The 57,671-nt window shown below is 61.2% G+C and carries 53 protein-coding genes and 1 pseudogene (1 of these 54 only partly in view); 25 read left to right on the top strand and 29 right to left on the bottom strand.

The window, feature by feature from the left end:
• Together BT125_RS18265 and BT125_RS18260 are read right to left on the bottom strand one after the other, a co-directional pair.
• Positions 1–5, bottom strand: the beginning of a protein-coding gene (locus BT125_RS18265; protein WP_072409004.1) for a gamma carbonic anhydrase family protein. Its footprint begins 520 nt before the window's first position; only the first 5 of its 525 coding nucleotides appear in the window; it begins with the start codon at positions 3–5; its stop codon lies off the left edge, out of view.
• Between the two features lie 16 nt (positions 6–21).
• Positions 22–621: a CoA pyrophosphatase gene (locus BT125_RS18260; RefSeq protein WP_072409002.1), complete on the bottom strand. Its 600-nt coding sequence runs from the start codon at positions 619–621 to the stop codon at positions 22–24.
• A 145-nt stretch (positions 622–766) separates the two neighbouring features.
• On the opposite strand from BT125_RS18260, the gene BT125_RS18255 reads away from it, so the two are divergent.
• From BT125_RS18255 to BT125_RS28940, 8 genes are all read left to right on the top strand, one after another.
• The gene (locus BT125_RS18255; RefSeq protein ID WP_053186956.1) at positions 767–1,318 is read left to right on the top strand and encodes an NUDIX hydrolase; all 552 of its coding nucleotides are present in this window, start codon (positions 767–769) and stop codon (positions 1,316–1,318) included.
• Between the two features lie 40 nt (positions 1,319–1,358).
• Positions 1,359–1,865 carry a L,D-transpeptidase family protein gene (locus BT125_RS18250; RefSeq protein ID WP_072409000.1) on the top strand — a complete coding sequence of 169 codons (507 nt, stop codon included), beginning with the start codon at positions 1,359–1,361 and terminating at the stop codon, positions 1,863–1,865.
• Between the two features lie 459 nt (positions 1,866–2,324).
• Positions 2,325–3,056 carry a GntR family transcriptional regulator gene (locus tag BT125_RS18245; RefSeq protein WP_072408998.1) on the top strand — a complete coding sequence of 244 codons (732 nt, stop codon included), beginning with the start codon at positions 2,325–2,327 and terminating at the stop codon, positions 3,054–3,056.
• 17 nt (positions 3,057–3,073) lie between these two features.
• Positions 3,074–4,180, top strand: coding sequence for an N-acetylglucosamine-6-phosphate deacetylase (nagA, locus tag BT125_RS18240; RefSeq protein WP_072408996.1), 1,107 nt, complete (start codon positions 3,074–3,076; stop codon positions 4,178–4,180).
• Entirely contained in the window at positions 4,161–5,183 is a 1,023-nt protein-coding gene (locus BT125_RS18235; RefSeq protein ID WP_139271753.1) for an SIS domain-containing protein, read from the top strand. The genes nagA and BT125_RS18235 overlap by 20 nt, the downstream gene beginning before the upstream one ends.
• A 41-nt stretch (positions 5,184–5,224) precedes the next feature.
• Complete coding sequence (gene ptsP, locus BT125_RS18230; RefSeq protein ID WP_072408992.1) at positions 5,225–7,738, top strand: phosphoenolpyruvate--protein phosphotransferase; 2,514 nt, start codon at positions 5,225–5,227, stop codon at positions 7,736–7,738.
• Between the two features lie 33 nt (positions 7,739–7,771).
• Positions 7,772–9,487: an N-acetylglucosamine-specific PTS transporter subunit IIBC gene (gene nagE / locus BT125_RS18225; RefSeq protein WP_072408989.1), complete on the top strand. Its 1,716-nt coding sequence runs from the start codon at positions 7,772–7,774 to the stop codon at positions 9,485–9,487.
• 522 nt (positions 9,488–10,009) lie between these two features.
• Entirely contained in the window at positions 10,010–11,092 is a 1,083-nt protein-coding gene (locus BT125_RS28940; protein WP_139271752.1) for a scabin-related ADP-ribosyltransferase, read from the top strand.
• A gap of 275 nt (positions 11,093–11,367) precedes the next feature.
• On the opposite strand, the gene BT125_RS18215 is transcribed toward BT125_RS28940, so the two are convergent.
• Entirely contained in the window at positions 11,368–11,679 is a 312-nt protein-coding gene (locus tag BT125_RS18215) for a YqfO family protein (protein ID WP_072408985.1), read from the bottom strand.
• A 4-nt stretch (positions 11,680–11,683) separates the two neighbouring features.
• Positions 11,684–15,580, bottom strand: coding sequence for a phosphoribosylformylglycinamidine synthase (gene purL, locus BT125_RS18210; protein WP_072408983.1), 3,897 nt, complete (start codon positions 15,578–15,580; stop codon positions 11,684–11,686).
• A gap of 288 nt (positions 15,581–15,868) precedes the next feature.
• On the opposite strand from purL, the gene mltF reads away from it, so the two are divergent.
• Positions 15,869–17,329, top strand: coding sequence for a membrane-bound lytic murein transglycosylase MltF (gene mltF / locus BT125_RS18205; RefSeq protein ID WP_072408982.1), 1,461 nt, complete (start codon positions 15,869–15,871; stop codon positions 17,327–17,329).
• A gap of 125 nt (positions 17,330–17,454) precedes the next feature.
• Here the strand turns inward: mltF and pdxJ are convergent, their stop codons facing one another.
• The 8 genes from pdxJ to lptF all read right to left on the bottom strand — a co-directional run bounded on the left by pdxJ (position 17,455) and on the right by lptF (position 25,938).
• A complete protein-coding gene (gene pdxJ, locus BT125_RS18200; protein WP_072408980.1) occupies positions 17,455–18,198 on the bottom strand; it encodes a pyridoxine 5'-phosphate synthase in 744 nt (247 codons plus the stop codon).
• A 49-nt stretch (positions 18,199–18,247) separates the two neighbouring features.
• On the bottom strand, positions 18,248–19,033 hold the full coding sequence (recO, locus tag BT125_RS18195; protein WP_305882490.1) for a DNA repair protein RecO: 786 nt from the start codon (positions 19,031–19,033) through the stop codon (positions 18,248–18,250).
• A 72-nt stretch (positions 19,034–19,105) separates the two neighbouring features.
• Positions 19,106–20,008 carry a GTPase Era gene (gene era / locus BT125_RS18190; protein ID WP_072345611.1) on the bottom strand — a complete coding sequence of 301 codons (903 nt, stop codon included), beginning with the start codon at positions 20,006–20,008 and terminating at the stop codon, positions 19,106–19,108.
• On the bottom strand, positions 20,001–20,690 hold the full coding sequence (rnc, locus tag BT125_RS18185) for a ribonuclease III (protein WP_060740811.1): 690 nt from the start codon (positions 20,688–20,690) through the stop codon (positions 20,001–20,003). The genes era and rnc overlap by 8 nt, the downstream gene beginning before the upstream one ends.
• 184 nt (positions 20,691–20,874) lie before the next feature.
• Positions 20,875–21,729 (bottom strand): signal peptidase I, encoded by an 855-nt coding sequence (gene lepB, locus BT125_RS18180; RefSeq protein ID WP_072408976.1) that lies wholly within the window; start codon positions 21,727–21,729, stop codon positions 20,875–20,877.
• 5 nt (positions 21,730–21,734) lie between these two features.
• Positions 21,735–23,534 carry a translation elongation factor 4 gene (gene lepA / locus BT125_RS18175; protein ID WP_060740809.1) on the bottom strand — a complete coding sequence of 600 codons (1,800 nt, stop codon included), beginning with the start codon at positions 23,532–23,534 and terminating at the stop codon, positions 21,735–21,737.
• Between the two features lie 228 nt (positions 23,535–23,762).
• Complete coding sequence (lptG, locus tag BT125_RS18170) at positions 23,763–24,824, bottom strand: LPS export ABC transporter permease LptG (protein WP_072408974.1); 1,062 nt, start codon at positions 24,822–24,824, stop codon at positions 23,763–23,765.
• Positions 24,817–25,938, bottom strand: coding sequence for an LPS export ABC transporter permease LptF (gene lptF / locus BT125_RS18165; protein WP_072345612.1), 1,122 nt, complete (start codon positions 25,936–25,938; stop codon positions 24,817–24,819). Before lptF ends, lptG begins: the two co-directional genes overlap by 8 nt.
• A gap of 459 nt (positions 25,939–26,397) precedes the next feature.
• On the opposite strand from lptF, the gene BT125_RS18160 reads away from it, so the two are divergent.
• The 5 genes from BT125_RS18160 to rlmF all read left to right on the top strand — a co-directional run bounded on the left by BT125_RS18160 (position 26,398) and on the right by rlmF (position 33,122).
• Complete coding sequence (locus BT125_RS18160; RefSeq protein ID WP_072408972.1) at positions 26,398–27,888, top strand: leucyl aminopeptidase; 1,491 nt, start codon at positions 26,398–26,400, stop codon at positions 27,886–27,888.
• A 60-nt stretch (positions 27,889–27,948) separates the two neighbouring features.
• On the top strand, positions 27,949–28,377 hold the full coding sequence (locus tag BT125_RS18155; RefSeq protein ID WP_072408970.1) for a DNA polymerase III subunit chi: 429 nt from the start codon (positions 27,949–27,951) through the stop codon (positions 28,375–28,377).
• Positions 28,378–28,385: 8 nt separating this feature from the next.
• Positions 28,386–28,751, top strand: coding sequence for a DNA polymerase III subunit chi (locus BT125_RS18150; RefSeq protein WP_072408968.1), 366 nt, complete (start codon positions 28,386–28,388; stop codon positions 28,749–28,751).
• 243 nt (positions 28,752–28,994) lie between these two features.
• Positions 28,995–31,841, top strand: coding sequence for a valine--tRNA ligase (locus BT125_RS18145; RefSeq protein WP_072408966.1), 2,847 nt, complete (start codon positions 28,995–28,997; stop codon positions 31,839–31,841).
• Positions 31,842–32,096: 255 nt separating this feature from the next.
• Entirely contained in the window at positions 32,097–33,122 is a 1,026-nt protein-coding gene (gene rlmF / locus BT125_RS18140) for a 23S rRNA (adenine(1618)-N(6))-methyltransferase RlmF (RefSeq protein ID WP_072409076.1), read from the top strand.
• Positions 33,123–33,205: 83 nt separating this feature from the next.
• Here the strand turns inward: rlmF and BT125_RS18135 are convergent, their stop codons facing one another.
• Positions 33,206–33,487 (bottom strand): HU family DNA-binding protein, encoded by a 282-nt coding sequence (locus tag BT125_RS18135; protein WP_007905514.1) that lies wholly within the window; start codon positions 33,485–33,487, stop codon positions 33,206–33,208.
• 395 nt (positions 33,488–33,882) lie between these two features.
• Here BT125_RS18135 and yejK point away from each other — a divergent pair, with 395 nt between their 5' ends.
• The 3 genes from yejK to BT125_RS30050 all read left to right on the top strand — a co-directional run bounded on the left by yejK (position 33,883) and on the right by BT125_RS30050 (position 35,875).
• Positions 33,883–34,887: a nucleoid-associated protein YejK gene (gene yejK, locus BT125_RS18130; RefSeq protein WP_014340016.1), complete on the top strand. Its 1,005-nt coding sequence runs from the start codon at positions 33,883–33,885 to the stop codon at positions 34,885–34,887.
• The gene (locus BT125_RS18125) at positions 34,887–35,243 is read left to right on the top strand and encodes a glutaredoxin family protein (RefSeq protein WP_072408964.1); all 357 of its coding nucleotides are present in this window, start codon (positions 34,887–34,889) and stop codon (positions 35,241–35,243) included. Before yejK ends, BT125_RS18125 begins: the two co-directional genes overlap by 1 nt.
• 341 nt (positions 35,244–35,584) lie before the next feature.
• Complete coding sequence (locus BT125_RS30050) at positions 35,585–35,875, top strand: Ig-like domain-containing protein (protein WP_170866848.1); 291 nt, start codon at positions 35,585–35,587, stop codon at positions 35,873–35,875.
• 61 nt (positions 35,876–35,936) lie between these two features.
• On the opposite strand, the gene BT125_RS18120 is transcribed toward BT125_RS30050, so the two are convergent.
• The 5 genes from BT125_RS18120 to BT125_RS18100 form a co-directional block, all read right to left on the bottom strand.
• A complete protein-coding gene (locus BT125_RS18120; RefSeq protein ID WP_072408962.1) occupies positions 35,937–36,875 on the bottom strand; it encodes a glutathione S-transferase family protein in 939 nt (312 codons plus the stop codon).
• Between the two features lie 79 nt (positions 36,876–36,954).
• On the bottom strand, positions 36,955–37,278 hold the full coding sequence (locus BT125_RS18115; RefSeq protein ID WP_072408960.1) for a GIY-YIG nuclease family protein: 324 nt from the start codon (positions 37,276–37,278) through the stop codon (positions 36,955–36,957).
• Between the two features lie 40 nt (positions 37,279–37,318).
• On the bottom strand, positions 37,319–37,789 hold the full coding sequence (locus BT125_RS18110; protein WP_072408958.1) for a nuclear transport factor 2 family protein: 471 nt from the start codon (positions 37,787–37,789) through the stop codon (positions 37,319–37,321).
• Between the two features lie 87 nt (positions 37,790–37,876).
• A complete protein-coding gene (locus tag BT125_RS18105; RefSeq protein WP_072408956.1) occupies positions 37,877–39,205 on the bottom strand; it encodes a CynX/NimT family MFS transporter in 1,329 nt (442 codons plus the stop codon).
• The gene (locus BT125_RS18100) at positions 39,195–39,854 is read right to left on the bottom strand and encodes a FadR/GntR family transcriptional regulator (RefSeq protein WP_072408953.1); all 660 of its coding nucleotides are present in this window, start codon (positions 39,852–39,854) and stop codon (positions 39,195–39,197) included. The genes BT125_RS18105 and BT125_RS18100 overlap by 11 nt, the downstream gene beginning before the upstream one ends.
• Before the next feature lie 165 nt (positions 39,855–40,019).
• Here BT125_RS18100 and BT125_RS18095 point away from each other — a divergent pair.
• A pseudogene (locus BT125_RS18095) lies at positions 40,020–40,333 on the top strand (type II toxin-antitoxin system MqsR family toxin).
• Positions 40,330–40,812 carry a type II toxin-antitoxin system MqsA family antitoxin gene (locus BT125_RS18090; protein WP_072408951.1) on the top strand — a complete coding sequence of 161 codons (483 nt, stop codon included), beginning with the start codon at positions 40,330–40,332 and terminating at the stop codon, positions 40,810–40,812. The pseudogene BT125_RS18095 and the gene BT125_RS18090 overlap by 4 nt, the downstream one beginning before the upstream one ends.
• Before the next feature lie 59 nt (positions 40,813–40,871).
• On the opposite strand, the gene BT125_RS18085 is transcribed toward BT125_RS18090, so the two are convergent.
• From BT125_RS18085 to BT125_RS18070, 4 genes are all read right to left on the bottom strand, one after another.
• Positions 40,872–41,636 (bottom strand): amino acid ABC transporter ATP-binding protein, encoded by a 765-nt coding sequence (locus BT125_RS18085; RefSeq protein ID WP_003178331.1) that lies wholly within the window; start codon positions 41,634–41,636, stop codon positions 40,872–40,874.
• An 11-nt stretch (positions 41,637–41,647) separates the two neighbouring features.
• Positions 41,648–42,745, bottom strand: coding sequence for an amino acid ABC transporter permease (locus tag BT125_RS18080; protein ID WP_072408949.1), 1,098 nt, complete (start codon positions 42,743–42,745; stop codon positions 41,648–41,650).
• A gap of 10 nt (positions 42,746–42,755) precedes the next feature.
• Positions 42,756–43,937, bottom strand: a complete 1,182-nt coding sequence (locus tag BT125_RS18075; RefSeq protein WP_072408947.1) for an amino acid ABC transporter permease — start codon at positions 43,935–43,937, stop codon at positions 42,756–42,758.
• 65 nt (positions 43,938–44,002) lie between these two features.
• Positions 44,003–45,034 carry an amino acid ABC transporter substrate-binding protein gene (locus tag BT125_RS18070; RefSeq protein ID WP_072408945.1) on the bottom strand — a complete coding sequence of 344 codons (1,032 nt, stop codon included), beginning with the start codon at positions 45,032–45,034 and terminating at the stop codon, positions 44,003–44,005.
• 473 nt (positions 45,035–45,507) lie between these two features.
• Between BT125_RS18070 and BT125_RS18065 the strand changes: the two genes are divergently transcribed.
• From BT125_RS18065 to BT125_RS18045, 5 genes are all read left to right on the top strand, one after another.
• Positions 45,508–46,164: an alpha/beta hydrolase gene (locus BT125_RS18065; protein ID WP_072408943.1), complete on the top strand. Its 657-nt coding sequence runs from the start codon at positions 45,508–45,510 to the stop codon at positions 46,162–46,164.
• Positions 46,165–46,262: 98 nt separating this feature from the next.
• On the top strand, positions 46,263–47,726 hold the full coding sequence (gene rhlB, locus BT125_RS18060) for an ATP-dependent RNA helicase RhlB (protein ID WP_072408941.1): 1,464 nt from the start codon (positions 46,263–46,265) through the stop codon (positions 47,724–47,726).
• A 121-nt stretch (positions 47,727–47,847) separates the two neighbouring features.
• Positions 47,848–48,801 carry an ornithine cyclodeaminase family protein gene (locus BT125_RS18055; protein ID WP_072408939.1) on the top strand — a complete coding sequence of 318 codons (954 nt, stop codon included), beginning with the start codon at positions 47,848–47,850 and terminating at the stop codon, positions 48,799–48,801.
• 148 nt (positions 48,802–48,949) lie between these two features.
• Entirely contained in the window at positions 48,950–50,077 is a 1,128-nt protein-coding gene (locus tag BT125_RS18050; RefSeq protein WP_072408937.1) for an NAD(P)/FAD-dependent oxidoreductase, read from the top strand.
• Positions 50,078–50,164: 87 nt separating this feature from the next.
• Positions 50,165–50,791, top strand: a complete 627-nt coding sequence (locus tag BT125_RS18045) for a helix-turn-helix transcriptional regulator (protein ID WP_072408935.1) — start codon at positions 50,165–50,167, stop codon at positions 50,789–50,791.
• A gap of 127 nt (positions 50,792–50,918) precedes the next feature.
• Here BT125_RS18045 and BT125_RS18040 read toward each other — a convergent pair whose 3' ends face one another.
• From BT125_RS18040 to BT125_RS18015, 6 genes are all read right to left on the bottom strand, one after another.
• Entirely contained in the window at positions 50,919–51,695 is a 777-nt protein-coding gene (locus BT125_RS18040; RefSeq protein WP_072408933.1) for an ABC transporter substrate-binding protein, read from the bottom strand.
• 247 nt (positions 51,696–51,942) lie between these two features.
• Positions 51,943–52,395 (bottom strand): molybdopterin synthase catalytic subunit MoaE, encoded by a 453-nt coding sequence (gene moaE / locus BT125_RS18035; RefSeq protein WP_072408931.1) that lies wholly within the window; start codon positions 52,393–52,395, stop codon positions 51,943–51,945.
• 3 nt (positions 52,396–52,398) lie between these two features.
• Positions 52,399–52,641, bottom strand: a complete 243-nt coding sequence (locus tag BT125_RS18030; protein WP_072408929.1) for a MoaD/ThiS family protein — start codon at positions 52,639–52,641, stop codon at positions 52,399–52,401.
• Positions 52,638–53,111, bottom strand: coding sequence for a cyclic pyranopterin monophosphate synthase MoaC (gene moaC / locus BT125_RS18025; protein ID WP_072408928.1), 474 nt, complete (start codon positions 53,109–53,111; stop codon positions 52,638–52,640). Before moaC ends, BT125_RS18030 begins: the two co-directional genes overlap by 4 nt.
• A 262-nt stretch (positions 53,112–53,373) precedes the next feature.
• Positions 53,374–54,768, bottom strand: coding sequence for a PhoH family protein (locus BT125_RS18020; RefSeq protein ID WP_072408927.1), 1,395 nt, complete (start codon positions 54,766–54,768; stop codon positions 53,374–53,376).
• Between the two features lie 336 nt (positions 54,769–55,104).
• Positions 55,105–56,229, bottom strand: a complete 1,125-nt coding sequence (locus BT125_RS18015) for a polysaccharide deacetylase family protein (RefSeq protein ID WP_072408925.1) — start codon at positions 56,227–56,229, stop codon at positions 55,105–55,107.
• 309 nt (positions 56,230–56,538) lie between these two features.
• Between BT125_RS18015 and yaaA the strand changes: the two genes are divergently transcribed.
• Positions 56,539–57,318, top strand: coding sequence for a peroxide stress protein YaaA (gene yaaA / locus BT125_RS18010; protein ID WP_072408923.1), 780 nt, complete (start codon positions 56,539–56,541; stop codon positions 57,316–57,318).
• 104 nt (positions 57,319–57,422) lie between these two features.
• Here the strand turns inward: yaaA and BT125_RS28915 are convergent, their stop codons facing one another.
• Entirely contained in the window at positions 57,423–57,656 is a 234-nt protein-coding gene (locus tag BT125_RS28915; RefSeq protein WP_139271750.1) for a hypothetical protein, read from the bottom strand.
• Between the last annotated feature and the right edge of the window lie 15 nt (positions 57,657–57,671).

Here is a 57,671-nt window from a genome sequence, read left to right as displayed (position 1 = left end):
TTCATGGGAGTCCTCGGGGCATCAGGTATTGATGAAACTCTTTGGCGGGGTGTGCAGGTCGATCTCGGCGTCGTACAGCAGGTTGACCAGTTCGACGATCATGATCGCCGTCAGCCCCCAGATCTTGTACTCGCCAAACCGATAGCTGGGCACATACCAACTGCGGCCCTGGTAATCGATCCGGTGCGTGTGCTCGCGCGGATCCTTGCGGAAGAACTCCAGTGGCACGCTGAATACCGCCGCGATCTCGGCATCGTTGGCCTGGTATTCGACGTAGTCCGGAATCACCCCGACATACGGCGTGACCTTGATGCCGTGCAGCGAGATCAACGGGCTGAGGGGGCCGATCACTTCCACCAGGCCGGGGGGCAGGCCGATTTCTTCCTCGGCTTCGCGCAGGGCGGTGAAGATCAGATCCGGATCTTCCGGGTCGCGACGCCCGCCGGGAAACGCCACTTCGCCGCCATGGGTCGATAGCCCGCTGGCGCGCAGGGTCAGTACCAGTTCCGGTTCGTCACTGCGGGTGATCGGCACCAGTACCGCGGCTTCAGGGAAACGTCGGTCGGCCTGCAGGTCGCGTGGGGTGTGGTTGCTTACTCGATGCAGTAGCTCGTCCAGCATGAGACTTCTCGATTTATTCGCTACCTTGCATCATGCACCAATCATTCAAGCGGCCCAACCCCCGCACCGCGTCGTGTCGCGAAACGACAACTTGCCGACACCTGCCGCGCACGCCAAGATAGGCGCAGCATTCAGGAACCCAAGCATGAAATTCTGCAGCCAGTGCGGTAACCCGGTGACCCAGCGCATACCCGAAGGCGACTCGCGCCTGCGCTTTGTCTGCGACACCTGCCACGCCATCCATTATCAGAACCCCAACATCGTGGCCGGTTGCGTACCGACCTGGGGTAGCAAAGTCCTGTTGTGCCGGCGTGCCATCGAGCCGCGGCGCGGTTACTGGACCCTTCCGGCAGGTTTCATGGAGAACGGCGAGACCATCGAACAGGCCGCCGTACGGGAAACCGCCGAAGAAGCTTGCGCCCGGGTGCGAAACTTGAGCATCTATACGCTGATTGACGTACCGCATATCAGCCAGGTACATGTATTCTTCCGCGCCGAACTGGTGGACGAGGATTTCGCCGCCGGGCCCGAGAGCCTGGAAGTGAAGTTGTTCGAAGAAGCGGACATTCCCTGGGACGAGCTGGCTTTCCGTACGGTAGGCCGCACCCTGGAATATTTCTATGCCGACCGCCGGGCCGAGGATTACCCGGTGCGATCCGAATCGATCCCGCCGCTGGCTCAGCCGGCCAACACCTGAAAACCCATACAGTCGAAACACCTCTAGGGATATCGTTTCAATGCGCTGGTTGCTTGTCCTGTTCTGCTTGTCGTTCACCGCTGTGTCCCAGGCCGCCGCGGTGGGAACCTACAACGGCAAGGTCATCGAAAAAGTGCTGGTGCTCAAGTCCGCCCATCAATTGCAATTGATCAACGACGGCAAGCCACTCAAGACCTATCGCATTTCCCTGGGCAAGGGCGCCAAGAAAGGTCCCAAGCTGATCGAGGGCGACAAGCGCACCCCCGAGGGTTTCTACTGGATCGACTGGCGCAAGACCAGTGACCGGTTTTACCTGTCGATGCACATTTCCTACCCCAACATCAGCGACGCCGCCCGCGCCCGGCGCGAAGGCGTGGAACCGGGGGGCATGATCATGATCCACGGCACGCCTGATTCGGAAGAAAACCCTGAACAGCTGTTCCATACGCTGGACTGGACTGATGGCTGCATCGCCATGCGCAACGTGGACATGCGCGAAGTCTGGAACCTGGTGCCGGATGGCACGATGATCGAAATTCGTCCGTAGCCCTTGTGGTGAGGGGATTTATCTGTGGCGAGGGGATTTATCCCCGCTGGGCTGCGCAGCAGCCCCAAAGCAGGCAACTCAACTTTCCTGACACACCGGGTTGTCAGGTTTTGAGGCCGCTTCGCGCCCTAGCGGGAGCAAGCTCCCTCGCCACAACAGCGCGTCAGCCCGGGTAGCCTCGGACGACCGCCCGTCAGCATCGAAAAATAAAATCAAAAAATCCCATCTTCAGAAATTGCCTACAGATGAATACCAGTTCATCCGGCAGGCGTTGTCGCAACTGAAGATCTTTGCGTTCGAATCCCCTCCCCCTAATACCACTTCAATCCCACCCCGATAGAACCCTCTAAAAACGCCTCTAGAACCCAGGAAATCGGCGTTGACATGGTATTCAAGTGGTATTAGCTTCCCTCCCACTTACCGAGCGACAACAACTCAACAACCGCATCGGACACCGATATGAACGACATCCTGGCCCTGCGCCCTGACGACACCCAACCCACGCCGCTGTACCTGCAATTGGCGCGCAACCTGGAGGCAGCGATTCATGCCGGCCAGTGGAAAGCCGAGCAGGCGATGCCGTCCGAGCGCAGCTTGAGCGAGCAACTGGGCATTTCCCGGGTCACCGCGCGCAAGGCCTTGGAGGTGCTGTTCGAACAAGGCTTGATTCGCCGCAACCAGGGCTCGGGAACGTTCATTACCCCGCGCCTGGAACAGCCGCTGTCACGCCTGAGCGGCTTCAGCGAGATGCTGCGGCTCAAGGGGTTTGTGCCCGGTTCCCAATGGCTGGAGCGGGACATCACCCCGCCCACCCACGAAGAACTGATCCGCCTGGGCCTGTCGCCCACCGACAAGGTCGCGCGGCTCAAGCGCTTGCGCAAAGCCGATGACACGGTCATGGCCATCGAGATGAGCACCCTGCCCGCCTCGATCATTCCAAAGCCACAGGCCGTGGGCGATTCCCTCTACGCATTTCTCGACGGCATCGGCAAGCCGGTGGTGCGCGCCTTGCAACACATCCAGGCCATCAATGCCTCGGACGAATTCGCCGCCCTGGTGGGCATCGCCCCCGGCACCGCGATGTTGCTGATGACCCGGGTCGGCTACCTGGAAGACAACACCCCCATCGAAGTCACCGACACCTATTGCCGCAACGACTACTACGACTTTGTCGCAGAGCTGCGGCGCTAGACGACTAGAGAGTCCCCATGTCCGAAGACAATATCCTCACCGCCAATGGCTGGGTTCGCGGCCGCCTGATCCATGCACACGGCAAGGTCGTGTCCATCGAAGGCCAGCCTTGCGATCCGGCCAGCAACGACCTGCCCTACCTGCTGCCCGGTTTCATCGACCTGCACGTCCATGGCGGTGGCGGCAAGGACATCATGCAAGGCGCTCCGGCGTTCGAAACCATCGCCCGTACCCATGTGCGTTTCGGCACCACCGCGCTGCTGGCCACGACCATGACCGCGCCCAGCGAAGAAATCGCCAGCGTGCTGCAGGCCCTCGGCGGGTTCTGTGAACAACGCCCGAACGGCAGCGCCCGAGTCCTGGGCGTGCACTTGGAAGGCCCTTACATCAACCCTGGAAAACTGGGCGCGCAACCGAATTTCGCCCACACCGCGCTGCTGGCCGAGGTGGAGAGCTACCTGGCGCTGGCGCCGATCCGGGTGATTACCATCGCCCCGGAAATCGCCGGTCACGATGCCTTGATCCGCGCCCTCAGCGCCCGGGGCGTGCGCATGCAGATCGGCCATACCTTAGGCAGCTACGAAGAAGGCGTCGCGGCGTTGGCCGCCGGGGCCAGCAGTTTCACCCACCTGTACAACGCCATGAGCCCGTTGCATCACCGCGAACCGGGGATCGTCGGCGCGGCCCTGGCCCATGCGCAATATGCCGAGCTGATCCCCGACTTGCTCCACGTGCATCCCGGCGCCATGCGCGTGGCCCTGCGGGCGATCCCATGCCTGTACTGCGTCACCGACTCCACCGCCGCCGCCGGCATGCCCGATGGCGAATACAAGCTGGGCAGCCACACCGTGACCAAGTGCCTGGGCGGGGTGCGCCTGGCCGATGGCACCCTGGCCGGCAGCACCCTGACCATGGACCAGGCCCTGCGCAACCTGGTGAAAATCGGCCTGCCCATCGCCGAAGCCTCCCAGCGTCTGTCCCAGTTTCCCGCCGACTACCTCGGCCTGCCCGAGCGCGGTCGCCTGCAGCCCGGCGCCTGGGCCGACTGCGTACGCCTTGACCGTTCCCTGACCCTGACCGACGTGATGGTCGAAGGAGAAGCCATTGACTTCCAAAATGCTTGAAGAGGCGCTGGCCTCCCATGAAGCGGTCGAGCGCCAGTTGCAGCGACTGGACCCGGCCCTCGAGGAAATCGCCGGACGCCTGCGCCGCCAGCCACCGCAAGTGGCAATGACCGTCGCCCGCGGCAGCTCCGATCACGCCGCCAGCTATTTCGCTTACCTGGCCATGCAGCAGCTGGGCATCCCGGTGGCTTCGCTGCCGATGTCGGTGGTGACCATGCAACAGGCGCCGCTGAAGGTCAGCGGCCAGGTGGTGTTCGGGTTTTCCCAGTCGGGACAGAGCCCGGACCTGGTGAACAGCCTGCGCCTGTTGCGCAAGCGTGGCGCCTTGAGCGTGGCGCTGGTCAACGCCACCGACTCGCCTCTGGAGGCAGCTTGTGAATTCAGCGTGCCGCTGTGTGCTGGCGTCGAGAGCAGCGTCGCCGCGACCAAGAGTTTCATCGCCACCCTCAGCGCCAGTGCGCGGCTGGTGGCCCACTGGAAAGCTGACGCCGAATTGCTCGAAGCCGGCGGCGCCCTGCCCGAGGGCCTGCGCGAGGCCGCCCGCCAGGACTGGCACAGCGCTGTCGACGCCTTGCGTGACTGTCAACGGTTGATGGTGATCGGCCGGGGCGCCGGGTTCGCCATTGCCCAGGAAGCAGCGCTCAAGTTCAAGGAAACCTCGGCGATCCAGGCCGAAGCCTTCAGCAGTGCCGAAGTTCGTCATGGGCCCATGGCGCTGATCGACCATGACTACCCGCTGCTGGTGTTCGCCCCGCGCGGTGCCGAACAGGCCGGCGTATTGAGCCTGGCCGCGGACATGCGCCAGCGCGGTGCCCGGGTCCTGCTGGCGGCACCTGATGACATTGTCGAACGCGACCTGACCTTGAGCCGCGCCGAACACCCGGCCCTGGACCCGATCCTGGCGATCCAGAGCTTCTACGCGATGGCCGCGAGCCTGGCCGTGGCCCGAGGCCTGGACCCGGACCAGCCACGGCACCTGAGCAAGGTCACCCGTACACACTGATCCGACTGCTTTTCAAACAAGAGCCTGAAGAGAGCGAGCCCATGCCCAATAACAATAAAGAGCTGATCCTCAGCGCCCCCCTCAGCGGCCCGGTGCTCACCCTCGCCAACGTCCCGGACGCGGTGTTCGCCAGCGGCGCCATGGGCGATGGGATCGCCATCGACCCGCTGAACGACACCCTCTACGCGCCGTGCGACGCTGACGTGATCCACGTCGCCCGCACCGGCCACGCCGTGACCCTGCGGGCCGACAATGGCGCCGAACTGCTGCTGCACCTGGGTCTGGATACGGTCGAGCTGCAAGGCGACGGGTTTTCCATGCTGGTCAAGGAAGGTGCACGGGTCAGCCATGGCCAGCCGCTGCTGCGTTATGACGTGGATAAAGTGGCGCTGCGCTGCAAAAGCCTGGTCAGCCTGCTGGTCATCACCAACGGCGAGCATTTCCAGGCACGCCCCATCACGCTCAAAGGGGTGAAGGTCGGCGACCCGCTGTTGCACATCCTCGCCAAGACCGGCGGTCAGGCGGAACATCACGAACAGGACGGTGGCATTGAAGTGTTCGGCCAGGTCCGCATCGCCCATCGCGGCGGTCTTCACGCCCGCCCTGCGGCCCTAGTGCGCCAGACCGCGCAAGGCTTCAAGAGCCGCTCGCAGCTGCATTTCGGCGGCAAGTCGGCCTCCTGCGACAGCGTCATGGGCATGATGGGGCTGGCCATCACCGAACAGGCGCACGTGCACGTCAGTTGCCGGGGCTGCGATGCCGAGGCGGCGCTGCAAGCCTTGCTGGCGACCTTATCCACAGCCCTGGTGGAAGAGGCCCATGCCAGCGCGCCACCGCCCGCCCCCCCACGGGCTAATGCCGAAGCGGGCGTGTTGCACGGCGTATGTGCCGCGCCCGGCCTGGTGACTGGGCCGCTGGTTCGGTTGAATGGCATTCAATTGCCGGAAGACATCGGCGGCCATGTCATCGAAGACCAGCGACAACGCCTGAATGAAGCTCTAGCCCAGGTCCGTAGCGAGATCCACCTCACGCTGGAGCACGCCCGGGCCAGGCAGCACCGCGATGAAGAGGCGATCTTCAGTGCTCACCTGGCGCTGCTGGAAGACCCGGTACTGCTGGATGCCGCCGGCCTCTTCATCGAACAAGGCAGTGCCGCGCCCCACGCCTGGAGCCGTTCCATCGACGCCCAATGCCAGGTCCTGCAACAATTGGGCAGCACGCTGCTGGCCGAGCGCGCCAACGACTTGCGTGACTTGCGCCAACGGGTCCTGCGGGCGTTGCTCGGTGGAGCCTGGCAATTCGACGTCGCGGCGGACGCCATCGTCGCCGCCCAGGAGCTGACCCCGTCGGACCTGCTGCAACTCAGCGCCCAAGGCGTGGCCGGTGTGTGCATGGTCGAGGGCGGCGCAACGTCCCATGTGGCGATCCTGGCCCGAGGCAAAGGCCTGCCGTGCCTGGTGGCGCTGGGCGAAGCACTGCTTGCACAGGCACCAGGGCAATCGGTGGTGCTGGACGCAGACGGTGGCCGCCTCGAACTCATGCCAACCGCGGAGCGCCTGGCGCAGGTGCAGCAAGCACAGAGCCGACGCACGGCCCTGCGCGCCCAACAACAGACCCTCGCCCACACGCCGGCGCGAACCGTCGATGGCGTGGAGGTTGAAGTCGCCGCTAACGTGGCCTCCAGCGCCGAAGCCGGCGCAGGCTTGGCCAACGGTGCCGATGGCGTTGGCTTGTTGCGCACCGAATTTCTCTTCGTCGACCGCCACACCGCTCCTGACGAAGAAGAGCAGCGCCAGGCCTATCAAGCCGTACTCGATGCCATGGGCGACAGGCCGGTGATCATTCGCACCATCGACGTGGGCGGCGACAAGCAACTGGACTACCTGCCGCTGCCGAGCGAAGCCAACCCTGTACTGGGCCTGCGGGGCATTCGCCTGGCCCAGGTGCGACCAGATCTGCTCGACCAGCAACTGCGCGCCTTGCTGCAAACCCGTCCGCTGGACCGCTGCCGGATCCTGTTGCCCATGGTCACCGAAGTCGACGAACTGCTGCACATCCGCCAACGCCTCGATGCCCTTGGCACCGAACTGGGCCTGGGCGAACGCCCGCAATTGGGGGTAATGATCGAAGTGCCGGCCGCCGCGTTGCTGGCCGAGCAATTGGCCGAACATGCGGATTTCCTCTCCATTGGCACCAATGACCTGTCGCAATACACCCTGGCCATGGACCGCGACCACGCCGGCCTCGCCGCCCGGGTCGATGCCCTGCATCCGGCACTGCTGCGGCTGATCGCCCAGACCTGCGCCGGTGCCGCCAAGCATGGGCGTTGGGTCGGCGTGTGCGGGGCCCTGGCCTCGGACCCGTTGGCCACGCCCGTACTGATCGGCCTGGGTGTACGCGAACTGTCGGTCAGCCCGCCGCAGATCGGCGAAATCAAGGACCGCGTGCGCCACCTCGACGCCGCGCAGTGCGCTCGCTTGAGCAGCGAACTGCTGAACCTGGGCAGCGCACTCGCGGTACGCCGTGCCTGCCATCAACACTGGCCCCTGGGCTGAGCCACGTCGAAGAACAATAAAGGGAGAGACGCCATGTACCAGCATTTCATCGAAGGGCTGCAACGCCTCGGCCGGGCACTGATGCTGCCCATCGCGATCCTGCCCATCGCCGGCCTGTTGCTGCGCCTGGGCGACACCGACCTGTTGAACATCGCCATCATCCACGACGCCGGCCAGGCGATTTTCGCCAACCTGGCGATGATCTTCGCCATCGGTATCGCCGTGGGCTTCGCCCGGGACAACAACGGTACGGCGGGGTTGGCCGGGGCCATCGGCTACCTGGTGATGATCGCCACCCTGAAGGTGCTCGATGCCAGCATCAATATGGGCATGCTCGCCGGGATCATCAGCGGCCTGCTGGCGGGGGCGCTGTATAACCGCTTCAAGGACATCAAGCTGCCGGAATACCTGGCGTTCTTTGGTGGTCGGCGCTTCGTGCCGATTGTCACCGGCTTCAGCGCCGTCGGGCTGGGCGTGGTGTTCGGCCTTATCTGGCCGCCGATCCAGCAGGGTATCAACGGTTTCGGCGCCTTGCTGATGGAAAGCGGCAGTTTCGGCGCCTTCGTGTTCGGGGTGTTCAATCGATTGCTGATCGTCACCGGCCTGCACCACATCCTCAATAACATGGCCTGGTTCATCTTCGGCAGTTTCACCGACCCCGCCACCGGTGCGGTGGTCACCGGTGACCTGAGCCGTTATTTCGCCGGCGACCCCAAGGGCGGCCAATTCATGACCGGCATGTTCCCGGTGATGCTCTTCGGCCTGCCCGCCGCGTGCCTGGCGATGTACCGCAATGCCTTGCCCCAGCGGCGCAAGGTCATGGGTGGGATCCTGCTGTCCATGGCGCTGACCTCGTTTCTGACCGGTGTCACCGAGCCGATCGAGTTCGCCTTCATGTTCCTCGCGCCCCTGTTGTTCCTGGCCCATGCGCTGCTCACCGGTGTATCGATGGCAGTAACCAATCTGCTGGACATTCACCTGGGCTTTACCTTCTCCGGCGGCTTCATCGACATGGTCCTGGGCTGGGGCAAATCCACCAACGGCTGGTTGGTCGTCCCGGTGGGCCTGGCCTATGCGGCAATCTATTACCTGGTGTTCGACTTCTGCATCCGCCGCTTCGACCTCAAGACCCCGGGGCGTGAAGAGGTGCCGGCAGGCGATAAACCGGCCATCGCCGAAAACCAGCGGGCAGCGGCCTACATCCAGGCATTGGGCGGCGCCGACAACCTGATCACCATCGGTGCCTGCACCACGCGCTTGCGGCTGGACATGGTGGATCGCAACAAGGCGTCCGACGCCCAGCTCAAGGCCCTCGGCGCCATGGCCGTGGTACGCCCCGGTAACGGCGGGAGCCTGCAGGTGGTGGTGGGGCCGATGGCCGACAGCATTGCCGATGAAATCCGCCTGGCGGTGCCCTCCTCCATTCGCCCGATCACCGCGCCGGTGCCGAATGTCCCTGCACCGACCACACCTGCCGCCCTTTCCAGCACCGAAGCGCAACAATGGCTGGACGCCCTCGGAGGCCAGGACAATGTCCTGCAACTCGAGTGCGTGGCGACGAGCCGGCTACGGGTGCGGCTGGCCGATGACAAGGGCTTGTCGGAAAGCCGGCTCAAAGGGTTGGGGTGTCAGGGCATAAGCCCGTTGGAGGGTGGCGTCTGGCACCTGCTGCTGGGGGAAAAGGCACCGAGGTTATGGCAGGCGTTGGATGGCTTGACGCATGACCGCAAGGTCGATGCAGGGGCCTAGCACCCCGTATTCTACCGGGATTTTTGTATTCTTCTTTCGATTGATCGCGAGCAAGCTCGCTCCCACAGTGGTTGGGTGTTATTCACAAAACTGTGATCGACACCTGCCTCGTGTGGGAGCGAGCTTGCTCGCGATGAGGCCGGTACTTATTGCATCAAGCCCGAATCTGTACCCAACCGAAAAGTTATCTAGCGCGATCCCTCGACAAAACCCTCGATTAAAGGTCATCGACCAAGTCCTCGCTACTGTCATAAACAACAGATAACAAATAATTCAGACCAGTAACAGTCAACAAAGACAACCTGATATTCGCGCCCGTACCCAACTGCGAATCCTGTTACAAAGTAGGTTCTTACAGCCCAGCACAGTCATCTACTCTCACACTTACGCAGTGTACCGAGGCACACCCCAGCGTCGCCTTCGCACTGCGCAATCGATAATTAAACTGTCAATTCGAAGAATAGGTCGTAATGAAGTATGTGATTCGATTGACATCCTCGTTTCAGGTGAGGTGTCCACATCATGAGTAGAAGCAGCGGGTTTATACGGGCGGCGACTGTCGCCATGGTATTGCCAAGTACCTGGCAAGCGAGCCCCAATGCGTGGGCAACGACCCAGGACTCGGCACAGAAGGATGAACCTTGGTACCAGGCCTGGCTCCAGGTCACGGCGGATCCCAGCGTGGATATCCGCAAGACCCAACCCTTATTGCGCTGGCGGACCGACCTGGACACGCTCTATCGGGGAGACACCACCAATCAAGGCCTTGAGGCCTTCCAGGACGGCTTGCTACCCAAATCCGTGACTTTTCCCGAAGATACCTGGATGTACGACTGGTTCAAGCATGGGGCCGGGGCCCAGCGCTCGGTCTACAGCAGTACGACGCGTAGCCAGCGTATCGCCCAGAGCTTCGCCAACGAATGGGTATTCGAATTCAAGGCCCCCCATGGCATCGACCAACAGGAATCGGGGGGACCTATTATCGGCGAGGAAGAGATCAGCTACCCCGGCGGGGTCAAAGGGCACTTCATCAAGCAGGCCTGCAAGAAAACCGACCTGACCGATTGCATCGCCAACCCGGGTTACCGCGAACCCTCCGGTGACGAGACGATGCTGGAAGTCGCAGCGACGCCCATCGATTTGAGCAAGATCACCCCGCCAGAAGGCCTGGCCTGGGTGACGAACAAAGAATCCCTCTGGGCGGTAGGCTCCTCGAGGATCAACCCTGTGCAAGGGGCGGACGCACTGGCCAGTGGGTTACGGGCAAGAAACTCGCAACCACCGGTCTTGCGTTGGGCGAGCAGCCCGGAGTCTCCTTCCGTTCAATCGGTCATCGTGGCGTTTCATGACTATAGCGACGCCAAGATCTGGGCGGTCACGGAAGCGGCAAACGGTGGCTGGGTGTATGAGGTCAGGCCCAACAGCGTGGCGGTGGATCTGTCAGGGGAGTACACCGGCAACCGTCCAGGCGCCTTCGCATTCATCGGCGGTATCAAGGGCGGGCTATTGATTAATGCTCGCCGGTTTGAGAAAGGTGTGAGCGAACCGGTCGAGTGCATCGGCATTGAAAAAGAAGCTTGCCGGCTCGAAAACCGGCATCAATAGACGGGCTAGGTAGAGCCCCTGTGGGAGCGGGCTTGCTCGCGAAGAGGCCAGTACATCCAACATCAATGCAAGCTGACCCGACGCCTTCGCGGGCAAGCCCACTCCCACAGTTCATTGGCGTCGAGCACATATTTTCGGTCCCTGGAGGCTCGCTCCCACAGTTTCTGGATCCACTGGAACGTGGGAATCGGCTTGCGCTGGCGGGCATGGTTTTAGCTCTTAAACAAAAAACCCGCTGATTGAATCAGCGGGTTCCTCATTCGACGCGCGAAGGATCAGAAATCCTCCAGTCGCCATACTTCATACGCCGGCGTCTGGTAGGGATGGCTTTGTTTCAGCGCGTTCACCACCCCACGAATCAGCTCATCGGCAACGACAAGCTCTACCTTCCACTCCTCGATCTGCTCGACCTGCCCCACCTCGCCAATGAACGGCTGGCTGCCGTCCAAAGGGCGGAACTGGCCCAGGCCCAACACTTGCCAGGCACAGTGGTCATAGTCGCCGATTCGCCCGCCACCGGCAGCGAATACGGCGTTCTTGACCTCGTCCACGTGACTGGCCGGGACGAAGAAGCAGAGCTTGTACACCGTCTTAGTTCACCCAGACGCGGGCGTTACGGAACATGCGCATCCAGGGTGCGTCTTCGTTCCAGTCGTCCGAACGCCACGAGTTCTGCACCGCGCGGAACACCCGCTCCGGGTGCGGCATCATGATCGTGACACGGCCGTCGCGGCTGGTCAGGCCGGTGATCCCGCGCGGCGAGCCGTTCGGGTTGGCCGGGTAGGTTTCGGTGACCTTGCCATGGTTGTCGACAAACCGCAGCGACACGCAACCGGACAGGTCGGCTTCGAGCAAGGCTTCTTCGCTTTCGAATTCCGCGTGGCCTTCGCCGTGGGCGATAGCGATCGGCATGCGCGAACCGGCCATGCCCTGCAGGAAGATCGAGTTCGATTCCTGCACCTGGACCATCGCCACGCGCGCTTCGAACTGCTCGGAACGGTTACGCACGAAGTGCGGCCAGAACTCGCTGCCCGGAATCAACTCGTGCAGGTTGGACATCATCTGGCAACCGTTGCACACGCCGAGTGTGAAACTGTCGGTGCGCTCGAAGAAGCCTTGGAACGCGTCGCGGGCGCGGCTGTTGAACAGCGCCGACTTGGCCCAGCCCTCACCGGCACCGAGCACATCTCCGTAGGAGAAACCGCCGCAGGCGACCATGCCCTTGAAGTCGTTCAGGTCGACACGACCGGCCAGGATGTCGCTCATGTGCACGTCGATCGCGTTGAAGCCGGCACGGTCGAACGCCGCCGCCATCTCCACCTGGCCGTTGACGCCCTGCTCACGCAGGACCGCCACTTGTGGGCGAATGCCTTTTTTGATGTAGGGCGCCGCCACGTCGTGGTTGACGTCGTAGCTGAGCTTGGCACTCAGGCCCGGGTTGTCTTCTTCCAGCAGCGCGTCGAATTCCTGCTCGGCACACTCGGCGTTGTCGCGCAGGCGCTGGATCTGGTAACTGGTTTCAGCCCACTGGCGCTGCAACAGGCGGCGCTGGCCTTCAAAGACGGTGTCGCCGTTGAAGGTGATGTTGATGTGGGCGTTGTTGATCGGCTGGCCGATCACCGAGACGCAATCGGCCAGACCGGCGGCGCTGAACTGGGCGAGGATGTCCGGGGTAGCGTCCTGGCGAACCTGGATCACCGCGCCCAACTCTTCGTTGAACAGGATGGCCGGGATTTCAGCCGTGGACTCGGCAACGCTGTCGAGGGTCAGGCTCAGGCCGCAATGCCCGGCGAAGGCCATTTCCACCACGGTGGTCAGCAAACCACCGTCGGAACGGTCGTGGTAGGCCAGCAGATGACCGTCGGCGTTGAGGCCTTGGATGACGGCGAAGAACGCCTTCAGGTCTTCGGCATCGTCGACGTCCGGCGCTTGCGAACCGAGCTTGCCATGCACCTGGGCCAGGATCGAGGCGCCCATGCGGTTCTGGCCACGGCCCAGGTCGATCAGGATCAGGTCGGTGGTGCCCTTGTCCATGCGCAGTTGCGGGGTCAGGGTCTGGCGGATGTCGGTGACCGGGGCGAAACCGGTCACGATCAGCGACAGCGGCGAGGTCACGCTCTTGTCCACGCCTTCGTCGTTCCAGCGCGTGGCCATGGACATGGAGTCCTTGCCCACCGGAATGGTGATGCCCAGCTCAGGGCACAGCTCCATGCCGACAGCCTTGACGGTGTCGTACAGGCGGGCGTCTTCACCCGGGTGGCCGGCGGCGGACATCCAGTTGGCCGACAGCTTGATGTCGGAAATCTTGCCGATGCGCGAAGCCGCGATGTTGGTCAGGGTCTCGCCGATCGCCATGCGACCCGAGGCCGGGGCATCCAGCAGCGCCAGCGGCGTGCGCTCGCCCATCGCCATGGCTTCGCCGGTGTAGACGTCGAAGCTGGTGGCGGTCACGGCCACGTCGGCCACCGGCACCTGCCATGGGCCGACCATCTGATCACGGGCCACAAGGCCGGTGATGGTGCGGTCGCCGATGGTGATCAGGAAGCTCTTGCTCGCCACGGCCGGGTGATGCAGTACACGTTCGATGGACTCGGCGAGGTCGAGGGTGGACGGATCGAAATCATCGCCCAGCTCCGCTTCGCGAACCGCCGAACGGTGCATGCGCGGGGCCTTGCCCAGCAGCACTTCCAGCGGCATGTCCACCGGACTGTTGCCGAAGTGGCTGTCGGTGACGGTCAGTTGCGGCTCGGCGGTGGCTTCCCCCACTACCGCGAACGGGCAGCGTTCACGCTCGCAGATGGCCTGGAAGCGTTCGAAGTCGGCTGGGCCGACCGCCAGGACGTAACGTTCCTGGGATTCGTTGCTCCAGATTTCGTGCGGGGCCATGCCCGGCTCGTCGTTCGGAATGTTGCGCAGTTCGAAGCGACCACCGCGGCCACCGTCGTTGACCAATTCCGGGAAGGCGTTGGACAGGCCGCCGGCGCCGACGTCGTGGATGAAGCTGATGGGGTTGTGTTCACCCAACTGCCAGCAACGGTCGATGACTTCCTGGCAACGGCGTTCCATTTCCGGGTTTTCCCGCTGGACCGAGGCGAAGTCCAGGTCGGCCGAGCTGGTGCCGGTGGCCATGGAGGACGCCGCGCCGCCACCCAGGCCGATCAACATGGCCGGGCCGCCGAGGACGATCAGCTTGGAGCCGACCAGGATCTCGCCTTTCTGCACGTGTTCGGCGCGGATGTTGCCCATGCCGCCCGCGAGCATGATCGGCTTGTGGTAACCACGGACTTCTTCACCACGGGGGGTGCTGATGGACTGTTCGAAGGTACGGAAGTAGCCGGTCAGGGCCGGACGACCGAATTCGTTGTTGAACGCCGCGCCCCCCAGGGGACCTTCGATCATGATGTCGAGGGCGTTGACGATACGCTCAGGCTTGCCGTAGGGCTTTTCCCACGGCTGTTCGAAGCCTGGGATCTGCAGATTCGACACGGTGAAGCCGGTCAGGCCGGCCTTGGGCTTGGCGCCACGCCCGGTGGCGCCTTCGTCGCGGATCTCGCCACCGGAACCGGTGGACGCACCCGGGAACGGCGCAATGGCGGTCGGGTGGTTGTGGGTCTCGACCTTCATCAGGATGTGCACCGGCTCCTGGACCGCACCGTACTGGCGGGTCTCGGGGTTCGGGTAGAAGCGACCGGCAACGTTGCCGACGATCACCGCCGCATTGTCCTTGTAGGCCGACAGCACACCTTCGTTATGCATCTGATAGGTGTTCTTGATCATGCCGAACAGGCTTTTTTCCTGGCTCTGGCCGTCAATGTCCCAACTGGCGTTGAAGATCTTGTGGCGGCAGTGCTCGGAGTTGGCCTGGGCGAACATCATCAGTTCGATGTCGTGCGGGTTGCGCTTCAAGCCCTGGAAGGCATTGACCAGGTAATCGATCTCGTCTTCGGCCAGGGCCAGGCCCAGTTCGGCGTTGGCTTTTTCCAGTGCGGCACGGCCGCCGCCCAGTACGTCGATGGCCGTCAGCGGCTTGGGTTCGGCGTGGCTGAACAGACCGGCGGCCTGCTCCAGGTTGCCCAGCACGACTTGGGTCATGCGGTCATGCAGGCCTTCGGCGATCAACCGGGCCTCGGCCTCGCTGAACTCACCGGCGACATAAAAGGCAATGCCGCGCTCCAGGCGCTGGATCTTCGCCAGGCCGCAATTGCGGGCGATGTCGCTGGCCTTGCTCGACCACGGCGAAATGGTGCCGAAACGCGGCAGCACCAGGAACAGGCGACCGGCCGGCTCCTGGACAGGAACACTGGGGCCGTACTTCAGAAGGCGCGCGAGCACCTGCTGTTCGTCGCCGGTCAAACCGCCGGTGACTTCGGCGAAGTGAGCGAATTCAGCATACAAGCCACTGACAGCCGGAACCTTTTGGGTCAGTTGCTCAAGGAGTTTGCTGTGGCGAAAGGCAGAAAGGGCAGGAGCGCCGCGCAGGATCAACATCTTCGGGACAGCCTCGGGAAGGGGGTGTGCTTTGAGGCCGTGCATTCTAGCCTAAACCGCCGGCAACGGCACCCGAAACGGCACGCACGGTGCTGGCCGAATGTCGGTCTTTGCACATACGGAGGTATTGGGCCCCCGCACCAAGGTGCCCACAGAGATATTTTTCAGCGGTGCAAAGCCCGCCGCACCCCGGCCGGCCGGTGTTGCGGACATGTTTTGCAACTGCTAGCAGACTGGCCTTTTGCTGTCGAGATATGGCGGTAGGGGCCGTTTGCGTATACTGCGCAGATGTTTTCCCCAACGGCTTTGCGTCCGCGATATGCCAAATGGCTGATCGCAACCGGACTCTTCCTGGTGCTCAGTGGTTGTGTTGAGAAACCCAACACACTGGAGCGCGTAAAGGAGGATGGCGTGCTGCGGGTGGTTACCCGAAACAGCCCTGCCACCTACTTCCAGGATCGCAACGGTGAAACCGGCTTCGAGTACGAGCTGGTGAAACGCTTCGCCGACGATTTGGGGGTGGAGCTGAAGATCGAGACCGCTGACAACCTCGACGACCTGTTCAGCCAGATCGGCAAGCCCAACGGCCCGGTATTGGCGGCCGCGGGCCTGGTCAGCAGCGAACAGCGCAAGAAGCAGGTGCGGTTTTCCCACGCCTACCTGGAAGTCACTCCGCAGGTCATCTACCGCAACGGCCAGTCGCGCCCCACCGACGCAGCGGCCCTGGCGGGCAAGAAGATCATGGTGCTCAAGGGCAGCACCCACGCCGAACAACTGGCACAGTTGAAGCAGCAATACCCGGGCATCGAATACGAAGAGTCCGACGCGGTTGAAGTGGTCGACCTGCTACGCATGGTCGACGAGGGCCAGATCGACCTCACCTTGGTGGACTCCAACGAAGTGGCGATGAACCAAGTGTACTTCCCCAATGTGCGCGTGGCCTTCGACCTCGGCGATGCCCGCAGCCAGAGCTGGGCAGTGGCCCCAGGTGAAGACAACAGCCTGCTCAACGAGATCAACAGCTACCTCGACAAAGTGCAGAAGAACGGCACGCTGCAACGCCTCAAGGACCGCTACTACGGCCACGTCGATGTCCTCGGCTACATGGGCGCCACCACGTTCGCCCAGCACCTGCAACAACGCCTGCCCAAATACGAACAGCACTTCAAGGCCTACGCCAAGCAGGAAAAAGTCGATTGGCGCCTGCTGGCCGCGATCGGCTATCAAGAGTCGCTGTGGCAACCGGCAGTCACGTCCAAGACCGGCGTGCGCGGCCTGATGATGCTGACCCAGAACACCGCCCAGGCCATGGGCGTGTCCAACCGCCTGGACCCGAAGCAAAGCATCATGGGCGGCGCCAAGTACCTGGCCTACATGAAGGACCAACTGGACGAAAGCATCGAGGAGCCCGACCGCACCTGGTTCGCCCTGGCTGCCTACAACGTTGGCAGCGGCCACCTGGACGACGCCCGCAAACTGGCGGCCAAGGAAGGACTGAATCCGGACAAGTGGCTGGATGTGAAGAAGATCCTGCCGCGCTTGTCCCAGAAACAGTGGTACAGCAAGACTCGCTACGGCTACGCCCGGGGCGGCGAACCGGTGCATTTCGTGGCGAACATCCGCCGCTACTACGACATCCTGACCTGGGTCACGCAGCCACAGCTCGAAGGCGACCAGGTGGCCGAGGGCAACCTGCACGTGCCGGGCGTGGACAAGAGCAAGCCGAACCAGGAATCCCCGCAGCTTTAATTAAGTCACCACATCCTCTGTGGGAGCGAGCTTGCTCGCGATGAGGGCCTGACCTTCAGCATTGATGTTGACTGTCAGTCCGCTATCGCGAGCAAGCTCGCTCTCACAGGGGATGGTGGCTGCGGTCAGGACTTGGCGGCAGCCAGGATCAGCGCTTTCATTTCCGCCACCGCCGACTTGAACCCGACGAACAACGCATGGGCCACCAGCGCGTGGCCGATGTTCAGCTCGTTGATGCCCTTGATGGCCGCGACGGCTTCGACGTTGTGGTAGTGCAGGCCATGGCCGGCGTTGACGATCAAGCCCTGGGCCAGGCCAAAGGCAACGCCATCGGCGACCCGCTGCAGCTCGTCAGCCACGTCGGTGGGGGTTTCAGCATCGGCGTAACGACCGGTGTGCAGTTCAATGGCCGGGGCGCCGACCCGCTTGGACGCTTCGATCTGCCGTTCGTCGGCATCGATGAACAGCGATACCTCGGCACCGATCTTCGACAGACGTTCCACCGCCAGGCTGATCCGCGATTCCTGTCCCGCTACGTCGAGGCCGCCTTCGGTGGTCAGCTCCTGGCGCGTCTCCGGCACCAGGCAGATGTGCGCCGGGCGGATGAGCTCAGCGAACGCCATCATTTCTTCGGTCACGCCCATTTCGAAGTTCATGCGGGTTTGCAGCACGTCCTTGAGCAGCAGCACGTCGCGCTCCTGAATGTGGCGACGGTCTTCGCGCAGGTGCACGGTGATGCCGTCGGCCCCCGCCTCTTCCGCGTCCAGCGCGGCCTTGACCGGATCCGGGTAGCGCGTACCGCGGGCCTGGCGCAGGGTGGCGACATGGTCGATGTTCACGCCGAGAAGAATGCGATTGCTGGTGCTCACAAAAAGGCTCCTGAAGGGACAGATAGTCGGCTCACAGCATACGGGTTGATCAGGGCTTGCGAAACAGCTCGCGACTGACCAGGGGCCGACCGCCCAGATGCACGGCCAGGGCTTGGCGCATCAGACGCTTGGCCGCCGACAAGGCACCCGGCGCGCTCCAGTCGGCCTCGGCCATGGCCAGCAGCTCGGCGCCATTGAACAGCCCCGGTTGCAGCAGGTAGACCCGCTCCAGGCCAGCATCCACTTGCAAACGGTAGAGGCCGTCGGCGGCGATGGGTTCGCCGTGCAGGTCGGTGCTCAAGGCGAAGCCATAGCCCAGGTCATCCAGCAGCCGCCATTCGAACGAACGCAGCAGCGGCTCCAGCGGACGGCCTTCGGCCAGGGCCAGCAACGTGGCGGCGTAGTGGTCGAAGACGGCCGGGTGAGGATCTTCGGCGGGCAGCAGGCGGATCAGCAGTTCATTGAGGTACAAGCCGCTGAACAACGCCTCGCCGTTGAGCCAGGCGGCGACGCCGTTGCTTTCCATGCGCCCGACATTCTTCAACTCGCCCCGCCCGCGAAACTCGACTTCCAGCGGCACGAACGGCCGCGCCAGCGTCCCGGCCTTGCCCCGCGCTCCCCGCAACACCGCCCGCAGCCGCCCTTGGGGCGTGAGGAAGTCCACCAGGGCACTGCTTTCGCGGTAGGCGCGGCTGTGGAGAACGTAGGCGGGTTGGCCGGTGGGTTGGGTTGGGGACATGGAAATGGAGTCTCGCTGACGGAGCACAATTTTATAAACGACCCCAAACCAATGTGGGAGCGGGCTTGCTCGCGAATGCGGTGTGTCAGTTAACAATGATGTCGACTGACAGGACGCATTCGCGAGCAAGCCCGCTCCCACAAGGTCCGTGGTGTACTGCCGGATGGATTACAGGTCGCCGTAACCCAACGAACGCAGCGCACGCTCGTCATCGGACCAGCCGCCCTTCACCTTGACCCACAGGTTGAGCATGATCTTGGAGTCGAACAGCAGCTCCATGTCCTTGCGCGCCTCGGTGCCGATGCGCTTGATGCGCTCGCCCTTGTCACCAATGATGATTTTCTTCTGACCGTCACGTTCGACGAGGATCAGCGCATGAATGTGCAGGGTCTTGCCCTGTTGCTTGAACTCTTCGATCTCGACCGTGATCTGGTACGGCAGCTCGGCGCCCATCTGTCGCATGATTTTCTCGCGCACCAGTTCGGCGGCGAGGAAACGGCTGCTGCGGTCGGTGATCTGGTCTTCAGGGAAGAAATGATCGTTTTCCGGCAGGTGTTCGGCAATCACCCGCTCCAGCGCGTCGAGGTTATGGCCGTGCTGGGCAGAGATCGGGATGATCTGGGCGTTGGGCAACTGTTCCTGCAACCAGGACAGGTGCGGCATCAGTTCAGCCTTGTCTTCGATGCGGTCGGTCTTGTTCAGTGCCACGATCAGCGGGCCGGTGACGTACTGGACACGCTCGAGGACCATCTGGTCTTCTTCGGTCCATTTGGTGCGATCGACCACGAAGATCACCACGTCGACGTCTTTCAACGCCGCCGAGGCCGTCTTGTTCATGTAGCGGTTCAAGGCCTTTTCGCCACCCTTGTGCATGCCCGGGGTGTCGACGTAGATCGCCTGCACGGCGCCTTCGGTCTTGATGCCCAGCATGTTGTGGCGAGTGGTCTGGGGCTTGCGCGAGGTGATCGCCAGTTTCTGGCCCAGGATGTGGTTCAGCAGCGTGGACTTGCCCACGTTCGGCCGACCGACAATGGCGACATAGCCGCAGCGGGTGACGGTTGTATCAGTCATTGCCATTCTCCACGCCGAGGGCAATCAGTGCTGCGGCGGCCGCTACCTGTTCGGCAATACGACGGCTCACACCCTGACCCCGGCTTTTTTCATTCAGTAGGACAACTTCGCATTCGACGAAGAAGGTTCGGCAATGCGGCTCACCCTGGATATCCACCACTTCATAGCGCGGCAGTTCGCAACTGCGCGATTGCAGGAATTCCTGCAAACGGGTCTTCGGATCCTTGTTGGTGTCCACCAGCGTCAGGCTGTCAATCTCTGAAGTCAGCCAGGCCAGCACGCGTTCGCGCGCCATGTCCATGCCTGAGTCCAGGTAGATCGCGCCAATCAACGCTTCCAAGGCATCGGCCAGAATCGACTCGCGACGGAAACCGCCGCTTTTCAATTCACCGGAGCCCAGGCGCAGGTATTCGCCCAGGTCGAAACCACGGGCCAGTACGGCCAGGGTCTCACCTTTTACCAAACGCGCGCGCAAACGCGACAACTGGCCTTCGCGGGCCAGCGGGAAGCGCTCGAACAGCGCCTCACCGGCCACGAAATTGAGGATGGCATCACCGAGGAATTCCAGGCGCTCGTTGTTGCGCCCGGCAAAACTGCGGTGAGTGAGGGCCAGGAGCATCAGGTCCGGGTCCTTGAAGGTGTAGCCGAGCTGACGCTCGAGACGGCTGAGAGAAACGCTCACGGTTTACCCACGCTGAGTTCGTGGCTGGATTCCACCGCCACGGTGGCAAGGCACCGTTGGCTTGGGACAATTAACGCTGTGTTCAAAAATGACGTCCTGACTATCGTTGGCTTCATGCCTCCGGGCAACCTTGTGCAGGCTCCAGAAAAGCATTCGGCGCTGTGTTCAACAGCGCCGTGTGGGATTACTTGATCAGGCCAACCCGCGAGAAATTCGGCAGGTGGCTGAGTTTGGGTTCCGGCCAGCTCATCCAGACCGCAAAGGCCTTGCCGACGATGTTCCGGTCCGGGACCATGCCCAGCAGGTCCTTGGGAATGTTCGGATCATCCCAGTAACGGCTGTCGTTGGAGTTGTCGCGGTTGTCACCCATCATGAAATAGTGCCCCGCCGGCACGGTCCACGAACGGTCTGGCGTTGCGCGGTAGCGGCTCATTTCCTTGCGGATCAGGTGTTCGGCCTCGCCGAGTTTTTCCCGATAGAGTTCGGCACTGCCCAACGTACCCGGCTCGGAGCCAAGCAATTGTTCGGCCACTGATTCGCCATTGACGAACAGACGCTTGTCGGCAGTGTAGCGGATCGTGTCGCCTGGCAAGCCGACCACGCGCTTGATGTAGTTGACGTTCGGGTCGCTCGGGAAGCGGAACACCATGACATCGCCGCGTTGCGGATCACCCACCTCGATGACTTTCTTGTCGATCACCGGCAGGCGGATTCCGTAGGAGAACTTGTTCACCAGAATGAAATCGCCCACATCCAGGGTCGGCTTCATCGAACCGGACGGAATCTGGAACGGCTCCACCAGGAACGAGCGCAGCACCAGGACGATGAACAGCACCGGGAAGAACGACTTGCCGTATTCGACCAGCAGCGGTTCCTTGCTGAGCTTTTCGATCACCACACCATCAGGCTGGCTGACGCTGCCCTGATAAGAGGCGATGGCCGCCCGGCGCCGAGGCGCCAGGAACAACAGATCAAGCAACGCCAACAGGCCGCAGACAAACACGGCGATAACCAGCAACAGCGGGAAATTTAGCGACATAGGACCTAACTATCCAACCTGAGCACCGCAAGGAAGGCTTCCTGTGGAATTTCCACGTTACCGACCTGCTTCATGCGTTTTTTACCGGCCTTCTGCTTTTCCAACAGCTTGCGCTTACGGCTGACGTCGCCGCCGTAGCATTTGGCCAATACGTTCTTTCTGAGCGCCTTGACGGTTGTACGCGCCACAATCTGCCCGCCAATGGCGGCCTGGATTGCCACATCGAACATCTGCCGCGGAATCAGTTCCTTCATCTTCTCGGTCAATGCACGACCTTTGTAGTGCGCGTTGTCACGGTGCACGATCAATGCCAGGGCATCGACTTTCTCACCGTTGATCAGCACATCCAGTTTCACCAGATTAGCCGATTGGTAACGATCGAAATGATAGTCCAGCGAAGCATAGCCGCGACTGGTGGATTTGAGACGGTCGAAGAAGTCCAGCACCACTTCGTTCATCGGCAGGTCGTAGGTCACTTGGACCTGCGTGCCAAGGAACAGCATGTCGTGCTGTACGCCGCGTTTCTCGATGCACAGGGTAATGACGTTACCCAGGTGCTCCTGAGGCACAAGGATGTTGGCCCGCACGATCGGCTCGCGCATGTCTTCGATGGCCGACAGGTCCGGCAGCTTGGACGGGTTGTCGACGTAGAGGGTTTCGCCGTTCTTGAGCAGCAGCTCGAAGATTACCGTCGGTGCCGTGGTGATCAGGTCCAGGTCGTACTCGCGCTCCAGGCGCTCCTGGATGATTTCCATGTGCAACATGCCCAGGAACCCGCAGCGGAAACCGAAGCCCAGGGCGTCGGAGCTTTCCGGGGTGTATTGCAGGGACGAGTCGTTCAGGGTCAGCTTTTGCAGGGCTTCGCGGAAATCCTCGAAGTCGTCGGAGCTGACCGGGAACAGGCCGGCGTAGACCTGCGGTTGGATACGCTTGAAACCGGGCAGCACATCGACGTCGGGGGTGGAGCTCAAGGTCAGGGTATCGCCGACCGGCGCCCCGTGGATGTCCTTGATGCCGGCGATAATGAAGCCCACTTCGCCGGCCTTCAGGTCGACGGTGGCAGTATGTTTCGGGTTGAAGACCCCGACGCTGTCCACCAAGTGGATCTTGCCGGTGGACTTGACCAGGATCTTGTCGCCCTTTTTCACGCGGCCATGGCGCACGCGAACCAGGGAGACCACGCCCAGGTAGTTGTCGAACCAGGAGTCGATGATCAACGCTTGCAGCGGATCTTCGATGTTGCCGGTTGGCGCGGGGATGGTGGTGACCAGGCGTTCGAGCACTTCATCCACGCCCAGGCCGGTCTTGGCGCTGCAGGTGACCGCGTCGGTGGCGTCGATGCCGATGATTTTCTCGATTTCTTCCTTCACGCGGTCCGGATCGGCCTGGGGCAGGTCGATCTTGTTCAGCACCGGCATGACTTCCAGACCCTGCTCGATGGCCGTGTAGCAGTTGGCAACCGACTGTGCCTCGACGCCCTGGCCGGCATCGACCACCAGCAACGCCCCTTCACAGGCCGCCAGCGAGCGGCTGACTTCATAGGTGAAGTCGACGTGGCCCGGAGTATCGATGAAGTTCAGCTGATAAGTGACGCCGTCGCGGGCCTTGTAATAGAGGGTAACGCTGTGGGCCTTGATGGTGATCCCGCGCTCACGCTCGAGGTCCATGGAGTCCAGGACCTGGGCTTCCATTTCACGCTCGGCCAGGCCGCCGCACATCTGGATGAAGCGATCAGCCAGCGTCGACTTGCCATGGTCAATGTGGGCGATGATGGAGAAATTGCGGATATGACTCAAATCACTCACGGATCAACACTCAAAAAGGCTGCAGGCATGGCCCGCCGAAAAATAGCCGGGAATTGTACCTGATACAGACGCCATTGTGGCGAGGGGATTTATCCCCGCTGGGCTGCGAAGCAGCCCTCGACCTATCAGCCCTGGCGATGCGCCAGGGAGGATGCTGGGGACTGCTGGGCAGTCCAACGGGGATAAATCCCCTCGCCACATGAAGCCTGCTCGCCACAAGAATTGGGGTCAACCCGCCCTGCGCAGCAACCAGAGCCCGGCCAACGCGCAGACAGCCGCAGGGACCAGCACCGCAAACAGCGGCGAGAAACCAAACACCAGGCTCGACGGCCCCAGCAGATCCTGGGCGATACGGAAGGTGAAACCCACCAGCACGCCGGTAAACACTCGTTGACCAAGGGTCACCGAACGCAGCGGGCCGAAAATGAAGGAAATCGCCATCAACACCAGGGCGGCGGTGACCAGCGGTTGCAACACTTTGACCCAAAAAGCCAGCCAGTAGCGGCCATTGTTCAGGCCCTGGTCCGCCAGGTAGTGGATATAGCCCCACAAACCGGTAATCGACAGCGACTCCGGCGCCATCACCACAGTGCTGAGCAACTGCGGGCTGATCGACACGTCCCAACGCTCTTGCGGGGCGGCGACCACTTCGGTGCGTTTGTCATGGAACAGGGTGGTGGTGACATCACTCAGTTGCCAGTGGTCCTCGGCGAAATTCGCGCGCTTGGCGAAGCTCGCTGACAGCATGTGCCGCTGGTCGTCGAAACGATAGCGGGTCACGCCATAGAGGATGCCATTGGGCTGGACCGAGTTGATGTGGATGAACTCGTCGCCCTGGCGGTGCCACAGGCCGTGCTTGGCGCTTTGCGCATCACCGCCGCCCTGGGCCAGGGAACGGTTGGCCTGGGCGGTGTTCTCGGTGGCCGGGGCAATGTATTCGCCGATCAACACACCCACCAGCATCAGCACCAGCATCGGCTTCATCACCGCCCAGACGATCCGACCAATGGACACGCCTGCGGCGCGCATGATGGTCAGCTCGCTGTTGCTGGCCAGGCTGCCCAGGCCGATCAGGCAACCGATCAGCGCCGCCATCGGCAGCATGTCGTACAGGCGCCGAGGCGCGGTCAGCAGCACGTAGCTCGCCACGTCCGTCAGGGTATAGGTGTCGCTGACGTCGCTCATTTCATCGATGAAGGCAAACAGGGTCGCCAGGCCAAGGATGATCCCCAGCACCGCGAGGATCGCCATGAACACGCTGCTGCCGATGTAGCGGTCGAGCTTAACCACGGGCCACCTCCAGCGCGCTGCGACGACTGGCCAGTTTCAGGCGCAGGGGCTCCCAATAGAGCAACCCCAGGCCGATGGCCAGGAAGATGCCATGCACCCACCACAAGCCCAGCGCCGGCGGGATCTTGCCCTTCTCCAGGGCGCCGCGGGCGGAAATCAGGATGGTCAGGTAAGCCATGTATAGGAGAATCGCCGGCAGCAACTTGAGGAAACGGCCCTGGCGCGGGTTGACCCGCGACAACGGGACCGCCATGAGTGTCACGATGAACACCAGCAGCGGCAACGACAGGCGCCATTGCAGCTCGGTGCGGGCACGAATGTCCTTGTTGCCCAGCAGGCTGGCGGTCGGCATCGCGTCGCGATCGGTGACTTCGTCGCTGACCTCGGGCTTGGGCAACAGCACGCCATAGGTGTCGTACTTGATGGCCCGGTAGTCGGCCTGCCCCGGCTTGCCATCGTAGCGATAGCCATTGTGCAGGATCAGGTAGCGGTTGCCGTCGGGGTTGATTTCCTGCCGGCCCTTCTCGGCCACCAGCACGGAAATGCCACGGTCCTTCTTGGTGTCCGAAGACAGGTTCTTTTGCGTAATGAAGACGCCGCCCAGGTCGATCCGGTCATCCGAGAGCTGTTCGGTGTAGGTCACCCGCGTGCCGTCGCGCAGGGCCTGGAAACGCCCTGGCACCAGGGTGTCGAACTCGGTCATGGCGTCCTGCTGGTTGATCAGCAGTTGGAATTGGTTGGCGCCCTGAGGCGATAGGCTCAGGCTCAGCCAGGCCACCACCAGCGCCACCAATGTGGCCGGGAACAGGGTCATGCGAAACAGCCGTTGCTGGCTCATGCCCGTGGCCGACAGCACGGTCATTTCGCTGTCCAGGTACAGGCGCCCATAGGCCAGCAAAATGCCGAGGAACAACCCCAGCGGCAGGATCAGTTGCAGGAAGCCCGGCAGGCGGAACCCCATGATCAGGAACAGGGAGCCCGGATCCAGGGCGCCGGAGGCCGCCTGGGCAAGGTATTTGATGAAACGTCCGCTCATGATGATGACCAGCAGCACGGCGCTCACGGCGCTCAGGGTCAGCAGGACTTCGCGGGATAGATAACGAAAGACGATCACACCAGACACTCCAGGGTTGTCAGGCTGGGTTTTGTATAAAAAGTGCCTGCGCGACGATCATGCTGCGTTGAAAACAGGCTCGGAATGCTCATTGACAGCCAGTCAACTCCGCTTCCTCGCCTGTTTTCGCCTTGCCTGATCGCCGCTCGGCGACTTTTCATACAAACCCTTAAGGCGGCCAAACAAGCAAACGTATCGAGCCGGTCCGCCAACGCGAACCGCCGAAAAAAGAGCCGCATTATCCTGTGATTGGAGGCGCCTGTCACTTCGCACGCTTTAAACCGGTGCTTAAAGCCAAAAGTTAGCGCCGTCGAGGGTTGTCAGGCTCAGGCGCCGAGGTTCAAACTGCGGCCTTTGTCGCCGGCAAACACCGGCGCTTCTTTTATATAAGAAGAAGCTCGCTCAGCGCGCCATTGTGTCGGCGCCTGGCCTCTTGACCATTCACTCAGGGATCCGGACATGGAACTGGTTGTAAAAAGCGTCAGCCCAGAAACGTTGAAAACCGCCACGCTGGTGGTTGCCGTTGGTGAAAACCGCAAGCTCGGCGTCGTCGCCACCCAGCTCGACAGCCTGAGCGGCGGTGCCATCAGCGCCGTGCTCAAGCGCGGCGACCTGGCCGGCAAGGTCGGCCAGAGCCTGTTGCTGCACAGCCTGCCCAACCTCAAGGCTGATCGGGTGCTGCTGGTGGGCGTGGGCAAGGACGCCGAACTGGGCGACCGTCCGTTCCGTAAAATCATCGCCGGCGTGTTGGGCACCCTCAAGGGCCTGGGCGGTACCGATGCCGTCCTGGCGTTGGACGAGTTGGTGGTCAAGGGTCGCGACAGCTACGGCAAGAACCGCCTGCTGGCGGAAACCCTGGTGGACGGCGAATACCAGTTCGACCAGTTCAAGAGCCAGAAAGCCGAATCCCGCGCCCTGAAGAAAATCACCCTGCTGACCATCAAGGCCGCCCAGGCCGAAGTCCAGCGCGCCGTGACCCACGCCACCGCGATTGCCAACGGTATGGCCTTCACCCGTGACCTGGGCAACCTGCCGCCGAACATCTGCCACCCGACGTTCATGGGCGAGCAAGCCAAGGCCTTGGGCAAGGAATTCAAGGGCCTGAAGGTCGAAGTCTTCGACGAGAAGAAGATCAAGGACCTGGGCATGGGCTCGTTCTATTCCGTCGGCCAGGGCAGCGCCCAGCCGCCGCGCCTGATCGTCATGCAGTACAACGGCGGCAAGAAGTCCGAGAAGCCATACGCACTGGTCGGCAAGGGCATCACCTTCGACACCGGCGGCATCAGCCTCAAGCCAGGCGCCGGCATGGATGAAATGAAGTACGACATGGGCGGCGCCGCGAGCGTGTTCGGCACCCTGCGCGCCGTGCTCGAACTGCAACTGCCGATCAACCTGGTGTGCATCCTGGCCTGCGCCGAGAACATGCCCAGCGGCACGGCCTCGCGTCCGGGCGACATCGTCACCACCATGAGCGGCCAGACCGTGGAAATCCTCAACACCGATGCCGAAGGCCGCCTGGTGCTGTGTGACGCCCTCACCTACTCCGAGCGTTTCAAGCCGCAAGCGGTGATCGACATCGCGACCCTGACCGGCGCCTGCGTCGTCGCCCTCGGTGCCCACACCTCCGGCCTGCTGGGCAACAACGATGAACTGATCGGCCAATTGCTCAGCGCCGGCCAGCAAGCCGACGATCGCGCCTGGCAGTTGCCCTTGTTCGACGAGTACCAGGAACAACTGGACAGCCCGTTCGCCGACATCGCCAACATCGGCGGCCCGAAAGCCGGGACCATCACCGCGGCGTGCTTCCTGTCGCGCTTCACCAAGAACCTGAACTGGGCGCACCTGGACATCGCCGGCACGGCCTGGACCAGCGGCGGCAAGGACAAAGGCGCCACCGGTCGCCCAGTGCCCCTGCTGACCCAGTACCTGCTGGACCGCGCCAAGGCCTGACACCAATGACCGTTGTTGGCGTCGTCCTCGGGTGGCGCCAACGGCGGCTCAGGAACCGCAATGACCAAAGTCGATTTCTATATCCTGCCCAGCGCCGATCCGTCGGCGCGGTTGGATTTCGCCTGCAAGCTCGTCGAAAAGGCCTGGCGCATGGGGCACCGCATCTACCTGCATTGCAGCGATGCCGCCCAGCGCGATGACCTGGACGCACGCCTATGGGCGTTCAAGGGCGAGAGTTTCGTGCCCCACGGCCCGGCCGAAAGCGAACCCGAGGGGCTGATCGTGCTGGGACTGGGAGATGACTGCGGCCAGCACCAGGACCTGCTGGTCAACCTCGACCTGAAAGTACCGGCCTTTGCCCAGCGCTTCGCCCGTGTGGCGGAAGTGGTGGTGGAAGACCCGGCCATCCGACAAGCCGCGCGGGAGAGTTTCCGTTTCTACCGCGAACAGGGCTATCCTCTGCAAGACCACCGTTTACAGCGACTCTGAGCCCTACGATGGACACTCCAAAATCGCCACAAAAACCCGCGCACCTGCTGGATGACCTCGAGTCGATCCGCCAGTTGCTCGGCGACGACAACCTGCAGCCACCGCTGTTGACCGACACGGTCGTGCCCGAGCCGGTGCATGACGAGCAGATCCCCCTGCTGTTCGATCCGATCAACGGCCAGCCTGAACCCGAGCCTGCCGCCAAGGCCGAAGCCAAGGGCCCCGACGCCCTGCTGCACCTGGACCGCGAATTACGCGCTGCGGCACAGTTGATCATGCAAGACGTCATCGACGACTTCGCCCCGCACATCGAAACCGAGATCAAGCGCCGGCTGGATGCGCGGATGGAGCGGTTGCTGAGCCACTACGAGTAACCCGTTCTACCCACCGAATAACCCTGTGGGAGCGGGCTTGCTCGCGAAAGCGGTGTGTCAGCTGGCACATGTATACCTGACACACCGCTTTCGCGAGCAAGCCCGCTCCCACATTGTTCAACTGTGTTCACAAACTATCGGTATCACTGCTCGCTTCCAGCTCGCTGCGTGTGGCTTGCATCTCCCCCGCCCGCTATACTTCCCGGCTTTTCCTGAATAAATGCCAATAGGGTCCCGCCGCGCATGGATAAGACCTACCAGCCGCACGCCATTGAAACTTCCTGGTACAACACCTGGGAGTCCGAGAATTATTTCGCTCCGCAAGGCGCGGGCGATTCCTACACCATCATGATCCCGCCGCCGAACGTCACTGGCAGCCTGCACATGGGCCACGGTTTCAACAACGCGATCATGGACGCCCTGATCCGTTTCCGTCGCATGCAAGGTCGCAACACCTTGTGGCAGCCGGGCACCGACCATGCCGGTATCGCCACGCAGATGCTAGTGGAACGCCGCCTCGAAGCCCAAGGCCAGAATCGCCACGACCTGGGTCGCGATAAATTCCTCGAGAAAGTCTGGGAATGGAAAGACGAGTCCGGTGGCAACATCAGCCGCCAGATCCGTCGTCTCGGCTCGTCCGTGGACTGGAGCCGCGAGCGCTTCACCATGGACGACGGTCTTTCGGAAGCGGTGAAGGAAGCCTTCGTGCGCCTGCATGAAGACGGGCTGATCTATCGCGGCAAGCGTCTCGTCAACTGGGACACCAAGTTGCACACGGCCATTTCCGACCTCGAAGTGGAGAACCACGACGAGAAAGGTTTCCTGTGGAACCTCAAGTACCCCCTGGCCGACGGCGCCAAGACCGCCGAAGGCAAGGATTACCTGATCGTCGCCACCACGCGTCCGGAAACCATGCTCGGTGACGCCGCCGTGGCGGTGAACCCTAACGATGAGCGCTACAAGGCCCTGATTGGCAAGTTCGTGGAACTGCCTTTGGTTGGCCGGCGCATCCCGATCATCGGCGACGATTACTGCGACCCTGAATTCGGCACCGGCTGCGTGAAAATCACCCCGGCCCACGACTTCAACGACTACGAAGTCGGCAAGCGCCACAACCTGCCGCTGCTGAACATTTTCGACAAGAACGCCAACGTGCTGCCGGCGGCCCAGGTGTTCAACCTCGACGGCACGCTGAACGAAAGCGTCGACGGCACGCTGCCGGCCGAATACGCCGGCCTGGACCGTTTCGAGGCGCGCAAGCAGATCGTCGCGGCATTCGAGGCCGCCGGCCTGCTGGTCAGCGTCGACGATCACGCCCTGAAAGTCCCGAAAGGCGACCGCTCCGGCACCATCATCGAGCCGTGGCTGACCGACCAGTGGTACGTGTCCACCAAGCCGCTGGCCGAGCCGGCGATTGCCGCCGTGGAAGACGGCCGCATCCAGTTCGTGCCCAAGCAATACGAAAACATGTACTTCTCGTGGATGCGCGACATCCAGGATTGGTGCATCAGCCGTCAGCTGTGGTGGGGTCACCGCATCCCTGCCTGGTACGACGAATCGGGCAAGGTCTATGTCGGTCGCGATGAAGCCGAAGTCCGCGCCAAGCACAACCTCGGTCCGGACGTCGCCCTGGCGCAGGACAACGACGTCCTCGACACCTGGTTCAGCTCGGGCCTGTGGACCTTCTCGACCCTGGGCTGGCCGCAGCAGACCGAGTTCCTGAAGAAATTCCACTCCACCGACGTGCTGGTCACCGGCTTCGACATCATTTTCTTCTGGGTCGCCCGGATGATCATGCTGACCATGCATCTGGTGAAGAATGAGGACGGCACCCCGCAAGTGCCGTTCAAGACAGTCTACGTCCACGGTCTGGTGCGCGACGGTCAGGGCCAGAAGATGTCCAAGTCCAAGGGCAACGTCCTGGATCCGCTGGACATCATCGACGGCATCGACCTGGAAACCCTGGTGCAGAAACGCACCTCCGGCCTCATGCAGCCGAAACTGGCGAAGAAGATCGAGAAGGCCACCCGCGAAGAATTCGCCGAGGGCATCGCCAGCTACGGCACCGATGCCCTGCGTTTCACCTTCTGCTCGCTGGCGTCCACCGGTCGCGACATCAAGTTCGACATGGGTCGCGTCGAAGGCTATCGCAACTTCTGCAACAAGATCTGGAACGCCGCGCGCTACGTGCTGGATAAAGGCGAAGACTGCGGTCAGAACGGCGAAGCTTACGAACTGACCCTGGCTGATCGCTGGATCATTTCCCAGTTGCAACGCACCGAAGCCGAAGTGACCCGCCAACTGGACCAGTTCCGTTTCGACCTGGCCGCACAAGCCTTGTACGAGTTCATCTGGAACCAGTACTGCGACTGGTACCTGGAGCTGTCCAAGCCGGTGCTGTGGGACGAGAACGCACCGGTCGAGCGCCAGCGCGGCACCCGCCGCACCCTGGTTCGCGTGCTGGAAGTGGCCCTGCGCCTGGCGCATCCGTTCATGCCATTCATCACCGAGGAAATCTGGCAGCGCATCGCACCGCTGGCGGGCATCCAGGGCAAGACGATCATGCTGCAACCGTGGCCGGTGGCCAACGAGACCCGCATCGATCCGGCAGCCGAGGACGACATCGAATGGCTCAAGACCTTCATGCTGGGCCTGCGTAACATCCGCGCCGAAATGAACATCGGCCCGGGCAAGCCGCTGACCCTGTTCCTGAAGAATGCCAGCGCCGACGACCTGCGCCGCCTCAACGAAAACGAAGCGCTGCTCAAGAAGCTGGCGAAGCTCGAGTCGGTGACGGTGCTGACCGCCGGCGAAGAAGCACCACTGTCGGCCACCGCCCTGGTCGGCGAGATGGAAGTGCTGGTACCGATGGCTGGCCTGATCGACAAGGCCGCCGAACTGGCGCGCCTGGACAAGGAAATCCAGCGCCTCAAAGGCGAAGTGCAGCGGGTCGGCGGCAAGCTGTCCAACGCCGGTTTCGTCGACAAGGCCCCGGCCGAAGTCATTGAGAAGGAACGGGCCAAACTGGCCGAGGCCGAACAGGCCCTGGGTAAGCTGGCCGAGCAGCATGGGCGGATCTCCAGCCTGTAACGGCGGTTGGCAATCGAAGAAGGAGGTCCTGATGACCTCCTTTTTTATGCCTGGCACTATCCATCAAACAATGAAGGCTCCTTGTGGGAGCGGGCTTGCTCGCGAAAGCGGTGGATCAGATAGCCTATTTGTTAACTGACACACCTCCTTCGCGAGCAAGCCCGCTCCCACATTTAATCGGCGCAGTCATCAAGACCAGTCTGGATGTGGGACAATACCCGCCACTTTTTGAGCCATCCCCGAATCGACCCGCCCATGACCGCCCCCCGCACACCCAAACCTGCACGCCAGAAGCCCAAGTCCACCACCGAGGCCAAAGCCGTGGCACCGCGGGAAAAGGCCAGCCTGCATCCACGCAACCGTCACCAGGGCCGCTACGACTTCCCGGCGTTGATCAAGTCCACGCCTGAATTGGCCAAGTTCGTGATCATCAACCCGTACGGCAAGGAAAGCATCGACTTCGCCAGTCCCGACGCAGTGCGGGTGTTCAACCGGGCGCTGCTCAAATCCTTCTATGGCATCGCCCATTGGGACATTCCGGCCGATTACCTGTGCCCGCCGGTGCCCGGTCGCGCCGACTATGTGCATTTCCTCGCCGATTTGCTCGCCAGCCATAACGAAGGCGAGATCCCTCGGGGTGCGGCAGTGAAGGTGCTGGACATCGGCACGGGCGCCAACTGCGTCTATCCGCTGATCGGCTACAGCGACTACCGCTGGCACTTCCTCGGCTCGGAGATCGACCCGACGGCCATCGCCTCGGCCAAGGCCATTGTCCAGTCCAACGGGCTGAACAAGGCTATCCAGCTTCGCCAGCAAGCCAACCGCAAGCAGATCTTGCTGGGCTTGCTGGAGGACGCCGAGCGGTTCGACCTGACCATGTGCAATCCACCGTTCCACGCGTCCCTGGAGGAAGCCACCAAGGGCAGCCAGCGCAAATGGCGGGCGCTGGGCAAGGCCGATCCGAAACGCAAACTGCCGGTGCTGAACTTCGGCGGCCAGGCAGCCGAACTATGGTGCGAGGGTGGGGAAGCGCGGTTCGTCACACAGCTGATCAGCGAAAGCGCAAAGCTGGCCCAGCAAGTGCTGTGGTTCAGTACGCTGGTGTCGAAGGCTTCCAACCTGCCGGCGATTCAGGCAGCGCTGAAAAAAGCTGGGGCGCTGCACAGCCACGTGGTGGAGATGTCCCAGGGCCAGAAGCAGAGCCGCTTCGTGGCCTGGACCTTCCAGACCGAGGCGCAGCAACAGGCCTGGCGCCAGGCGCGCTGGGTCCGCAAGGATTGAAATCCTCCCACCACAGACCACTTTTTCCAAGACAATAAAAAACCGTGCCCGGATCGCTCCGAGGCACGGTTTTTTTAGCGATCTTACTTGTTGACCGCGTCGGTCAGGCCTTTGGCCACAACCAGCTTGATCACTTTCTTGGCAGCGATTTCGATGGCAGCGCCAGTCGAAGGGTTACGGCCGGTACGGGCAGGACGCTCGGTGACTTTCAGCTTGCCGATACCTGGCAGAGTGATTTCGCCGCCGTTTTCCAGCTGATCGGCAACGATTTGGCCCAGTTGGTCCAAAGCGTTACGCGCGGTGGTTTTTGGCGCGTCGATGGCTTCAGCGATGTCAGCGATCAGTTGGTCTTTAGTAAGAGCCATGTAGTGTTCCTTCCCTATCAAATTCATATGGATTGCAGAGTGCAGTGTCAGCCATCGAGCCCGATCTCTCTGGATCAGGCACCCTCGGCAATCACCACGACGGATCGGGGTAATAGATGCCGAAAACCGGGTTTGGTTCGACCTGACAAATGCTGAATGCACGCTTAACGCAGTGACTTCGCGTAAGACCGGGCAAAACTAGCACAACGCCTCTGAAATATCCGCCTCTAGCTACCCATTTGGTCAGCTTTCTTGCGCTAAAACGTTAAAAAAATGCATATAGGCCATCGGACAGGCCTGAAAGGGCCTTTGCAGGGTTCCAAAACCAGTGATTGCGGTACACTGGGCCTTTTTCGGGGAGCACGCCCTCCTCTCTTTCATCAGCCGAGAAATCCATGCCGATCCGTCATTGCATCGTCCACCTGATCGACAAAAAACCCGACGGCACCCCTGCCGTGCTCCATGCCCGCGACTCCGAGCTGGCAGAGTCCACGGCCATCGAGAACATGCTCGCCGACCTCAACGAAAGCTATAACGCCAAGCAAGGCAAGGCCTGGGGTTTTTTCCATGCCGAGTCCGGGGCGCATCCGTTCAGCGGCTGGCTGAAGGAGTACCTGGACGGCGGGAAGGATTTCACTGCGTTCAGTCGAGTGGCGGTGGAACACCTGCAAAAACTGATGGAAGAGTCCAACCTGTCGGTGGGCGGCCACGTGTTGTTCGCGCATTACCAGCAGGGCATGACCGACTACCTGGCCATCGCCCTGCTGCACCACAGCGAAGGCGTGGCGGTGACCGATGAATTGGACGTGACCCCGTCCCGTCACCTGGACCTGGGCCAATTGCACCTGGCGGCGCGGATCAATGTGTCGGAATGGCAGAACAACAAGCAATCGAAACAGTACATCTCGTTCATCAAGGGCAAGAACGGCAAGAAGGTCTCGGAGTACTTCCGCGACTTCATCGGCTGCCAGGAAGGCGTCGATGGCCCCGGCGAGACCCGCACTCTGCTCAAGGCCTTCAGTGACTTCGTCGAAAGCGAAGACTTGCCGGAAGACGATGCCCGGGAAAAAACCAAGACCCTGGTGGACTACGCCAGCAGCCAGGCCAAGCTCGGCGAGCCCATGGGCCTGGAAGAACTGTCCGAGTTGATCGACGAAGATCGCCCGAAAGCCTTCTACGACCACATCCGCAACAAGGACTACGGGTTGTCGCCGGAAATCCCGGCGGATAAACGAACCCTCAACCAGTTCCGCCGCTTCACCGGCCGCGCCGAAGGCTTGTCCATCAGCTTCGAAGCGCACTTGCTGGGTTCCAAGATCGAGTATGACGAGGAAGCCGGCACGCTGATCATCAAGGGGTTGCCGACGTCGCTGACGGATCAGCTCAAGCGGCGCAATTGATGCTCGGCGGGTTACTGAAGAAAGTTCTGCTGGTCTTGCTGGTGGTGGTGGCGTACCAGAACTGGGGCAAGATCGAGCGGGTGTTCAACCCGTCGCAGATGGTTTCAGAACAGATTCGCAGCGATGCCCGCGTGGTGCTGTATGCCACCGACTGGTGCGGCTACTGCAAGGCCACCCGACGGTTCCTGGATGAGAAAGGCGTGCCGTTTCGCGAGTTCGATATCGAGAAGGACACTGAGGCGCGCAAGGCCTACGAGGCGCTGGGTGGCCGGGGGATTCCGATCCTCGATGTGAACGGCACGTTGATTCGTGGGTACGAGCCGGAGAATATTCTCAAGGCGTTGTCTGCTTTATAGTTCTGATGGCCTCATCGGAAGCCCCTGAGAAGTTGACAGTATTTTAGAGAAAGCTGCAGGAGAATCCGGTCGCCACTTTTGAGTTATCTCCAGCAGGAGCCAGAAGCGGCCCTCAATCACTACTCAACGACCGACGGCCTGTAGAGTTGAATCCGCGCAACTTGAAAACTCCCCTGGGGCTTTAAGCACTTAGCTGCAAGAAAAATAAAAACTTAATAGCCAACCATCATAAAAAACTGTCAACTCTGACAGTACTCCCGCCTCTAGCTACTGCATAACTTAATAGTAAGAGGATTTTCAGCCCTCTTAATAATAAAATTTAGAGCAATAGGAGAAAAAAAATGACTCTTACGGCCCCCGCTTTTTCAAGCCCCGCACCAAATAGTAGGGGAAACAATCCTCCTTTCGTCACTGGGAGGGGTCACCCAAATAGTGCAGTAACCATTTGGGAAACCAACACTAACGCCACTCTGGGAACCGCCATTTGCAATGCAAATGGAGATTTTGCCACCACGTTGGATCTCACCCAAGCAAGCCACCAAAATTCTGGCGCGGTGTTAGTGATAGGTGGAATCTGCACGACTCCCACGGACTCGTCTGGTTATGCCGAAGACTTGATGTTCTACCTTTGAACAATAAAAATCCGGAATTGCCCTTAGAAACGAGGGCAACTCCTCGTAAACCAACCAACATTCACATTTTCGAAAAAATTTTGAAACCTAGCCTTGGAAAGTGCACATGCACCACCCCGCCACGCTCATCTTCGCGACGTAGAATCAACTCTTCGCTACCCGCAAACAACAACTCCCCTGCCACCGGGTCAACGCCATAGTCCGTCGCGGCGATAGTTACCTGCTGCCCTGAGCTGAACCCGTTCGGCTCTTCGAACGACTCATCCGGCAGCGCTTGCGGTGTCGCGTTGCGGGCAACGTCCAAGGCTTCTTCGGCACTTATCTGGCTCGACGCACCATGGCCGAAACCCAGCACCCGTGCCAACCATGCCGAAACGGCCGGATACGCGTCCACCAGCGGCGAGGTCACCGGGGTGCCTTTGAGAAACCACAGCGGATGGGCCATGGCGAAGTCGGCAATCGACGGTTCACCCAACAGGAAATCGCCCTCCTCGCGCTGCAACTGCTGCTCCAGGCGCGCCATGATCGTCGGCCACTGGTGCTTGGCCTGGTCGACAGGCAAGCGTGTAGTCGTACCGCCACTGAACAGCCCGGCGCGGTCGCTGATGAACGCCTTGATGGCTTCAGGCGATAGCTTGGCGAAACGCACCGCCACCGATTCAGGCTGGAACACCAGGCTCACCGCATGCTGAAACACCACCGAGTCGGCCCAGGCGGCAAAGGACGCGGCCAGCATTTCCCGGCCTTCGGGGAACAGGGCCGGCGAGGCTTTTTCCTGCTCCAGCCGACGGGCGATCAGGGATGTGTCGCAATAGATATCCGCGCCAATCTGCAATACCGGCGTCTTGCGATAGCCGCCCGTCAGTGCCGTCAGATCAGGCTTGGGCATCATTGGCGGAATGCTCACCGAACGCCAGGACAGGCCCTTGAAGCCCAGCAGCAGCCGGGCCTTTTCCGCGAAAGGAGACGTTGGGTAATGATGAAGAATCAGCTCTGACATGAGATTCGCCGCTGCAGGAATGAAGTCTTGCAGCTTAGCGCGACTGACCGGGCCAGCCTACCGGCCTGATAAAGGCCTATCAGCCAGGCTGATGAAGCGACAGCGCACTGGCCACCAGGCATTCCTTGGCACTTTTCTTGAGCTTTTTGATCAGTCGCTCCTGGCGCAGGGCCTCGCCCTTGTCGCGACAGGCCTCGGTATACACCAGGGCCACTGCCGGGCTGGACAGGAAGAAGCGCGCGCCCTTGCCGCTTTGATGCTTGGCGAAGCGCCGCACCGGGTCATCACTGATGCCGCAGTACAGCGAACCATTGGCGGCCCGTACCAAGTAGACAAACCAGGGTTTGTCCGCTTCGGCGGAGCCTTGCGCAGGCAGATCGGGAGAGAGGTCGGCGGTCGTCACAAGATGTTCAACAGGTGGGCAAAGACAAGCCGCGATCTTATCAGCGACTGGCCTGGAACGCCCGCAACCCCTTGAGGGCCTGGGCCCTGACGGTGTTGCGCACCAGCGGCGTCCACCCCAGCAGCAGGCCCTTGGCGCCCAACGCCTGACGGGACCAGCGCCAGAGATCGAAGCTGTCATGGTGCTCGCAGATCTTGCCATCACGAAACACGAAGCGCGCCTGGATGTCGTTGATCACGATGTTGCCGGTCTGGCTGAACAGGTACGTCGCCACCCAGTGAGCACCGCCGGTACGCTCGTCGCTGCGCACGTTATCGAAGGTCAGGGAAAAGTCCTTGGCCCGGGTCGTCAACATGCGCCACATGTCGCCGGCATCGCGCCCGCGCAGCTCGCCAAACGCCGGATCGCTGAACAGCACGTCGTCGGTGTAGCAGGCGCTCATGGCGTCAGCGTCCAGGCGCTGGAAGGCCTGATAAAAACGGGTGATCAAGGCGTTGTGGGCATCACTCATGGACCGGCTCCGAAAAATATTTCAGTAGGCCTGCACGATAATCTGCCAACGCGGAGAAGACTATCGTCATTCGCCATGAAAATGATATCAACGAAGGTCGGTGACTCTTTCGCTCTCGACCCCGACGTACAACGCCCGGCCTGCGCCGATGCCAGCGATGATCGCCCCCAGGCCAACCAGGCCGAAGATCCAGCCGAGGGCATCCCAGCCACCGGTCAAGTCGTGGACCACCCCCACCGCGAAGGGCCCCAGCGACGCCAGCGTATAACCGAAGCCCTGGGCCATGCTGGACAGGTTGGCGGCCACATGGGCATCCCGCGAACGCAACACGATCAGCGTGAGCGCCAGGCTGAACGTTGCGCCCTGCCCCAAGCCCAGCAATATCGCCCAGCCCCACAAACCATCGATGGGGGCATAGAGACAACCGAACAGGCCGCCCAGGGTCATGACCATGACGACCACGATGGCCAGGCGCTGGTCCTTGCCACGCGTTGCCAGCCAGGGTGCCGCGAGGGAGCTGATCAACTGCACGATGACCGAGCCAGACAGCACGAGCCCGGCCTGGGTCGGAGTCAGGCCACGTCCGATCAGGATCGAGGGCAGCCAGCCAAAGACGATATAGGCCAGGGACGATTGCAGCCCCATGTACAAGGTCACTTGCCAGGCAAGGGGATCACGCAGCAAGCCGCGGACCCGGTACGCCACCTGATGGGCGCCGTGTTGCTGGCCCACTTGCGGCAACCAGAACACCGCGGCCAGCAGCGCCGGGACCACCCAGAACCCCAGGCCCAAGGCCCAGCTGTGGCCAAGATGCTCGCTCAACGGCACTGTCGCCCCGGCCGCCATCGCCGCGCCCAGGCACAGCGCCATGGTGTAGACACCGGTCATGGCACCGGCCTGTTTGGCGAAGTCGCGCTTGACGATGCCCGGCAGCAGCACGCCGATCACGCCGATGCTCGCACCGGCCAAGATACTGCCGGCGAACAGCCCAACCTGACCGAGCGCACTGCGCAGGACAATCCCGCCCGCCAGTGTCAGCAAGATCCCCAGCACCACGCGCTCGGCCCCGAAGCGCCGCGCCAGCACCGGCGCCAGCGGCGCGAACAGGCCCAGGCAAAGCACTGGCAACGTGGTCAGCAAACCGGCCTGGGCAGCCGACAGGCCCAGGCTTTTTGACACTTCACTGAGCAGCGGCGCCATGCTCGACAACGCCGGCCGCAGGTTCAGCGCCACCAGGATCAGCCCGAGCAGCAACAGCCAGGGCCGGCGCACCAACGGCTGGCTCTGCTGGACCTGGGCGTCGTCGGCTTCGGCGTCGATCAACAGTTCTTCGAGTTCGGCGGCGCGTTTGGACGCCGTCGAGGTGGCAGGGGCAAGCAGATCGCGGGACATGGAAAGCTCGGGTTCAGGGTTCATTGATCAACTGCCGGCACAGGGCCTTGGCCTGCTCCGGGTCTTGGCGTTCGACCGCTTCGAGAATGTCGACATGCAGGTCGAACACATGCTGATGGCGAGGGACGATATTGAGGCTCTGGCGCAACTGCGCGCCGATCACGCTGGAAAAGTAACGATAAAGCTCGCTGAGCGTTGGATTGTGCGCGGCATCCACCAGCAGGCGGTGGAACACCAAGTCGCAGGCGATGTAATGCTCCAAGTCGCCATGGTAATGCTCGCCACTGGCCTGGAGCGCCTTGCGCAAGGCCAGCAAGTCATCTTCGGTACGCCGCAGCGCGGCCAGGCCGATGGCCTCGACTTCAAGGATATGCCGGGTTTCCCGGGCCTGGTCCAGCGAACAGCGCGACAGCACCTTGAGGGTATCGAGCGGGTCCACCGTCGCCCGTACATAACTGCCGTCGCCCTGGCGGATCTCGATCAGCCCGGAAAACGCCAGCACGCGCATGGCTTCGCGCACGGTGTTGCGGCTAATACCCAGTTCGGCCACCAACTCGGGCTCGGTGGGCAAACGCTGGCCCACGACCCACACGCCATCACCGATGCGCCGGCGCAGTTGGTCCAGGGCTTGATCGACCAAGGATCGCTTAATTAATGGAGAAATGTCTGACATGGACCTCACCCTTTCATCCAATCATAGGATGAATTTTCTGACATGTTAGGCAGCTTCATGTGGGACGGCAACCGCCTAGGGTCAACGGGAGGTAAAGAAACGAGAGTTTCGATTAGTCAAAATTACCCTTTGAGGGTAATTTTTAAGGACAAGGCACGCCGTTCTATGGAAAAGAACACACCCCATTACGCCTTGGCGGCGATACAGGCAGATGTCAGGCGGCTTAAAGGGAAAGCTTTCACCAGGACTGCGAAGAACACTGCTCGGACGCTCGGTTTGAACGTCTCGGACATGCAGCAGGTCATCCATGGGCTTGAGGGAAAACAGTTCTACAAATCGATGACCACCTATGACGATCATCGAGTCTGGCATGACGTCTACCACGCCAATTCACACGGTTTGCAGATTTACCTGAAGGTGACGTACCGCGCCCCAGCGGAGGCCCACCGGTAATTTCCTTCAAGGAGAAAAACTCATGAAACACCAGCAATGCTTCAGCTGTGGTGCCCCGGAAGGCATGTTGCATTTCGAAGGTCGCGGCGAAACCATGAGCGTCAAGGGATTGGAACGCCGGGTCGATGACTTGTCTGGCTGGGAATGTCAGATGTGCGGCGAAGTCGAGCTCGATTCAAGCTGCTCGGATCGCTACGACCACGCAGGTGATGAGCTGGTCAACGCGGCCAGGCGAATGATCGGCGAAGAGATCAAACGTGTCCGGCGCAAACTGCATCTATCGCAAAAGGAAGCGGTACTGCTGCTATCGGGCGGTGGACACAATGCGTTTTCCCGCTACGAGCGCGGCGAGGTAGTGCCACCCAAGGCGGTGATCTTGCTGATGCGCCTGCTTGATCGCTATCCGCATTTGCTTGCCGATGTCCATGACTTCGCTGAAGGCGCAGACTTGCGGCAATTCAAAACGACGGTGCACAAGGAACACGAGAACCTCACGGCTTGCTGAGCGGCCCATTAAAAACAAACCCGGACATGTCCGGGTTTATTTCACTGCCTAAGCCCGGATCAATGCAGAATCTGGCTCAGGAACAGCTTGGTGCGGTCGTTCTGCGGGTTGTCGAAGAAGTCGTTCGGCGCGGCCTGTTCGACGATTTCACCTTTGTCCATGAAGATCACGCGGTTGGCCACGGTACGGGCGAAGCCCATTTCGTGGGTCACGCAGAGCATGGTCATGCCGTCTTCGGCCAAGCCGATCATGGTGTCCAGCACCTCTTTCACCATTTCCGGGTCGAGGGCCGAGGTCGGCTCGTCGAACAGCATGATTTTCGGCTTCATGCACAGGGCGCGGGCGATGGCCACACGCTGTTGCTGACCGCCGGAGAGCTGGCCAGGATACTTGTGCGCCTGCTCTGGAATGCGCACGCGCTCCAGGTAATGCATGGCGATTTCCTCGGCCTTGCGCTTGGGCATCTTGCGTACCCACATCGGCGCCAGGGTGCAGTTCTGCAGGATGGTCAGGTGCGGGAACAGGTTGAAGTGCTGGAACACCATGCCGACTTCACGGCGGATCGCTTCGATCTGCTTGAGGTCGTTGGTCAGTTCCACGCCGTCGACCACGATGCGACCCTGCTGGTGCTCTTCCAGACGGTTGAGGCAGCGGATGGTGGTGGACTTGCCGGAACCCGACGGGCCGCACAGCACGATACGCTCGCCCTGCTTGACGTTCAGGTTGATGTCTTTCAACACGTGGAACTGGCCGTACCACTTGTTGACGCCCTGCATCTGAATAATGCCTTCAGGGCTCACAGGCTGTTTGATCGCTTCACTCATAAACTACGCTCCTAACGCTTGTGGCCAGTGTCCAGCTTGCGTTCCAAATGCATGGAATAGCGGGACATACCAAAACAGAAAATCCAGAACACCAGGGCGGCGAACACATAGCCTTCAGTGGCCATGCCCAGCCATTTCGGGTCGGCGGCAGCTTGTTTCACGCTGTTGAGCAGATCGAACAGGCCGATGATGATTACCAGGCTCGTGTCCTTGAACAACGCAATGAAGGTGTTGACGATACCCGGGATCACCAGCTTCAGGGCTTGCGGCAGAATCACCAGGCCCATGCTGCGCCAGTACCCCAGGCCCATCGCCGCGGCCGCTTCGTACTGGCCCTTGGGAATGGCTTGCAGGCCGCCACGTACCACCTCGGCCACGTAGGCCGATTGAAACAGGATCACCCCGATCAGTGCTCGCAGCAGCTTGTCGAAGTTCATGCCTTCGGGCAGGAACAGCGGCAGCATCACCGACGACATGAACAGCACCGTGATCAACGGCACACCGCGCCAGAACTCGATGAAGGTCACGCAGACCACACGGATCGCCGGCATGTTCGAACGCCGGCCCAGGGCCAGGACGATACCCAGCGGCAGCGCGCCGGCGATACCGACGGTGGCAATCACCAGGGTCAGCATCAGGCCGCCCCATTGGCTGGTTGCCACCGTGGCCAAGCCGAACACCCCGCCGTGCAACAGGCACCAGGCAATGATGGGGTACAGCACCAGGAAGCTCAGGCCGTAGATCGCCTTGCGCGGGAAGCGCGAGATGAACAGCGGCGCTACGCCGAGTACCGCCAACCACACGGTCAGGTCTACGCGCCAGCGCAGGTCCGTCGGGTAGTAGCCATACATGAACTGGCCGAAACGCTGCTGGATGAACACCCAGCAGGCGCCTTCCTTGGTGCAGTCGGCCTGGGTGGTGCCGACCCAGTTGGCATCGAGAATCGCCCAATCGAGAATCGGCGGAACCACCAGGTAGATCAAGTAGAACGCAAACAACGTCAGCAAGGTGTTGAGCCAGCTGGAGAACATGTTCGCGCGCATCCACGCCACCACGCCGATGCTGTTGCTCGGAGGGGGCATGTCAGGTTTGAAAGTATGGGATGTCATGCGCGTTTCCTCACCGCTCGATCAGCGCAATGCGCTTGTTGTACCAGTTCATCAGCAGGGAAATGCTGATACTGATCGCCAGGTACACGCTCATGGTGATAGCAATGACTTCAATGGCCTGCCCGGTCTGGTTCAGCACCGTACCGGCAAACAACGAAACCATTTCCGGGTAGCCGATACCGGCCGCCAGCGAAGAGTTTTTCGCCAGGTTCAGGTATTGGCTGGTCAACGGCGGGATGATCACGCGCAGGGCTTGCGGGATGATCACCTTGCGCAAGGTCGGACCGTTGCGCAGGCCCAGCGAGTGAGCCGCCTCGGTCTGTCCATGGCTGACCGACTTGATGCCCGAGCGCACGATCTCGGCGATGAACGCCGCGGTGTACACGGTCAAGGCGAGGGTCAAGGCCAGCAGCTCGGGAATCAGTACCCACCCACCGACGAAGTTGAAGCCCTTGAGCTGCGGCATTTCCCAATGCACGGGAGCGCCGAAGATCAGCGCGCACAACGCAGGAATCGCCAGGAACAGCGCCAGGCCCACCCAGAATTTATGGAACGGCTCGCCGGTCGCTTCGAAACGCTTGTTGGCCCAGCGGGTCATCAGCACGATGGCGACGATCGCCAGCACGACACTGGCCACGAACGGCCAGAATCCTTCCGCCACCAACGCTGCCGGCATGTTCAGGCCGCGGCTGCTGACAAAGAAAGTGTCCCCGAAGTTATGGCTGTTGCGCGGCCCCGGCATGGTCAGGAACACCGCGAAATACCAGAACAGGATCTGTAGCAGCGGTGGGATGTTGCGGAAAACTTCCACATACACGGTTGCCACTTTGGCGATGATCCAGTTTTTCGACAGTCGGGCCACGCCGACAATGAAACCAAGGATCGTTGCCAGGATCACGCCGATGAACGTCACCAGCAGAGTGTTGAGCAACCCGATGACAAAGACGCGGGCATAACTGTCCGCCTCGGTGTAGTCGATCAGGGTTTGAGCGATGCCAAAACCAGCACTGCGCTCCAGGAAGCTGAAACCGGAAGTGATGCCCCGGTGCTCGAGGTTGGTCTGCGTGTTATCGAACAGAAACCAGCCCAGCGAAATAACCGCCACGATGGTGACGATCTGAAATACCCACGCACGCACTCGTGGATCGCTGAGGCTGAGCCTCTGCTTAGGTGCGCCGATTGAATTTTGCATGAAGTGCCCCGCAAGGAATGGAACAGAACATCACCCGGTGGTTGGCCCACCGGGTGATAGAACCATCAGCGCACTGGTGGTGCGTATTGAATGCCGCCAGCGTTCCACAGAGCGTTCAGGCCGCGATCGATTTCCAGCGGAGTGCCCTTGCCGAGGTTACGCTCGAACACTTCACCGTAGTTGCCGACTTGCTTGACGATCTGTACGACCCAGTCTTTCGGCAGTTTCAGGTCCTTGCCATATTCCCCGTCAGCACCGAGCATACGCGCGACGTCAGGGTTCTTGGTGGCCTTGGCTTCAGCTTCGACGTTTTTCGAAGAGATACCGGCTTCTTCAGTGTTGAGCATGGCATAGCCAGTCCAGCGCACAACGGCCAGCCACTCGTCATCGCCGTTACGCACGACCGGACCCAGAGGCTCCTTGGAGATGGTCTCCGGCAGAACCACATAGTCCTTCGGCGAAGCCAGCTTGCTGCGCTGGGCGAACAGTTGGGACTTGTCGGAAGTCAGCACGTCGCAACGGCCGGATTCCAGCGACTTGGCGCTTTCATCGGAGGTGTCGAAGGTGATCGGGGTGTATTTCAGGCCGTTGCCGCGGAAGTAGTCGGAAACGTTCAGCTCGGTGGTGGTACCGGCCTGGATGCAGATGGTTGCACCGTCCAGTTCCTTGGCACTCTTGACGCCCAGCTTGTTGTTAACCAGGAAGCCGATGCCATCGTAATAAGTGATGAAGCCTGGAAACTTCAGGCCCATGCCGGCGTCACGGGAGCTGGTCATGGTGGTGTTGCGCGACAGGATGTCGATTTCGCCGGATTGCAGCGCGGTGAAGCGCTCCTTGGCGTTCAACTGGCTGAACTTGACCTTGGTCGCATCGCCGAATACCGCAGCGGCGACGGCACGGCAGAAGTCCGCGTCGATACCGACGATCTTGCCGGTCGAATCAGGCACCGAGAAACCTGGCAGACCATCACTCACACCGCATTGCACAAAACCTTTCTTCTTCACGGCATCCAGGGTTGCACCCGCCTGAGCGAACCCGCTGACACCCAGTACTGCTGCTGCAGTGACGATTGCCAGGGTGGATTTCAGTAACTTCATTCAAACCTCCAGTTTTGCTCTTGTTGTGTCGGAGCTCGGATCCTGTCGCACCCTTTTGAGGCATTGCCGACCCTTGTTGGCTTTTTTTAGGGTCAACCGACGTCTGGACCTTCGCTATGAGTCTAATAATGAGGATGTCCGTAAACAGTGGTCATGCCCATCCCTCACCAATCGGCCGAACGGGCTGTAGCCCTTCACGTTCGCGAAGCCCGTAGCGGCTATTGGCGAACATTCATCACCGGATTTCTGATATCCCATGCGCCGCGTCTAACTGATAGTGTTACCGCGTAGCGTAAGAATCATCACTCAGCTACACCCATAGCAAAGCCCGTACCAGACCGCTGCGCTTGGGCCATGTAGAACACGTCAAGACAAAAACTTTCAACTTTGCGACATCTAATTAACTGAGGCACCGGGAGCGCACTGTAATCACGCACTGATTGGGCGCGCCCGCACAGATTTGGAGCACAACCATGACCGACCCCTTGATTCTCGAGCCCAGCGGCACTGTCGACGCGTGCGTTATCTGGCTCCACGGCCTGGGCGCCGATCGTTATGATTTCCTGCCGGTGGCGGAAATGCTGCAGCAAAAACTGCTCACCACTCGTTTCGTTCTACCCCAGGCGCCAACCCAGCCAGTAACGATCAACGGCGGCTATGAGATGCCCAGTTGGTACGACATCCGCGCCTTGAGCCCGGCGCGGGCCATTGACGAACAACAACTCGAAGTCTCGGCGCAACGGATCATAGACCTGATCGAGACCCAGCGAGCCAGCGGAATAGACGCCTCGCGGATTTTCCTCGCCGGTTTTTCCCAAGGTGGCGCGGTGGTCTATCACACCGCCTTCGTGAAATGGCAGGGGCCACTGGGCGGCGTGATCGCGCTGTCTACTTATGCACCGACGTTCAGCGATGAACTGCAATTGTCGGCCAGTCAGCAACGCATTCCGGTCCTGGCCCTGCACGGCCAATACGACGAAGTGGTACTCAACCCCATGGGTCGGACCGCGAAAGAGTATTTGAAGCAGCATGGTGTCACCGTGACATGGCAGGAATACCCAATGGGCCACGAAGTGTTACCCGAGGAGATTCATGACATCGGCACCTGGCTGGCCGAACGGTTGCGCTAAAAGGCCAATCGCCACGCCGGTCCTTTGACGATCACACTACGCCGCGCCCGTTTCTTGCATTACACTGGCCGGCGTACATTCCTTAACCAATCGATGAGATGACCGTGCTCAAAGCACTCAAGAAGATGTTCGGTAAAAGCGAGGCCGAGCAACTCGCGCCTGGCTCCACTGCACCGACCCACGGCCCGAGCCGTACCGATGCGCAACAACCGCGCCGGACGGCCCCCGTCGCACAGGCGAAAAAAGAACCCGTCGCCCAGCCTGTTACGCCCCCCGAGCCCGAGACACCACGCAACGCCGCCCCCCGGCCGCGCCGCGAACGCGCACCGAAACCGCCGGTCGTCGCCTGGAAACTCGAGGACTTCGCCGTAGAACCCCAGGAAGGCAAGACGCGCTTCCACGACTTCAAGCTCGCCCCGGAACTGATGCATGCCATCCAGGACCTGGGTTTCCCATATTGCACGCCGATCCAGGCGCAGGTGCTGGGCTTCACCCTCGCCGGCAAAGACGCCATCGGTCGCGCCCAGACCGGCACCGGTAAGACCGCCGCGTTCCTGATTTCCATCATCACCCAGTTGCTCCAGACCCCGCCGCCCAAAGAACGTTACATGGGCGAACCACGGGCGCTGATCATCGCGCCGACCCGCGAGCTGGTGGTGCAGATCGCCAAGGACGCCGCCGACCTGACCAAGTACACCGGTCTGAACGTCATGACGTTCGTGGGCGGCATGGATTTCGACAAGCAGCTCAAGCACCTCGAAGCTCGCCATTGCGACATCCTGGTCGCCACGCCGGGCCGTCTGCTGGACTTCAACCAGCGCGGCGACGTGCACCTGGACATGGTCGAAGTGATGGTGCTGGACGAAGCCGACCGCATGCTCGACATGGGCTTCATCCCCCAAGTGCGCCAGATCATTCGCCAGACCCCACCCAAAAGCGAGCGCCAGACCCTGCTGTTCTCCGCCACCTTCACCGAGGACGTGATGAACCTGGCGAAGCAGTGGACCACCGACCCGGCCATCGTCGAGATCGAAGCCGAGAACGTCGCCAGCGAAAACGTCGAACAACATATCTACGCGGTCGCTGGTGCCGACAAGTACAAGCTGCTCTACAACCTGGTCAACGACAACGGTTGGGAGCGCGTGATGGTGTTCGCCAACCGCAAGGACGAAGTGCGACGCATCGAAGAACGCCTGGTGCGCGATGGCGTCAACGCGGCCCAGCTCTCGGGCGACGTGCCCCAGCACAAGCGCATCAAGACCCTCGAAGGTTTCCGCGAAGGCAAGATCCGCGTACTGGTTGCCACCGACGTGGCCGGTCGCGGCATCCACATCGACGGCATCAGCCACGTGATCAACTTCACCCTGCCAGAAGTCCCGGACGACTACGTGCACCGTATCGGCCGTACCGGGCGTGCCGGGGCCGCTGGGGTCTCGATCAGCTTCGCCGGTGAGGATGACTCCTACCAGTTGCCGTCGATCGAGGCGTTGCTGGGGCGCAAGATCAGTTGTGAAATGCCACCGACCCACCTGTTGCGGCCGGTCGAGCGCAAGCGCCCTTAATCGTCTCCCAGAGCAAAAGCGCAGCCAGGACAGGCTGCGCTTTTTTTTGCCCCAGGATATTGCTCGATTAAACTAAAAGTCCATAATAGACAAATTAGTTTGCAAGGCACCCGGAGCCCCTATGTCCAGCACGCCCTATGTGATGACCCAAGCCCAAGCCCGTGAACTGCTCGGACAAATCGACGTGCCGCACGTCCTGCGCCAGCTGTTTCGTGATCTCGCGGCCGGGCAAGCGGTGCAGCCGCCCCAGCAACTGGTGGTGTTTCCCCAAGGCACCGGGGACTTCATCAACTACCTGGGCGTACTGGCGCAAGACCAGGTCTATGGCGTCAAGACCTCGCCCTATATCGTGCGCGAGCAAGGCCCATTGGTGACCGCCTGGACCTTGCTGATGTCGATGCAGACCGGCCAACCACTGCTGCTGTGCGATGCCGCCGAACTGACCACCGCCCGTACCGCCGCTACCACCGCCGTCGCCGTCGATGCCCTCGCCCCGCAAACCGCCAAGTGCCTGGCGGTCATCGGCAGCGGTGCGGTGGCCCAGGCGCACGTGCACTACGTCAAGGACCTGCGGGACTGGCAAGGCATCCGCCTCTATTCGCCAGGCCTGAAGACCAAGTCAGTACAGGAACGTGCCTCGCTCACCGGCCTGGACCCGCGCCTGCAAATCGCCGACACCCTCGAAGTCGCGTTGCAGGACGCCGATGTGGTGATGCTCTGCACTTCGTCCGCCAAAGCCGTGTTCGACCCACAGACTTTAGGCAAACCGGCGCTGATCACGTCCATCAGCACCAATGCCCCACGCGCCCACGAAATACCGCCCCAGCGCCTCAACGACATGGACGTGTTCTGCGACTATCGTCAGACCACCCCGGACTCGGCCGGGGAAATGCTGATCGCCGGCGAACAGCACGGCTGGGAGGCATCGCGCATCGTCGGCGACTTGCCTGAATTACTCAGCGAACACGTGGCGCGTCCCGACTACCAACGCCACGTATTCTTCCGCTCCATCGGCCTGGGGCTGGAGGATGTTGCGCTGGCAAATGCGCTTTACCGTTTGCACCGCAATATCTGACACAACTCGATTTCCTGTGGGAGCGGGCTTGCTCGCGAAAGCGGTGTGCCAGACACATCAATGTTGAATGTGCTGCCGCCTTCGCGAGCAAGCCCGCTCCCACCAGGGTCTGGCGAACGCCCGGCAATGTGCTCTACAGGAGAGCTTCATGACCTCAGCAGACTTCATCATCATCGGCGGCGGCATTGCCGGTGCTTCCACCGGTTACTGGCTGGCGCCCCACGGCCGGGTGATTGTGCTCGAACGCGAATCCCATCCGGCCTATCACTCCACCGGACGTTCGGCAGCGCTGTACACTGCCGCCTACGGCACCCCGCAGGTGCGGGCGCTGACCCAGGCCAGCCGGGATTTTTTCGACGCCCCGCCGGCCGGTTTCTGCGAGCACCCGTTGCTGAGTCCACGGGGCGAAATGACCGTGGATTTCACCGGCGACCCGGCCGAGCTGAACAACCAGTACTTGAGCGCCAAGGCCACGGTGCCGCAGATGCAACTGCTCAGCGCCGAAGAAGCCTGTGTGCGGCTGCCGATCCTGCGGCGGGACAAGGTCCACGGGGCGATCTATGACCCGACGGCCTGCGACATCGACACCGACGCCCTGCACCAGGGCTACTTACGCGGTATTCGCCGCAATGGCGGTGAAGTGCACACCGACAGTGAAGTGCTGGGCCTGAGCCGCGACGACCAGGGACTTTGGCAGGTGAAGACAACCAGCCGAAGCTTCACCGCCCCCATCGTGATCAACGCCGCCGGCGCCTGGGCCGATCAGGTGGCCGACCTGGCTGGCGCCCGGAAGCTGGGGCTGCAACCCAAGCGGCGTGCGGCATTCATCTTCGCCGGCCCCGAAGGCGTGGATATCCATGACTGGCCGATGCTGGTGAGTCTGGACGAATCCTTCTACATGAAGCCCGACGCCGGCATGTTCCTCGGCTCGCCGGCCAACGCCGACCCGGTGGAGCCTCACGACGTTCAGCCGGAAGAGCTGGACATCGCCATGGGCATCTACCAGATCGAAGAAGCCACCACCCTGACCATCCGCCGCCCGACCCGCACCTGGGCCGGATTGCGCAGTTTCGTCCACGACGGTGATCTGCTTTGCGGTTTCGATCCACAGGTGCCCGGACTGTTCTGGGTCGCGGCCCAGGGCGGCTACGGCATCCAGACGTCACCGGCCATGGGCCAGGCCAGCGCGGCGCTGGTGCGTGGCGAACCGCTGCCCGAAGCCCTGGCCCGTTTCGGCCTGAGCAGCGCCATGCTCTCCCCCAAGCGTTTGGGGTGAGCCAACCGGCGTGACGCATCGCCACGATTGCGGCACACTTCCCGCGCCCCTGTTCCACGGGGCGCTGACGCTGCCTGGAGCCCTGTCATGACCGCTTCGCCATCCGATCCGGCGCTGGAAAACTTCCGCACTATCGCCGACGCCATCGCCACGTTGTTCTACCCTCACGCCGAAGTGGTACTGCATGACCTGCGCACGCAGAAAGTCGATTACATCGCCAACAACCTGTCCAAGCGCGAGATTGGCGACGATTCGTCCTTGGAAGACATGCTCAGCGAGGACGTCAACGAACGTAATATCGGGCCGTATGAAAAACTGAACTGGGACGGCCAGAAGATCCGCAGCCTCAGCAGCGTATTGCACGATGCCAGCGGTCATCCGCTGGCGGTGCTGTGCATCAACCTGAATATTTCGCTGTTCGAGAATGCCAAGGCCGCGTTGGATTTGTTCCTGTCGCCGGGCAAGTTGATTCCCCAGCCGGACTCACTGTTTCGCGATGACTGGCAGGAGCGGATCAACACCTTCCTGCACGCCTGGATGCGCGAGCGTCAGCTGAGCCTGAACCTGTTGACCCGCGATCACAAACGCGAGCTGGTGCTGGCGCTGCATGCCGAAGGCGCCTTCAAGGGCAAGAGCGCGTCCAACTATGTGGCCAATGTGCTGAACATGGGGCGGGCAACGGTGTACAAGCATTTGAAGGAGTTGAAGGGCTGAAATCTGCTTTGCCAGGTCTGACGCCTTCGCGAGCAAGCCCGCTCCCACAAGGGATCTTCGTCGGACATATAACTTGTGTTCAACGCAAATCCAGTGTGGGAGCGGGCTTGCTCGCGAAGGCGATGTTTCAGTCGCCGTAGATATCCGACTTGAAATACTTGGCCTGGATCTCCTGGTACTTCCCATTGGCCCGAATCCCATCGATGGCCTTGTTCAAGTCCGCCACCAGTTGGGTATTGCCCTTGCGCACCGCGATACCGGCGCCCTCACCGACGTATTTCGGGTCCTTGAGTTCGGGACCGACAAACGCGTAGCCCTTGCCACGGGGCATCGACAGGAAGTCTTCCAGCGGGATGGTGTCGGCGAAAATCGCGTCCAGCCGACCGGACGCCAGGTCCATGTAGATTTCTTCGTTGTTGCTATAGCGCTTGACGGTCACACCCTTGGGTTCGAGCACTTCAGTGGCGTAGCGGTCAGTGGTGGTGGCCCGTTGCACGCCCACGGTCTTGCCCTTGAGGCTGGCGTACTGGTCATCGACCACCGCCCCTTCCCTCATGACCAGGCGCGATGAGGTGAAGTAGTACTTATGAGTGAAATCCACCGACTTCTTGCGCTCTTCGGTGATGGTCATGGACGACAGCGCCAGGTCGATTTTCTTCACCTTGAGCGACGGAATCAGCCCGTCGAACTCACCCTCGATCCATTCGCACTTGACCTGCATCTGCGCGCACAGGGCATTGCCAATGTCGTAGTCGAACCCCTCGATTTTCCCTTCCGAGGTCTTGGACGCAAACGGCGGATAAGCCGCCTCGATGCCGATGCGCAAGGTTTTCTCCGCGGCGAACAGGCTGCTGGAGGCCAACAGGCTCAAGGCCAGGCCGGTGATGAGGGGGAGTTTGCTCATGATCAATCTCTCGCAGGTTGTTGTTGGTTTGGCAGAGAAAGGTGGACGCAGTTGCTTTGTACTTATAAATCCATACTGGACTTTAATGTACATATCGTCAATCGGTAGGCAGGGGGATGTGATGGGTGGCTGATGGCCTCATCGCGAGCAAGCTCGCTCCCACAGGGGATCCTTGATGCATAAAGATCCAGTGTGGGGCGAGCTTGCTCGCGATAGCGGGCTCATGGCTTGCGAAACAACAGGGGACTTACTGCTTCCAGCGATCCGCCGCCGCATGATCACTGTCCCGCCCTTCAACCCAGCGCGGGCCGTCGACGGTGTTTTCCTTTTTCCAGAACGGCGCACGGGTCTTGAGGTAGTCCATGACAAAGGCGCAGGCGTCGAAGGCCGCCTGGCGATGAGCACTGGCGGCCGCGACGAAGACTATCGGCTCCCCCGGCTCCAGGGCACCGATGCGGTGCAGCACTTCCAGCTTGAGCAACGGCCAGCGCTGCTCGGCCTCGGTGGCGATCTTGCCCAGGGCCTTTTCAGTCATGCCCGGATAGTGCTCCAGGATCATCCCGGACACGTCGAGGCCGTCATTGAAGTCGCGCACGTAGCCGACGAAGCTCACCACCGCCCCCACGCCGACATTGGCCGCGTGCATCGCGTTGACTTCCGCCCCCGGATCGAACGGCTCGGCCTGTACACGAATCGCCATGGCTCAGCCTCCGGTCACGGTAGGAAAGAACGCCACTTCGTCACCGTCCGCCAGGGGCTCGTCGAGCTGGCACAGGTCTTCGTTGCGTGCGCACATCAGGTTCTGCTCCTTCAGCACGTCGGCACCGTCACGCTGGGCAAGCAGCACGCGCACGTCGTCGACCGTGGCGAACTCGCCTTCCACCTTTACCGCATCCACACCAAGCGCTTCACGGTAACGGGCAAAGAACTTCACGGTAATCTTCATGACGCATCCGCCTGGAAATGGCCGCTCTTGCCACCGAGTTTTTCCAGCACTCGTACGCCTTCGATAGTCATGCCACGGTCGACGGCCTTGCACATGTCGTAGATGGTCAGCGCGGCGACGCTGGCGGCCGTGAGGGCCTCCATTTCCACGCCGGTCTGCCCCGACAGTTTGCAGCGGGCGACAATGCGCACCCGATCCTCGCCCTCGGCGTTGAGCTCGACCTTGACGCCGGTGAGCAGCAGCGGGTGGCAGAGCGGAATCAGGTCACTGGTTTTCTTGGCAGCCTGGATGCCGGCGATGCGCGCGACGGCGAACACATCGCCCTTGGGATGACCGCCGCTGACGATCATCTGCAACGTGGCGGGCAGCATGCGCACAAAAGCCTCGGCCGTGGCTTCACGGAACGTCACGGCCTTGTCGGTCACGTCGACCATATTGGCGCGACCTTGGGAATCGAGATGAGTCAGCACAGGGTTACTCCTGATCGGGAATGTCGATTGTAAACCTGTGGGTCAGAAACCGGCACGCCTGATTGTCGCACCGATGACGACCTGCAATTTTCAGACACTGCAAATCCTTTGTGGGAGCGGGCTTGCTCGCGAAAGCGGAGTGTCAGACAGCCTATTTATAACTGTTATACCGCCTTCGCGAGCAAGCCCGCTCCCACAGGGTTATTGGCCGGGCACAAAAAACCGGGCGATGGTGAGATCGCCCGGTTGGGTTGGGTTGGGGTTACAGGTGGGATTCGGCGTATTCGGCCAGGATCGAGCGCGGTACGCCCTGCAGGGTGATGTGGACTCCGTTGGGGAAGTCCTTGAAGCGTTCGGTCAGGTAGGTCAGCCCGGAGCTGGTCGCGGACAGGTAAGGGGTATCGATCTGCGCCAGGTTACCCAGGCACACCACTTTGGAACCGGCGCCGGCACGGGTGATGATGGTTTTCATCTGGTGCGGGGTCAGGTTCTGGCATTCGTCGATCAGAATCAGGCTCTGCTGGAAGCTGCGCCCGCGAATGTAGTTGAGGGATTTGAACTGCAACGGCACTTTGCTGAGGATGTAGTCGACGCTGCCATGGGTGCTTTCGTCATCCATGTGCAAGGCTTCGAGGTTGTCGGTGATCGCCCCCAGCCACGGCTCCATTTTCTCCGCCTCGGTGCCAGGCAGGAAACCGATCTCCTGGTCCAGGCCCTGCACGCTGCGAGTGGCGATGATGCGCCGGTAGCGCTTGCTGACCATGGTCTGCTCGATGGCGGCGGCCAGGGCCAGGATGGTCTTGCCGGAACCGGCGGCGCCGGACAGGTTGACCAGGTGGATATCCGGGTCGAGCAAGGCGAACAGGGCCAGGCTCTGGTAGATGTCACGAGGCTTGAGGCCCCAGGCCTCCTGGTGCAGCAGCGGTTCCTGGTGCAGGTCGAGGATCAGCAGTTTGTCGACCTGGATTTCCTTGATCCAGCCGACGAAGCCTTGTTCGTCGATGATGAACTCGTTGATGTGCACGGCCGGCAGGTTGTCGATCAGTTGTACCTGGTGCCAGGTGCGGCCATGGTCCTGGCGAGTCTCGACCTTGCTCACACGATCCCAGAAGGAGCCGGTCATGGTGTGGTAGCCGTTGGGCAACAGCGAAACGTCGTCAACCAGTTGGTCGGTGCTGTAGTCCTCCGCCGCGATCCCGCAGGCGCGGGCCTTGAGGCGCATGTTGATGTCTTTGGTCACCAACACCACGGCCTGGTCCTTGTTGCGCGCGTGCAGGTCGATCAACTGGTTGATGATGATGTTGTCGTTCAGGTGTTCAGGCAGCACCAGGTTGGGCTCGGTGCGCTTGCTCATCAGGATAGAAAGCAGGCCCTTGGGACCACTTTTGCCGCGCTGGATCGGCACGCCGAGCTCAACGTCTTCCGGGGAAGCATCCCCCAAGGTCTTGTCGATCAGGCGGATCGCCTGCCGGCATTCGGCCGCAACGCTGTGGTGCCCGCTCTTGAGCTTGTCCAGTTCCTCAAGCACGGTCATCGGGATGGCGACGTGGTGTTCTTCGAAGTTCAGGAGCGCGTTTGGATCGTGGATCAATACGTTGGTATCGAGTACATAGAGGATTGGCTGGTTGGAGGAAGGGCTACGTCCGTGGTCATCCATACTCGGTCACCTATGTGGGGGCCATTCGACGCAATACCGTGACAGTGCTGCGCCTCGAGGTAGCCACCGAATTCACCCGCGAGGATTCAGGTGAACTGCACACAATCTGGGTCTTGGAAGACGCCACCTGTGTTGCAGGTTTCGGCGGTCTGACTTCTTGATACTCCAAAAACCATGACAGGAAAAAGCACTTTGACGCTTTTTTGAAGTTTATTTTTCAGAGTGACGAATAACCCTTGGCGTACCGCCGTCGCACCGTTAAAGTCGGAAGTCCGGTTGTCATCAATGTGTCCCGGATTTTCCTCCTTCCCCAATGTTTCCGGGCCCTTCCCAGTTTCAGCGAAACGCTTCCTGACAGTCCGCCCAACCGATCCCGCTCTGCGCCGTCTGCGCCATGAGCCAGGGCATCGCCGTTTTCACCCCATCCTGCTTGGCGTTGAAATTGATCACCCCGTGGCGCCACAACAGCATCAGGGTCAGCACACGCTGGGCACTTTGCTCAGGCTTGAGCCGATTGCCGCTGTCCTGGGGATCGATGTCCCACAGCGCCACCTGCAGGCCCTGCTGCCGGAAAAATCCTTCGGCATCGCCACGACGCTGGCCTTGGGGCGGGCGGAACAGCGGCACGTAATTCTCGGGCAGCTTGCCCTTGACCAGCTCGACACTGCGCCGGACCGAGTCTTGCCAGTCCTGCCAATGGCTGTGGGAACGGTATTCCCAGCCCTGCACACCCACGCACTGTCCGGCATACAGCATCTGCAGACTGTTGACCGAACGCTCTTCCAGCCGCGCCTGGATGTCCTTGCCCAGCACGAAGAAGGTGCCGTTCATGTTCGCCTTGCGCAGGTATTCGGTCAGCCACGGAGTGTTGTCCGGCATGACGTTGGCGGCGCTGTCGAAGGTCAACAGGAACAGCCGGTCGTTCATGTCCTCGCCGTTGCGCTCGTATTCGCCAAAACGGGCGATTTCACTGCTGGTTTGCGGAAAAAGCGCGGCTTTGCGCAGCAGTTCATCACGATATTGCGTATGAAAGATCTGACTCGGTGCCGCCCATTTGATGTAGTAGGAGTCGTCATCGAGATGGAACCTGCGGGCCTCTTCACGCAGGGTCGCCATGTCCTCGACCAGATAACAGAAAGACGCATCCTGATCGCAACTGCGCTGGGCAAAGTTGTAGTTGCTCAACAACCGTTGCCACAGCCGGGCGCGAAGGGCGTCGATCGCGGCCATATTGACTGTGCGCAGCCCCAGGTACTGCTTCAACGCGATTTCGTCCATGGCATCGACGTCCAGCAAGCCCCGGGCGAACATCAGGATCTCGGCCCGCGAAGCCACGTCGAACAGCGTCGGGCTGGTGAGTTGTTCTGGCCAGGTCGTGCGGTCCAGGGTGGCGACGTCGTTGGGCGCCGCGAGGGCGCCGAAGCTCAACAGCCAGGCCGATAACACAAGGGCGATGCGCAAAAGGGATGTCTCCATAACGAAACCCGCGCGGCATCATAGCCGATCCTGATGAGCTCATTACGGGAAGGGAGCGCGTTGTGGAAAGACAAGCTTTTGTGAAGAGACATGCTTTTGTGGCGAGGGAGCTTGCTCCCGCTGGGTTGCGAAGCGACCCCAAGGAAGATGGCGACCGCTTCGCGCTCGAGCGGGAGCAAGCTCCCTCGCCACAAAAACCCATCAATGCTCGCCCACCCATCACCTATTGCCTCGATAGCTGGAGTCCACCCGGACAACCCCCTAGAATCGCCGAACCTTCAAGGAGACGATTGCATGCTGATGGTGATTTCCCCCGCCAAGACCCTCGATTACGAAACACCGCCGGCCACCGCGCGCTTTACCCAGCCGCAGTACCTGGATCACTCCCAGGAACTGATCGAACAGTTGCGCGAACTCTCGCCAGCACAAATCAGTGAGCTGATGCACGTCTCCGACAAGATCGGCGGCCTCAATGCCGCGCGATTCGGCAGCTGGACGCCGGCGTTCACCCCAGCCAACGCTAAGCAGGCGCTGCTGGCCTTCAAGGGTGACGTGTACACCGGCCTCGATGCGCAAAGCCTTGGCGAAGCCGACTTCGACTATGCCCAGCAACATTTGCGCATGCTCTCCGGCCTCTATGGCCTGCTGCGCCCACTGGACCTGATGCAACCCTATCGCCTGGAGATGGGCACGAAGCTGGCCAATGCCCGCGGCAAGGACCTGTATGCCTTCTGGGGCACGCGCATCAGCGAATGGCTGAACGAAGCCCTGGCCGACCAGGGCGACGACGTGCTGCTGAACCTGGCGTCCAATGAATACTTCTCCGCGGTCAAGCGCAGCGCACTGAAAGCGCGCGTCATCGATACCGAATTCCGCGACTTGAAAAACGGCCAGTACAAGATCATCAGCTTCTACGCCAAAAAAGCCCGAGGCCTGATGAGTCGTTTCGTCATTGAAGAACGCATCAACGACCCTGCGGCACTCAGCCAATTCGATGTTCAGGGTTATCGCTTCAATGCACAACAATCGAGCCAGGACAAACTAGTGTTCTTGCGCGATCACGCTCCCGAATAAGGCATAACCTTATATCGCCCCTGATCGGGGGCTTCGATCAAGCCCCGATCTATCATCTTAGTTCCCCGCCTGTTTCGCCAGTTTCGTGACGTCAATAAATCGCCCTACTCCCCCACTAACTTTTCTTTCACTCGACACTCGTCAGTTTTTTGCGTAGTGGCACCAAAAATTTTTATCCGTAGTGGCACAAAACTATCTACCCCTCCTAACTCCCCATTAACAAAGGATGAAACGGCAAGTGCCATCATATTGAGGGCAGTGCCATCTTGGATAATATTTCGAAAAATTTCGAAAATCGCGATGAGCGGATCGGAACTATGTGAAATTGCACGGCTCATACCACCCGTAACGAT

Source organism: Pseudomonas sp. NFACC04-2 (assembly GCF_900119265.1).
In the GTDB taxonomy this organism is placed as follows: domain Bacteria; phylum Pseudomonadota; class Gammaproteobacteria; order Pseudomonadales; family Pseudomonadaceae; genus Aquipseudomonas; species Aquipseudomonas fluorescens_AA.
This window is presented reverse-complemented; position numbering and strand designations above follow the sequence as displayed.

Bases quoted from the DNA above. Each gene is read 5' to 3' on its own strand.
- BT125_RS18260 (WP_072409002.1), bottom strand. From the start codon at position 621: ATGCTGGACGAGCTACTGCATCGAGTAAGCAACCACACCCCACGCGAC.
- BT125_RS18255 (WP_053186956.1), top strand. From the start codon at position 767: ATGAAATTCTGCAGCCAGTGCGGTAACCCGGTGACCCAGCGCATACCC.
- BT125_RS18250 (WP_072409000.1), top strand. From the start codon at position 1,359: ATGCGCTGGTTGCTTGTCCTGTTCTGCTTGTCGTTCACCGCTGTGTCC.
- BT125_RS18245 (WP_072408998.1), top strand. From the start codon at position 2,325: ATGAACGACATCCTGGCCCTGCGCCCTGACGACACCCAACCCACGCCG.
- nagA (WP_072408996.1), top strand. From the start codon at position 3,074: ATGTCCGAAGACAATATCCTCACCGCCAATGGCTGGGTTCGCGGCCGC.
- ptsP (WP_072408992.1), top strand. From the start codon at position 5,225: ATGCCCAATAACAATAAAGAGCTGATCCTCAGCGCCCCCCTCAGCGGC.
- nagE (WP_072408989.1), top strand. From the start codon at position 7,772: ATGTACCAGCATTTCATCGAAGGGCTGCAACGCCTCGGCCGGGCACTG.
- BT125_RS28940 (WP_139271752.1), top strand. From the start codon at position 10,010: ATGAGTAGAAGCAGCGGGTTTATACGGGCGGCGACTGTCGCCATGGTA.
- purL (WP_072408983.1), bottom strand. From the start codon at position 15,580: ATGTTGATCCTGCGCGGCGCTCCTGCCCTTTCTGCCTTTCGCCACAGC.
- mltF (WP_072408982.1), top strand. From the start codon at position 15,869: ATGTTTTCCCCAACGGCTTTGCGTCCGCGATATGCCAAATGGCTGATC.
- era (WP_072345611.1), bottom strand. From the start codon at position 20,008: ATGACTGATACAACCGTCACCCGCTGCGGCTATGTCGCCATTGTCGGT.
- lepB (WP_072408976.1), bottom strand. From the start codon at position 21,729: ATGTCGCTAAATTTCCCGCTGTTGCTGGTTATCGCCGTGTTTGTCTGC.
- BT125_RS18160 (WP_072408972.1), top strand. From the start codon at position 26,398: ATGGAACTGGTTGTAAAAAGCGTCAGCCCAGAAACGTTGAAAACCGCC.
- BT125_RS18155 (WP_072408970.1), top strand. From the start codon at position 27,949: ATGACCAAAGTCGATTTCTATATCCTGCCCAGCGCCGATCCGTCGGCG.
- BT125_RS18150 (WP_072408968.1), top strand. From the start codon at position 28,386: ATGGACACTCCAAAATCGCCACAAAAACCCGCGCACCTGCTGGATGAC.
- BT125_RS18145 (WP_072408966.1), top strand. From the start codon at position 28,995: ATGGATAAGACCTACCAGCCGCACGCCATTGAAACTTCCTGGTACAAC.
- rlmF (WP_072409076.1), top strand. From the start codon at position 32,097: ATGACCGCCCCCCGCACACCCAAACCTGCACGCCAGAAGCCCAAGTCC.
- BT125_RS18135 (WP_007905514.1), bottom strand. From the start codon at position 33,487: ATGGCTCTTACTAAAGACCAACTGATCGCTGACATCGCTGAAGCCATC.
- yejK (WP_014340016.1), top strand. From the start codon at position 33,883: ATGCCGATCCGTCATTGCATCGTCCACCTGATCGACAAAAAACCCGAC.
- BT125_RS18125 (WP_072408964.1), top strand. From the start codon at position 34,887: ATGCTCGGCGGGTTACTGAAGAAAGTTCTGCTGGTCTTGCTGGTGGTG.
- BT125_RS30050 (WP_170866848.1), top strand. From the start codon at position 35,585: ATGACTCTTACGGCCCCCGCTTTTTCAAGCCCCGCACCAAATAGTAGG.
- BT125_RS18120 (WP_072408962.1), bottom strand. From the start codon at position 36,875: ATGTCAGAGCTGATTCTTCATCATTACCCAACGTCTCCTTTCGCGGAA.
- BT125_RS18110 (WP_072408958.1), bottom strand. From the start codon at position 37,789: ATGAGTGATGCCCACAACGCCTTGATCACCCGTTTTTATCAGGCCTTC.
- BT125_RS18105 (WP_072408956.1), bottom strand. From the start codon at position 39,205: ATGAACCCTGAACCCGAGCTTTCCATGTCCCGCGATCTGCTTGCCCCT.
- BT125_RS18100 (WP_072408953.1), bottom strand. From the start codon at position 39,854: ATGTCAGACATTTCTCCATTAATTAAGCGATCCTTGGTCGATCAAGCC.
- BT125_RS18090 (WP_072408951.1), top strand. From the start codon at position 40,330: ATGAAACACCAGCAATGCTTCAGCTGTGGTGCCCCGGAAGGCATGTTG.
- BT125_RS18085 (WP_003178331.1), bottom strand. From the start codon at position 41,636: ATGAGTGAAGCGATCAAACAGCCTGTGAGCCCTGAAGGCATTATTCAG.
- BT125_RS18080 (WP_072408949.1), bottom strand. From the start codon at position 42,745: ATGACATCCCATACTTTCAAACCTGACATGCCCCCTCCGAGCAACAGC.
- BT125_RS18075 (WP_072408947.1), bottom strand. From the start codon at position 43,937: ATGCAAAATTCAATCGGCGCACCTAAGCAGAGGCTCAGCCTCAGCGAT.
- BT125_RS18070 (WP_072408945.1), bottom strand. From the start codon at position 45,034: ATGAAGTTACTGAAATCCACCCTGGCAATCGTCACTGCAGCAGCAGTA.
- BT125_RS18065 (WP_072408943.1), top strand. From the start codon at position 45,508: ATGACCGACCCCTTGATTCTCGAGCCCAGCGGCACTGTCGACGCGTGC.
- rhlB (WP_072408941.1), top strand. From the start codon at position 46,263: ATGACCGTGCTCAAAGCACTCAAGAAGATGTTCGGTAAAAGCGAGGCC.
- BT125_RS18055 (WP_072408939.1), top strand. From the start codon at position 47,848: ATGTCCAGCACGCCCTATGTGATGACCCAAGCCCAAGCCCGTGAACTG.
- BT125_RS18050 (WP_072408937.1), top strand. From the start codon at position 48,950: ATGACCTCAGCAGACTTCATCATCATCGGCGGCGGCATTGCCGGTGCT.
- BT125_RS18045 (WP_072408935.1), top strand. From the start codon at position 50,165: ATGACCGCTTCGCCATCCGATCCGGCGCTGGAAAACTTCCGCACTATC.
- BT125_RS18040 (WP_072408933.1), bottom strand. From the start codon at position 51,695: ATGAGCAAACTCCCCCTCATCACCGGCCTGGCCTTGAGCCTGTTGGCC.
- moaE (WP_072408931.1), bottom strand. From the start codon at position 52,395: ATGGCGATTCGTGTACAGGCCGAGCCGTTCGATCCGGGGGCGGAAGTC.
- BT125_RS18030 (WP_072408929.1), bottom strand. From the start codon at position 52,641: ATGAAGATTACCGTGAAGTTCTTTGCCCGTTACCGTGAAGCGCTTGGT.
- BT125_RS18020 (WP_072408927.1), bottom strand. From the start codon at position 54,768: ATGGATGACCACGGACGTAGCCCTTCCTCCAACCAGCCAATCCTCTAT.
- yaaA (WP_072408923.1), top strand. From the start codon at position 56,539: ATGCTGATGGTGATTTCCCCCGCCAAGACCCTCGATTACGAAACACCG.
- BT125_RS28915 (WP_139271750.1), bottom strand. From the start codon at position 57,656: ATGAGCCGTGCAATTTCACATAGTTCCGATCCGCTCATCGCGATTTTC.